Raw genomic sequence first — 57,671 nt, 5'->3', positions numbered from 1 at the left:
ATGATTCATCCAAATCAGCAAGTGAAATCGCATCTTTTGGCATCGGTTGTACCCACTTCTCACGTTCTTGTTCATCCCACATCAACCATTGTGGCTGAAAGACGCTGGTATTGTTGTCCTCGTAAAAGGGCAAACAGAAGTGGAAGGTTTGATTGATACTTGGTAACGCTTTGATTTTTTCCATGAACGTTCTCGTAGCGTCATAATTTGCTTCGATATCTAAAATCAGCAGATCAAAAGTTTTCTTTTTTTTCTGTGCGACTTGGTCAGCCAACTGAATCATGGCCCCGCTATCTTTTCCGCCACTGAAAGAGAAATACACATGGGGAAAGGTATCAAAAATATATTCCAGACGCGTCATCGCCGCTTCTAGCACATTTTCCTTACAATATTTCTTCATAAAAGCTCATGTCCTCATTTTATTTGTCCTTTTTTTGAATAAGTATTACATTCTAGTATAAAGTTTCACTTGGCTTCTTACAAGGACTTAAGGGAGATTTCCCTGTTATTTCATACAGCGACATGTTGAAATACGCGCGCTCAGTATCGGATAATGAGTCAACTACAGGCTAAAAAAATCAGAGATATCAATTTTTTAAACTTCGTAATCGCTGCTTGCTACTGATACATCTGCTCTTTTTTCAATCACAAAAAGATAGCCTGTTGTTTCTATGATTTAGCTAATAGAAAGCAATACCATCAACCTGATTATCCGTTCATTCATCACATGTACTTAATTTTCCATAACAGTGAAATTTCTTTGCTGAGGTCTTTGAGCTTCATAGCCTTTTGGATATTTTCAGACATCTTCTTGTAATTACTGATTTTTTCTTCTTTTGGCAGCAGTACATACTCTTGCTTGATCCCTTCAAACTTGTCTTCATGATCAATCACCAAAAGTTGAGTGATCAAATCATGAGCGATCCACCGATGATAGGAGTTTTTATGGGTATGCAATGCCCAGATCCGTTCCCATTCATCATAAATCAGCTCAGGGTTTTTAACGGCTACTTCTTTAATGATCAAATAACTATTAAAATACTCATTGATATGATTTTGACCATCAACGATATTCTCCACTAGCCTCTCTCTTACCTTTCGATCATCGATCGCCGTTTGCACAAACGGTTGGGGATCAAAGGATGTTGTCTGGAAATGACCTGCGATTTCTGGGTAGTCCATGCTTTCACCTTCTTTAAAAATTATAAGATTATTTTACAGGTTTGAACCTCTAAGTTTATTTTAACAGAATCTATGTGCGAAAAAAGTGGCTTTTATATTCCCCTTCTTTTATCAATCATCCATTCTGATAACGTAGGTAGACTAACGCCACTTTGAATATCATACTTTTTGGAAAACCCAATTTAAAATTGAAAACAGCTGGAAAGAATCCTTTCGATCCTTTATCCACTAACACTGCTATCTATTGATTTCTTCCGTTCGTCTATTGAGCGCTAGGAAAAGTGCAAGCTTCCTTTTATATCCTTTTCTGAAAGGAGCCCTTCACAAGAGAACCTGCTGGCAACTACTTTCTCGTTAAATTCCCAATGTCACTGACACAAAAAAGGAAGTCCCGCGTTCGGGACTTCCTAACGTTCTTTTCTCTTCAAATACTATTTCACGCATAGCTGCGAGATGCTGGATCACGCGTCCTTTCTCCGAATACCTCGGTCGGTAGGCATTTTGATCCATTGTTCTGGTGGACGCTTTCTGATTTTTTTTGGTGCAAACATCAGTTGAATAGTTCTTTTGACAAAGTTATTTCGGTATACGTTTTCCATAACTTCCACGCCCTTTTCAATTGATTTAGGAAGCGGTGACGTCGATCCTTCTTCCTATTTTTATTATAAGCCCCAATCCGGTACAAAACAAACAATTCAGCTGCTGTTTTCTCCCATTCGTTTAGATGAAATCTGTGGTTGCTGCTAAAAAAAGAGGCACATATTCTTGAATAAAGTTCAATAAGCCACCGCATATTTATTGAAAAAAATAATGAAAAATTGCAGAAAAAGATCGAAACTACTCGAGACAAACGCCAAAGAGCTGTGTTTTTGAATGAAAAATCGTTTCACTTTACTTTTTCTTAAATTTTAATTATTATTCTTTTGAAATAAGAATAATGAAGGAGATAAAAACATGGAAAAATACCAAGTGTTCCCTGGTCAAAACTATCAGGCAAATGTTATTGGCTTTACCGGTTTACAAGAAGTTAGTGTGATTCATGTTTACGAAAATACTGCAACTGTTCTAATCAAAGAAACAGCTGAAACAGGTGTTGCTAAGCTATGTAATTTTCTAGTTGGTGCCACACAATTAGTTAGTTGATGCTTTGTAATTAATCAAAACATGATGGAGCAATTTGCCATCCAGCATGTTGTAGGAAATCGCTCCAGAGATACTCGTCTGTGAGATTGCCTTTTTCCTATTCATCAATTACAGTAGTATTTTTATTTATCTACTCAATATCTCTCTACTTTATATATAAATAGTGTTAGAATGAACAAAAGGAAACGTATCAGGCTTCCCCCAAGAGAATCTTCCCCAAGTACTCTTGTCTGATACGTTTCCTATTTTGTGGCGAAAAAGCCACAGACCAATGGTAGCCCTTTACTCTGTGAAAAGCAAGCATTCAAAATTGATTTTTTCTTTATTTTTTTATTTTCCTTCCTCAAATTCCCTTTAAAAAGCAGGCAAAAACACACCTCTCGACGAAAAGGTGTGTTTTTTTATAACGATGATTATTCACGAATAATAAGTTCGTAAGGCAGAATGATCTGCTCTTGTTTTCTTTCTTGAAACAAGCGAAAGGCTTCTTTGCCGCATTGATCCAGATGAAACTCAACGGAAGAAAAGTGCAGCATATGACTGATGAGCAGGTTTTCTTGCCCAATCACGATGGGTGCTGTCCCGTGGGAGTATTGATTTAAGATCATCGCTGCGATCTCGTCCCCATTTGTGATCACCCCATCGATTCCTCGTTCCTTAAAAAATGCGGCTGCGGGAATCCCATCTTGTGCTTTGATGCAATCCCAATAAATATCCGCTTCAGAAAAAGTAGGAAACAGCTCCTTGGCTTTTGCGATCGTGTTGACTGAATTGCAGCTGAGGCGTTTGCTGCGCCCTAGCGTCAGTCCCAAGCGTTTTACACCTTGTTCTTTCAAATAATTGATACTGGCTGTCACAGAGCCGACCAAGTCGATCGCAACGAAAGGAACGGCAGTACCGGTCGAATTTTCACAAAAAACAATCGGTCCTTTTTCCATGTAGGGATAAAATGTCTCTATATGATTTGCGCGGGTGATGACGATCAAGCCGTCAAATCCCTTTGCAGCGAATTCTTCTAGATATTCTAGCTCCAGCTTCCGATCAAAATTGGTCGGAAGCAACGTCACCTTGTATTTTTGGGCAAAGGCTTCTTCCATGATGCCATTTAAAATTCCATCAAAGAAGGCGTGATTGACAAACGGTACGATGACTCCAATATTATAGGTTTTCCCCGAGCTAAGTTTTTGGGCGATTTTATTCGGTTTGTAATCCAGTTCTTCCATCACCGCCAAAATCGCTGCTCGCTTTTGCTCATCAACATAAGGATGGCCATTGATCACACGAGAGACCGTCGTGATCGAAAAACCAGTAATTTTTGCTATATCGCGAATCGTTGCCATTTCTTTCATTCCTATCTGATTGTTTTGCTAATGACCTAAGTCTACCATAGAAAATTAGTTGTTCCACTTTCGACAATTTTCTGAAAAGGTCTCTTGATTGATTGTACGGTATGAAACGAGTTTCATAGCAAGACTATTGCCCACATTATTTTTCTTTAACTACTACCTAGCATACGAAAAAACTGCTCAACATCTCTAGAAGAGCAGTTCTCTTTGATAAGCGCTCAATTCATTTCTCTAAACTGCTTTGGCGAACAACCCGTTACTTTAAAAAAATAGCGATAAAAATTACTCAAATCGCTATAACCGACGAGTTCAGCAATTTCTTGGATGGGTAAGTTGGTTTGTTTTAAATAGACTTTGGCTTTGCTGATTTTCATTTCCAATATCAATTGTGAAAAAGTTTTACCAGTTTTATTTTTTAGAATACGTGCAATTTGTCGCTGGCTATAGTTGAACTTCTTAGATAAGTCGGCAATTGATACTTCTGCAAAATGATTCTGCAAATATTGAAGCATATCGATTATTTCTGACTCCTCTCCCGCTTCAGTATCTAGGCTGACTTGATTGGTTTGTAATCCCCTTAAAAGCCTGATAAAAAAAGTATCAAGAATATTCTTCAACATTCTTTGAGAATAACCATCCGTTTTATTGATTTCTTCTGTCATCAATAAAATTCCTTCTGATAAATCAGCAGCTGGCTTCGTATGAAAATAAAGAAATCGCTTGCTGTTTTCGTAAAGTGCATTTAAAAAGAAGTGCGATAAAATATCCTTATCCTCTAATAAACCGAAAAAAGAAGCATTGAATGTACTTTTACGAATCAAAATATTGAAAGCTTCTAAATCATCGGTAAATCCACTAATAGCATGGGTAGTCCTTGGTGCAATGATCACAACATCCCCTTTTTTCAATTCATAGGTCTGATTTTCAAAAAAATTATAACAGCTACCATTTAATACATAAATCATTTCAAAAAATTCATGTGCATGGTAATTTGCCGGTAAATAGCGAATGTGTCTAATCACTTGAATGTCAGCATCTTCTTCGATCAAGTAGTGCTCCGAGAGTTCTGGTCTGAATTCCGAGAAAATTTGTTCTAGGATCAACCGTTTGCTTGAGGCTAAATTTTTGGGAATTACTTTGTCATGAAACGGTACCTGGAGTTCTAATTCTGGGCAAGCCAAATAAACTTCTTTTAATGCTTTTTCAAGAATCGTTAGTGTCGCCATTGTGAAATCCTCCAATGTCTTTTTTTACTAATCGGGTTGGCAATAATAGCTAAGACACAAAAAAGAATAGCGCTTACAATTTAGGTATCAAAAACTTAGTAGTAATACTAACAAGCCATTAGAAGAATTGCAAGCTTCATTTAGGGCAAATGTTGAAAGAAAGAAGGACAGTTTATGACAAAAAAATGGCAAGCGACTTGGATCGAACCGCAGCAAGAGCCAACTCGAAAAGAACCACCATTCAGTTTGGCGGATATGTTTTCAGGAAAAAAAGTTGTGCAGGATCCTCCCGAAGAAAGGTTACTCCCACCACATTATTTGAAAAAGATATTCACTGTTGAAAACAAGTCTATCAAACAAGCATCCCTTACGATGACGGCACACGGCATCTACCAAGCAAAAATCAACGGGCAAGCTGTATCAGAAGCCTTATTTGCGCCAGATTATACCTCTTACACGCAGTATCTTCAATACCAGACATATGATGTGACTCACTTGTTAAAAGAAAAAAATGTTTGGTCAGTTACGTTAGCTGACGGTTGGTACGCCGGCAGGGTCAGTGTCAGCGGCGGCAGTGCTCAATTCGGTGATCGACTAGGTATCTTAGGAGAAATCGAAATCTACTATACCGACGATACGTATGAAACCATTGTGACAGACGAAGATTTTTTTAGCAGCCATGGCAAATATGTCTACAGTGATCTTTTTATTGGTGAAAAACAAGATTTGCGTTTAGAAAAGGAAAACTGGGAAACCGATTTTGACTTAACTGGATTTACGAAAGTGTCAAAAGCAGATTATGGCTTCGATCATTTGACTCCTCAAAGAGGACCGCAAGTCAAACGCCAAGAAAAGCTTGCAGCAAAGAGTGTTTGGTGGGAAAAGGACGCTGTGATCGTAGACTTCGGCCAAGTGATCGCAGGTCGCGTCCAGTTACAGATTCCATTGGCTGATGGACAGGAAATCACCATTGAGCATAGCGAAGTGCTCGATCGGGAGGGGCATTTTTTCAATAATATCGTTGGAAGAAACAAAGACCAAAAAGATGTATTTATTGGCAACGGACGTGAAGCCTGCCTAGAGCCTGATTTTACCTTTCACGGATTTCGCTACATCAAAATTGACGGGCTTGACGTCCTGCCTGATAAACAGTCTGTTTGGGCATATGCGATTTATTCTGATATGAAAGCAACCGGCTCTTTTACTACATCCAATCAAAAAATAAATCAGCTGATTGAGAATATTCAATGGAGTCAAAAAGGGAATATGCTATCGATTCCAACAGATTGTCCGCAACGGGAACGGGTCGGCTGGACAGGTGACATTCAAGTGTTCGGACCCACAGCAACTTTCTTTATGGATGTTTATGACTTCTTAGGGCGTTGGCTAGACAACGTTCGATTGGAGCAACAAGTAGATGGACAAATCGTCGACTATACCCCTGCCCCACGAGATTATTTTGAAGGAGAGTCACTTACTGGTTCTTTGTCTTCTGCTGGTTGGGGTGACGCAATCGTCTTACTTCCTTGGACATTGTATCAACGGTATGGCAAGTTAGAAATTTTAGCCGAGAATTATCAAGCAATGAAGCGTTGGCTCTCCTTTAGTCGAAAAAGCGCAGCTGCAGACAAGAAGGATGACAAACAATATTTATGGGATACAAAGTTTCATTTTGGTGACTGGATGTTTCCTAGCTTTATGATCGGAGAAGATGCGAAAGGTCCGATGGAAACGGCATTCGTCACGAAAGACCTTTTCGGTACGGCTTTTCTAGCACACTCGTCTCAACTTTTTGCTCAAATCAGCCAGCTACTGGATGAAGAGGAAGAAGATTGGAATGATTTTAGTCATAAGGTAAAAGCTGCTTTTCAGAAATATTACTGGCACGATGATCACCTTACCGCTGATTTTCAAGGAAGCTATGTGATCGCACTCGCGTTTGGTCTTTTAGATGAAACAGCGGCAAAAGCTGCAGCAGCAAGACTATCCGAACTGATTATTGCAAACAATTATTGCTTAGACACTGGGTTTTTATCCATCCCTTATCTCCTTGACGTTCTTTGTGATTATGGCTATCAAGAATTGGCACTGAAGCTCTTACTACAAGAGGAATGCCCTTCTTGGCTTTACGAAGTCAAACATGGGGCAACGACGATTTGGGAATCATGGGCATCGATTCAACCTGATGGTACAGTCTGTAATTTTTCTTTCAACCACTATGCATTTGGTTGTGTTGGGGATTGGCTAGTGAGACGTTTGGCAGGATTGCAAGTAACAGAACCTGGTTTTACTTCTTTTACAATTTCACCGCTTGAGCAAAACGTGATCCCAAGTTATCACTTGAACTATACAACGGCATATGGTGACATTGAGATCGAACGAAGCAATGACCAATTCCATTTATGTGTGCCACAGAATACAACCGCAGTCTTCCAATATGGAGAGAGCTCAAAAGTTTTAACATCTGGCGAACATCATTTAACGATTAAAGGAGAGAAAATATATGAGTAAATTGAGGTTAAAAATCGGCATCATTAGTCTAAGTTTTATGAGTATGAGTGCCTTAGTTGTGACGAATGCTTACAGTGCCATTATTGCTGATTTTCCTAATGAACCGATTGCGAAGATTCAAATGATCGGTACGATCCCTAGTTTAGGGTCTTTGATTACCACACTATTCGTAGGAGTATTAGCGATGAAATGCCCAAAAAAAATCTTAGCTCTCTTCGGAATTCTTTTAACAGCTATTGGAGGATTAGTCCCTATCTTCTTTCATTCAAGCATCAATCTCCTATTGGGGTTTGCGCTTATTTTGGGCATTGGGATTGGTTTTATGAATACACTCAGTCCTATGTTGCTCTCAGAGTACTTTGAAGGAGAAGAACGAGCCGGCTTAATGGGTATCGGAACAGCAATTACTTCGCTAGGCTCCGTCGTAATGATGCTGGGTGGCGGGTTGTTAGGGGCATCAAATTGGCAGAATACCTACTACATTTTTCTAATAACCATCCTGATCTTCTTATTATTGCTAATTAATCTGCCTATGGATAAAATTATTCAAAAAACGGCGGCTGATAAAAAGAGCCAGCCCGCCTTAGCTCCTATTGATGTTTTAAAATCAATGAGTAAACTGATTTTTGTTATTGCAGGGCTCTCATTTTTCATGTCATTTATTTACACAATTTATCCAAGTAATCTCTCTATTTTGATCAATCATAAAGAAATTGGCGGTACAAGTACGACTGGATTAGTCAATGCAATTGGAACGGTCGGTGGGTTCATTGCCGGCTTCAGTTTGAAATACATCAATCGCGTGACAAAAGATAAAACACTTGCATTAGGATTTCTATCGTTAGCTTTGACGTTTTTGATCAGCCGTTTTTCTTCAACGGTATTGACCATGTCTATCGGCGCTATTCTATCAGGATTTGCTATGGCTATGGTTATGGCCACCATTCCTTACTATATCTCTTTGAAGGCACGGCCTTTTGAGATTGCAATTGCTATGTCCGTGTTCCAATTTTTGAACTCACTGGGCGGTATTTTTTCACCAATCATCCTAAGTTGGTTAACGATTAATCCCGGTGAACAAGCCTTCTTATTCGGTGGAATTGCTTGCGTGATCATTAGTCTAATCGTCTTAGTAACCAATATCGGCAAACGTGCATTGAATCAAGCTCCCCTAGACAAGGATTCCCTTTCACAGGTTCAGTCTTGATAATATGATTGCTTAAAGCTCCTCTTTGCAAAAAAATAAGCCTGAAATGAGTGGTATCCATCATTTCAGGCTTGTTCTATTAGTTTTGCACTTTCTGCAGCGCTCGTTTCTTCGTATATCTTCGCATCAGCAGCTCGATGCCCTTATCCGCAAAGCGTTGCATGTAGGCGGAAAAATTCAACAAGGCAATCAAGAGAATGAGGTTGAGATAGCTGGTATTGCCTAGGTTAAAGAGGTCGCGACCGACGATCAAAGCAGCAAAGTACAAGATCTGAGTGCTGAAAAAAATCATCGTTCGATAGCTGTTGATCGCTGGATAGACTTTTTTCTGGATCAAGCGATAGTTCCAAGCAGTAAAAATAATGCTCATGATCGATAGAGCTTTACTGCTGCTGTTGAACCAATAGCCAAAGTTGATGATCAGCAAAGTTCCTACCGTAATCGTCAAGGCTGTTGGAAAAGCATTTTTGAAAATCGTCGTCATAAAGTCCCCTTTGATCCGATTGAAGTCTGGTTCAAAGTTTAAAAAGAAGGTCGGAATGCCGACAAAGCAGGCATTGATGATCGTTAATTGGATCGGCTCAAAAGGATAGGTCGTTCCTGATAACAACGTCCCCATGGTGATCATGATGGAAAATAAGACTTGCACTAGCACCAATGAACCTGAGCGGGTAATGTTATTGATCACTCGGCGGCCTTCATCCATGACCGATGGCAAAGCATCAAATTGATTTTCCAAAAGAACCAGATTTGACACTTGACGCGCAGCATCAACACCAGAAGCCATTGCGATCGAGCAGTCGGCTTCTTTTAGCGCCAAAACATCGTTGACGCCATCGCCAGTCATTGCGACGGTATGCCCTTGTTCTTTCAAGTAGAGCACCATTTCTTTCTTTTGTTGCGGCGTCACTCGACCAAAAATCTGATAGTTGCTGACAGCTTCTTTTAATTCGGTCGCAGTTAATTTTGACACATCGATAAAATCAGCTGCTCCTGGTAGATTGACTTTTTTCGCGATTTGACTGACTGTCACTGGATCATCGCCAGAGATGATCTTGCATTGGATTGCCTGTGAACGAAAATACTCCAAGGTCTCTTTGGCATCTTCACGGATCGTGTCTGACAGTAAATAAAATCCTAACGGTTCAATATCCGTCGGCAGTCCTGCCTCCTCATAGCCTTGCGTACTGTGAGCCAAAACGATCACACGGTAGCCTTCTTCTGCCAGCTGCCTTTCCTGTTTTAAAACAGCTTCATGGTTGGTTCCCAGTAAAATCGACGCAGCTCCGATGAAATAAGTACCTTGTCCTTCAAACGTGACGCAACTGAATTTACGATCTGATGAAAAAGGGACGACTTGCTGCATCTGGTACGTCGTTTTTTCTGGGAAAAAGGTTCGCAGCGCCATTGCCGTTGGGTTCTGATCGGGTAGCTGCGCCATTAAGTTACCAGTGATTTCTGCCAACGGTGTGTCCGATTGAAAGGAAATCGTCTTTTCCACCGTCATCTTGCCTTCGGTGATCGTGCCCGTTTTATCTAAGCAAAGAACATCGACCCGTGCCAAGGCATCAATGCAGTTCAATTCCTGCACCATCACTTTTTTGCGCGCCAGATAGACGGCACTGATGGTCAACGTGACACTCGTCAATAAAAACAAACCTTCGGGGAACATTCCCACAGCTGCCGCCACCGTCCGTAAGATGGCGGTGTTGAAAGTTGCATGAGAAAAATAGAACTGTTTAACGAACAAGAGGGTACATAATGGGACCAAAATCAGACTGATCCAACGAATGATTTTGTTTAGACTGCCTTGGATCAAGTATTTTTGTCGTTTGATGGTTTTGGCTTCTTTGTTGATTTTTGCGATATAGTTGTCAGCGCCTACGTGGATCACTTGGCATAACGCTTCGCCAGCAGTGATAAAACTGCCAGAAAACAACTCGTCTGCTGGCTGCTTGTAGATCGTATCCATTTCACCAGTCAGCAAGGATTCATTGACCTCTAAAGATCCTTGAATAACTTTGGCATCCGTCGGCACTTGATCCCCGCTTTTCAGTCGTAACACATCATCCATTACGAGTTTGTGGATCGGCAAATTCTCTAGCTTGCCATCCCGATAAACATCGGCTTTGGCAACTTTTAGCAATGCCAGCTTATCCAGCGTTCGTTTGGAACGAACTTCTTGAAAGAGATTGATGATCACATTGCTGAAGACAACAAAAACGAACAAGCCGTTTTGATAAGAACCCGTCAAACAGACGAGAAAGAATAGGACACAGTTGATCAAATTGAAAAAGGTAAAGATATTAGTAAAAAGGATTTTCGGGTACGTATTCGTCGTATCCTTTTTTGTCTTATTGACTTGACCGCGCTGCACCCGCGCCTTGACTTCTCCTGACGTCAAGCCAATGGTTTGGTTGTTTTCGATGATCCTCACCCTTTCTATTCTTAGTCATTTACTTTTATTTTGCTGAATATTCAGCAAACTTGCATCAGACTTGGGAATGGTTTTGTGTTTTTTCTATAAAAACAATTGGCGTCGATTGCGTAAGATACGCCATCGACTCCCCGCTTTTTTTCTGTAAAAAAACAAGTACTGTTTAAAATATAGCATACCCTTTTACGAATTGGCGTTTCATTTTTGTCACCTTCGCGTCACTTTAGGAATTAAAATAACAGTTTATTCCTTAAACTGAACCGACTAGACAATAAGCTAGCATAGGCTTTCCAGGTGGTTTCTTGCGATGACACAAAACAAAAAAACAGCTGACCTTCACAGATCAACTGTTTAACAATTCTTTAAGTCAGCTGTTCCCTCAGTTGCTAAAAACGCTCAACCAGCTTGCTTCTTTTATTGATCAATGCAGTGCTTCCTTTTTCCATTTTCGGATTTTCGTTCGGAAATTGGTAAAGGGTGCTACTGTATTGATATGGATCCACTTATAGACTGGCCACTGTGCTTTGGTGGTTGCCCAATCCCGCTGCCTTGCTTCAAACAATTCCTGATCGGATAAGCCCTCGATCCACTGGCAAAGGGCCGTCACTTTTTGGTCTAAGAGCTCTTGTTGCTGTGCTAAGGTCAAACTGCCGTATGTCTGATAAAAAGATTGATACAATCCGCCAAGGTTGTTCCATTTGTACCCGTCAGCAGGTGAGTGAAAGCTCATCCCTTGCTGTTCCTGTGCTTCCCATGACAATAACAAACTGACCCAGCCGATTTGGTAAGACAAGTTTTCTGAAGGGGTCTTGTCGACACTTGCTATCCGTTGATTTCGCAAGGCTTCAGGAATTTCATCAAATTCTTGGCGAAATTTTTGGTAACGTTCTGCGATCTCTTGGATCAGCGCTGCTTTGCTTTCATATTGTCTCATTGTTTGTCCTCCTATTCAGGAAAATAGCTGCTCTTTGTCGCTTTCAGCAATGGCGATAAAAATCGTCACCTCGCCGTCTGGTGCATACTGTTCAAAATCAAAGGAATACTTGCGCTGCAGCTGCTGGTTTTCTTCCTCAGACCAGATTTGACGCCAAGTAGTCAAAATGCCCTGCGCATCGCGCCGATCGATCGGATACTTTTTCCAAGTATATTTTTCTGTATCAAAGTCTGCTTGCTCCGTTTCTTCGAAACAAAGCGAAACGGCATAGTCTCCTTGATAGTTTGACTCATACTCGTGGTAAACGCAAGCGATGACCGTTCCTTTTTCTGCGGCTTTCTTGACCGCCTCGCTGTTTTTCTCCCATAAGCCAGTGATTTTTGCTTGAATCGCTGGATCAGTAAAATTATTGGTTCTTTCCGTTGCCATTATCGAAAATTTCATTGGAGTTCCTCCTTCTTTGTCTTTATGATACGATAGAAACCTAGACACCTTGTGTCAGTGTTTTATCATCTTTTTATAAAAGGAGTAAACCAAGTGAGCACGACACGCCTATTCGGCCTTATCTACCACCTGTTGAATCATGAAAAAGCAACCACTTCTGAATTAGCCAAACAATTTGAAGTCTCGACTCGCACCATCACCAGAGATATCAATACCCTAAGCAGTATTGGCGTGCCCATCTATACCGAAACGGGTCGAAATGGCGGCGTTTATTTGTTAAGCAGTTTTATGTTGGATAAAGTGTTATTATCAGAGGAAGAACGGAAAAACCTGCTTTTGGCGTTGAAAGGGATTCGCCAGCTGACGCCACAGATCAGTGGGCAATCGCTGGCAAAACTGCAATCCTTGTTTAAGCAGCCCGATGCTGATTGGCTAGAAGTGGATTTTTCCACTTGGCATCGGCGAGAAAACGGCAACGACACGTTTGATTTATTAAAAAAGAGTATTTTAACAAACCACGTGATCACCTTTGACTATATCAGTAAACAGGGACTGCAAAAACGCATCTGCCAGCCTTATAAACTGCTTTTTCGCTCGCAAGCTTGGTATCTGCAAGCCTTCGACCAGCAAAAGAATGCCTTTCGGACATTTAAAATCAGCCGCATGAGTCAGGTCTACGTCACTGACCAGCATTTTTTCCCAGTCACTGCGCCTGATTCTGCCATTGAGTTGACTGTTGACACCTATCCTGCGCGTCTATTCTTTCAAGCCGACGTTCTTTATCGGGTATATGATGAGTTCGATCATCAGGATATTACTTTGACGGAGGAAGGCACTGCTGTCGTTACCGTTGATTTGCCCGAGGAAAGCTGGGTAGTGCCCTATTTGTTCTCTTTTGGAAAAAGCCTACGCATTTTAAGTCCCCCTCGACTAAAGAATCGTTACCAAGAAGAAGTTGCTGCGATTTATGCCAATTTGTCCAAGAACGAGGGTGCGAATTGATTTGTTTAAGAAAAGGATCCCTATTGAAAGGAGTGTTTGATTTTGAAAGAAGTGATCGTACAGTATGGCGGGGTTTCGCTAAACCGCCTTTGCCAGCAGTTGGAAGAAAATCAGATTCACTTAAACGCGTATGCCAACCAGCTCTTGCGCCATCCCCAGCTCTCCTTCAGTGCCGATAAACAGCGTGCTGCTTGTGTGATTGTTCCCCTTAAAGAACTGGGACTCCCCCAAGGCGGCTCTTTGACGGAGATTTTTGCAGCTGCGCCTCCTTATGGATTGACTTGTTGTACCTTGGAAATGGCCTTACACTTTCGTCTGGGCTATCGCCAACTGGCAAATAGTACCGGATTGAAATCCCAAGGAAAAGCGCCAGCTGCCGCAATCACGATCGCTTCTGTGCCTTTGGAAAAAACCGACGATTTCCCCAAAGGATTCTACGTTCGCCGCATCGATGGGATTGACTGGCTACGAGGCTATACCTGCGATGCACGACACCAGTTTGCACCGGATGACCTGTTTTTGTTTCAACGACGAGACCCGCTGTCAGAGCGTCTCAACTGAAGGGGAAACAAACCGTTTCATATCAAATGTCTTTGTTTCTCATTGCCTACAATCATTCTGTAGGTTAAGAAGAGCCGAAAAGGACAAAAGGAGAAATAGATGAACTTAATCCCAATGAAAGACAGCGACTATGCTGCCTACTTAACCAATGCAGTTTTCGAATACGCCAATGACAAAGTCCAAGCAGGCACATGGGCCAAAGACGAGGCCCTCGCCCTAGCCAAAGAAAGCTTTGCTTCTTTACTTCCTCAAGGGACTGCCACCGAAAACAATCACTTGTTTTCTTTATTTGCAGCTGATTTTAGTGAACCGATCGGGGTGATTTGGGTCAACACAGCTGCCCAGAAAGCCTTCATCTATGACTTTATCATCGAGGAAGACCAGCGAGGAAAAGGCTATGGCACCAAAGCGTTACAGGCTTTAGAAAAGTGGGCGATCCAGCAAGGCATCATTGAAATCGGCTTGCACGTTTTTGCCCATAATCAGTCTGCGTATCAGCTATACAAAAAAATGGGCTATTTGGAAACAGATATTACGATGGTTCGACGTTTAGCTGATTAACTGATGTTGAAACACGAAACCTAACGATCGTTCTTGAACGATAAGAAAGGAGTGAGGAAACTTGTATTGGTTGATTTATCTTTTGGTCGTTGCATTTGCTCTCGGATGCTTTTTGTGTAGTGTTCAGTTTCGCAAACAAAAATGGGGCTTCTTGATAGCTGGATACAATGATTTGACTGAAAACCAAAAAGCACAAGCAGATAGTCAGGCAATCTCAAAATCAATGAGCAAATGCACCTTTTGGACAGGTGTTTATGTTTTGTCTTTGGGTCTTGTGCTCTACCTGCTGCTTGAAGAAATCGGTGATTCGTCAATAATTAGGATAGTATGTGCCCTCCTTACCTTGCTTTTTGTTCTCTTCATTTTCAATGAAGTCCGAAAAAATCGTTCGTACTATTCGATAAATAAAGACTGAGATAAAGAGAGAATTTCTCGTTTTACTCATAAGGTATTTCTAAGCGATCACTGTAATCCAAGTTTTTTTAACCAATGATTGGTTGTTTTAAACGAAAGCATCTGAATGTGATCCCCCTAGGACCGTCATCTAAGACGGTTTTTTTTTTAGGTTATTAGACGACAGTTCTTCCTTGTTTTATAAGAAGATTTCTCACATATCTTTTCGCAATCGAGCCAGCTGTCCTTTCTGAATTCTCCCTTGCCTCTTGTTTTTCTTACACTGCACCATTATATTTATACTTATTAGACATTTTTTTATAGAGAGGACGTTTCCCTTGGATTATCCCTTATTAAATGAACAAATGCCTCAGACCATCATCCGTGTTTGGCGGTTGCGGACAATTACTTCACTAATCATTTTCAGTTTACTTTTCGCTGCTTCTTTTTGGTTTTTATCCATGCAAAACTGGCTTCATTTCTGGGTGTTCGCCCTTTGGTCAAGCTTATTGGCGCTGACTTTGATCAGCCATCTGCTTTCTTTTGTGCTAATGAACTACCGTTACAAATTCCATCGCTACGAGATCCAAGAAAAGGATATCGCTATTCAACGTGGCTATCTATTTCGCAGCACCACGTATATTCCGATCCGTCGAATCCAGCACATCGAAACGGACCAAGGGATCTTTTTGCGAAAATACGCTTTAGTCTCCTTACAGATCCATACGGCTGCCACCAACCACACCATTGAAGGCTTGCCAGTGGCACAAGCCGAACGCTTGCGAGAAACCATCATGAATTTAGTCGAGGTGGTCAAAGATGATCTATGAAAAACAACGACTGCCGTTGCTGTGTATCGGTCTTTATTGGTTCAAAAATTGCAAAAATTTTCTGGTACTAGCATTTCTGCTTGTATTCAAATTATTCAACGACGCCCCTTCTTTTCCGATGATTCTGGGCGGCATTCTGCTATTTTTACTGGTCTGTCTGATTTTTGCGGTACTGTCTTACGTCCGCTTTACCTTTCAAATCGATCAAACGAGTGTACTAGTCAACAAAGGACTCTTTATCCAAAAACAAACGATTTTGCCATTTGAACGCATCCAAACGATTCAAGAGAATCATTACTTTTATTTACGTCCGTTTAAACTAGCTGAAGTGAAGTTGGAAAGCGCCGCAAGTTCGAGTGGCGAAGCCGAAATTCTTTTCCCCGCATTGCCGCTGGCTCTCATTGCCTCTATCGAAGCGTCAAAAAAGGCGGCTGCGACACCACAACAGCCGACTGCCCAAACAACTAGTAGAGAAGAACCAACCGACGATTACGCTGCGTTTTCAGCTGAGAAGTCAGCCAAGCCGCCGCTAGAAACATTCACTTTGAAATTCAAGGAGATTTTCTTGTTTTCTCTCACTGATTTTTCTGTTTTCACCTTGGTTCTAGTCATCGGCTACAACGTGATCGACAACATTCCCAATCTCTTTGCCTATGCATCGGAATTGCAGCAACTTGGCCTTTTATTAGGTGCTGCAATTTTACTCGGGCTGCTGATTTTGTTTTTCTTCCTTGCGATCGCCAGAAATCTTTTCCGTTATTATGGCTTTACGGTGGAAACGAACCAACAACAGCTGCTGATCACGCAGGGCTTGTTTTCTAAACGACACCAAACGATTCCCCTCGCTAGGATCCAAGGGCTGAGTGTCGAACAAAACCTTTATCGAAGAATCTTTCATCTAAGCTCCGTCAAATTACTGCTGGCTGCTGGCAGTTCGTCAGAAAGCGATGATACGGTCTATCTGTTCCCCATTTTGAAAGAGGCGCAGCTGACCGAAACATTGACCCGCTTTTTACCCGAATGGTCGTTTCAACAAACCGCTCTAGTGAAAAATCCACGACCCAACTTTTGGTACTTCTGCCGTTGGCCGCTGCTGATCGGACTGCTTGCTGTAGGAATCTCTGCCTTCTTTTTCTGGTGGTTAGCGCTGATTTTCTTCGTGTTCTTTGGCTCCTTCGTGTTATCAAGCATCTGGCGAGGCAAAATACAAGGCTATCAATTTTTAGATAACCACGTATTGTTGTGCCAAACGATCCGCGGTCTTACGAAGGTGACCGCTTATCTGAAGAAAAATAAAATCCAAGATTTCACTGTCACCACCACGCATTGGCAGCACAAAAGAGGGCTTGGCAAGTCACAGCTAACCATCAAAACCGAAGATACTCTCACCGAAAGTAAGCTGTTCTATTTTCCATTAACCGAAGCAGAAAACTTACGGCGCTGGTTTTTGTCTTAGTTCATAAAAAAGCGTCAAACAGCAGGACTGACACGCTGTTTGACGCTTTTTTTACAAGATCTGAAAGGAATGAAAAGGAAGCATCAACCATTGATTCGCTGATGCTTCCTTTTTCTATCCCTTGACCTTCCCCTCGACTATTTGCTGCTTGATTGAAGCAGCATCTAAGCCATATTCTTTTTGCAGGAAATCGGGTGTGCCGACTTGACCGAATCGTTCGTTGACACCAATACGTTTTAAGGGGACAGCACTGCCTGTTTCAGCAAGCACTTCGGCGACGGCACTTCCTAGTCCACCGGTAATAGAATGATTTTCGATGGTGATGACTTGCCGTTTCCCCTGAACTTCGCGGAGGATCAATTCTTTATCGATTGGTTTGATGGTAAACATGTCGATCACTTCGCAGCTGATTCCTTTTTCTGCTAATTCTTCTGCCACTTGCAGTGTTTCAGAAACCAATTGTCCGCTGGCAATCAACAACAGTTCATCGCCTGGTCTTAAAATGTTGCCTTTTCCTAGTTCAAAGGTCGAGCCTTTTTCATAAATCATCGGAACCGCTTTCCGATTGCCTCGTACGTAATGAATGCCTGATAATTGGCTAAAGGTTTTTATGATCCACGCCATTTGGACTTCATCCGCTGCATCGCAGACGACCGATTGGGGAATCATTCGCATCAAAGCCACATCTTCCCATGTCGTATGGGTGCCGCCGTTGTGCCCGACTGCAAACCCTGGATCAGAACCGTAAATATTGATCGTATTGCCGCCATAGCCGCCAGAAATAAACAGCTGATCGAATACCCGACGCGTCGCAAATGGCCCAAAGGTGTGGATAAAAGGTGTATAACCAGTTAAACTCAAGCCAGCTGCGACACCAACCATATTGGCTTCCGCGATCCCCATGTTGATAAAGCGTTGGGGATGTTTGTTGGCAATCGCTGTCCAGCCGCTGGCAGAACCAAGGTCGGCATCTAACGCAACTAGCTGGTTATTTTCATCCATGAGTTCCACTAATGTGTCAACGACACATGTTCGTAGCTCTTTACCAGCAGCAGTGGTTTTGCTTAATGTAAACATGCCTTAGAGTCCTCCTTCGATTTTTATCGTCAATTCTTTGATTGCCGCTTCTGCCGCTTGATTGATCTCATCCGTGGTAAACTTCACGGAGTGATTGGCATCTAGTTCTTCAAAGAAAGGAACGCCTTGTCCTTTCACGCTGTCCAAGACAATGCAAACCGCTTGATCTTCGATTGCTTTGCAGCGCTCGATTGCCTCATCAATGGCTTGCATGTCTGCCCCTGGAACTTTTTCTGTATAAAAGCCAAAAGCAGTCATCTTCTGCTGGATGTCAAAGGGATCAAGAATGTCTTTGGTTGGCCCATCTAGCTGTTTTTTGTTGTCATCAATAATGACGATACAGTGATTCAGTTTAAAGTGGGCAATGTATTGGAAGGCTTCCCAGCACTGTCCTTCATTTAGTTCACCATCTCCAACGATCAAATAAACAAAATTGTCCTTGCCTGCCAAGCGCAGGCCTGTCGCGATCCCAGCAGCCATGGAAGTTCCCTGCCCCAGTGAACCTGTGGTGGCATCAACCCCCGGCGTTTTCCAGCGATCCGGATGGGAAGGCAGTCTCGTGCCGCCCTCATTGATCGTCCATAACCACGACCGATCAAAATAGCCCGTATTTGCTAATGCACTATACAAGGCGGCGCCAGCATGCCCTTTTGACAAGACGAGTCGGTCACGATCCGCCCACTGTGGATCTTGTGGATTGATTCGCAGCTGTTTGCCGTACAAAACGGCCAATAATTCAACAATTGAAAAGGAGCCGCCCAGATGGCCTTGTCCCATTTTCTTGATGCTGCAAAGGGTATCTAAACGAATCTTTGCCGCTAATTCTTCAAGCTCGTGGTATTTTTGTTCACTGATTGCCACTATTTATCCCTCCATCCTCTATTTATTCAGAAACAGATTTTGCCCGACTGTTTTTCTTGAAAATCGTCAATCCGATCAAGACCGCGACTACCGCAATTATCCCTGAGAAGATGGCGATTTGACCGCCCATATTGGCCAGGTTTCCTAGGAAGATCCCTGCAACCCCATAGTCGGTATCAGAGAAAGTTGATCCTTGGAACCCAAGATCCCCCATGACTGGCATCAACAAGATCGGCATGAAGCTGATAATGATCCCATGAATAAAGGAACCAATCACGGCGCCTCGCACACCACCCGTTGCATTGCCGTAAACACCTGCCGTTGCGCCACAGAAGAAATGGGGCACGACACCTGGAATAATAACGGTTGTTCCTGTGAAGACCATGATGATCAAACTAACGATTCCACCGACAAAGCTGCTTAGAAAACCAATCAGAACAGCATTTGGCGCATAAGGAAAGACGATTGGGCAATCCAATGCAGGAATCGCATTAGGAACAAGCTTTTCGGAAATCCCTTTAAAGGCTGGTACGATTTCTGCCAAAATCAGACGGACACCAGCTAAAATCACAAAGACACCAGCGGCAAACGAACCGGCTTGCTGCAACGAATAAATGATCGAGTTCGTGCCATTGCTAAGATTTTCTGTAATAAATTCACTCCCAGCAAAAATTGCTACGATCACGTATACAACAGCCATCGTAATCGTGATACTAACAGTAGAGTCCCGCAAGAAAGACAGGCCTTTCGGAAAATTAATGTCTTCTGTGGATTTTTCCTTATTGCCGACGTATTTCCCAATCAACCCGCTCAATGCGTAGCCGAAGTTCCCCGTATGCCCCAATGCGACGGAATCATTTTTAGTAATTTCTCGAGTAAACGGTTGTGCGATCGCTGGGAAAATCGTGTTACAGATCCCTAACGCTAAGCCGCCAAATAAAACTAGATTAAAAGTATTCATTCCAGTAACGCTCAAAATCACCGCAATCATGCAAGCCATATACAACGTGGCATGCCCAGTCAAATAAATGTATTTAAAGCGAGTGATACGGGCAATCAAAATATTGAAGGCCATTCCGGCTAACATAATAAGTGCGGTATAGGTGCCGTAAGTCGTCAACGCCAGCGCAACGATCGCTTCGTTATTTGGGACGACCCCTTGCATGTTAAAGGCTGCTTGGAACATCTCCCCAAATGGCGCCAGAGAGCTTTCGATCACCCCAGCCCCGGCAGTGACCACGAGAAACCCAACAAAGGTTTTGATGCCCCCTTTGACGATCGTGGCAATGTCTTTTTTCTGCAGTACATTCCCCAAAACAGCGATCAGCGCAACTAAGATCGCTGGGGTACTCGCGATATCAACAAGAATATCTAAAAATTCGTTCATGACTGTCTACTCCTTTTTATAGTAATCCTTTTTCCTGACAAACGGCTTGAACCTTTTGCTTCAATTCATCGAGATCGATAATACTGTCTAACACCACGATCTCACCCAGATGCTGCGCACTATCGGCTAAATCGCCACCAACAAAGAAAACATCCGCCATATCGGGTGCAGCACTTCCTAAATCATAATGGGACACTTCCACGCCTGAGACACCCAGTTCATTTAAAACAGAATTGATATTCATCTCCACCATAAAACTTGATCCTAATCCTGACCCACACACTGCTGCAAATTTCATTTTTCATCTTCTCCTTCTCTAATCACTTCAATTATTTGATCCGCATTGGTTGCGGAAAGTAACGCAGTTAGTTTTTCATTATTCGACAAAATTTTAGTTAAACTCGCTAACGCTTTTAGATGGAGTTCATTGTCAACCGCCGCCAAACATATAAACACGTGAATGGGGTGTTGCGGATCATCATTCAAAAGCACTGGTTCTTTGACTTTTAATAACGACATCCCGATGGCATTGACCCCATCTTCTGGACGTGCATGAGGCAAAGCGATGCCTTTTCCAATATGGATAAAAGGACCGTGATCCACCACTTTATTGATCATGGCGGTAATATACTGCTCCTCAATTTTATTGGTCTTTTTTAATGGCGCAGCAGCTGCTCGAATGGCTTCTTGCCAAGTCAGCGGCACCTCGGTAAATTGGATGGTTTCTGCTGTTAATAAATCTGATAACATCGGACGTTGGTCTTCCCTTCTATTCAATTCTCGATTGATTTTTCTTTGCAAAATTTTTCTCAGCTTTTGCTTACTGATTCCTGCTTTTAAATCAACATAGGGCAAAATCACTTCTAACACATCGTCAATGGAATGCAATCCAGTTTTTGAAGGGAAAAATGCCGCTTGTACGTTTTTAACCAGTTCATCCTTCTCAATGGGTGTCATAATCGGATTGATCACATAACAGGGTCGTTTGGTTTTGATCGGCGCACTGGAAAAAATCAGATCAATCTCTTCATTAAACCGAACATTTTCGTACTCTTCGATCGAACGAGCCGGCAAAAAATGGATCTGGGGAAACAGTTCCTTTAACTCTGATTCCAAAATCAAGGATGAACTGATGCCACTTGGACAAACGACTAATGCATTCAGTTGGAAGTAATCACGTTTGGCCTTTTGTTTACTGATTTCTCCACCAAACAAAATCGTAAAATAACCGATTTCTTCATCAGGGATCGTGCCGACTAAGTCTTCTAAAGAACCCAGTGCTCGTCTCGTCAGTTCAAACAACTCATTGTATTGCAGCTTGATTTCTTCAATCAGTACATTCTCCAGTGGAAAACCGTAGCGGATTCGAAAATACGCTGGGACAAGATGATAGAATGTGTTCATCAAAAGGGTGCGATAGTCCACAAACTCGATAGCTGCCAGCCGTTCCATTTCATGAATGATCTTACTGGCACATTCCAATAAAAACTCTAATGAAGTATCTTCGATATCTCCTTGCAGAATCGTTTTCAACAGGATCGTTACATAAAGTTCTTCTGTTTTCCGATCTTTGATGTCAGGAAATTCTGCTAAAAACTGCTGACTGACTTGATGGACATGCAGCGACTGGAGCAGCGGTATTTCTGTCTCCGCTAAAGAAACAGCCGTTTCTGCCATCCGAAAGGATAGATAATTAAGAAAATAAAGCATTTCTTCGAAGCGACTCGGAACGATCACCAGATTGAAATCAGTCAGTGTTGCGGACAAACGATCTCTGATTTGAACATAGATCGTTTTATCCTGCTCATAGATTCCCTCAAATAAGAGCAAGTTCCCGTTTTTCGTATTGGATAACGTGCTGACCTTTCGAAAGGCAAGAGCGCGAATCTGATATTCCTCTCCCTCTAGATAAAAGCCATATTTTCGAGAGTACAATAGTTGAATCTTGAAAGCTGCAAGTTCCTCTCTGATCCCCTTTACATCCTTCAAAATCGTATTTTTACTGACATAGAACAGCTCTTGAAACTGATAGACGGATAAATCTTTCACTGCTGAAAAAGTCAGAAGATAAATCATGGACCGCCGCTCTTCTTCCGAAAAAAACAACGTATTCTTCTGGACATCGAAAAGAATTTCCGGCCATTTTCGTTGAATCAGTGAAGGAATCAAAACTTCTCCCTCATGAATCATGATTCGTTGATTCAACCGCTGTTCAGTGATTTGATTGATTTTGGCAATCTCCGCCAAAAAATCCTCATCCCTCCACTTCGTCAAATCAAGAAACGCCTCAACATTTGGTTCTGAAAACAGATACGTCAATTTGAAATGAATCATATTTGCTACCCCCACCTAAACTATAGCTTGCACAAAATGAAATCGCCATCATTTCTCGGTACAACTGAAACTTCGTTTTTTTTTTAACGATGGACCGAAGAGGTGATTTCAAGGATTACCATAACATCCAATATAGTATCCGAGAAGGTTTTGTTGATAGAAACAAATGGATAAAAAATACAACATTAAAAAAAGCGAATCATTTACTGATTCGCTTAGATACTGATGCTATTTGTTGTTTTATTATTGAAACTATCAGAATCATTAAAAGCAATCGTCATTTTTCCAATATACTTTTTTAAAGTTATTTTCTGATACCTAAAAGACTTATCTTAATGAATGATGGAAAATAAGCTTTTTCTATCTACTCACTTATACTAACAGGAATCGTTGTTTCCGTTTCCTGTGTCTTTGCGGCTTCGTTTTTTACTTGCTGCTTTTCCAATATTTTGAAAAATGGCATATAAATAAAATATGAGATAGCAATTGATACAACAGACCAAACAGCTGCTCCAATACTACCATTAGTAGCTAAATAAGGACCAATAATAGGAGGAATAGTCCATGGAACTTGAATAACAATCGGTCCTACTATACCAATATTCATTAGGATATACGTACCGATACATAGGACCATAGGCGTTGCTATAAAGGGAATAAGCATTACAGGATTCATCACAATAGGCAAACCAAAAATAACCGGTTCATTGATACAAAAAATAGCTGACGGCAATGATAATCGTCCAATCGACTTATACATCTTACTTCTGGAATGGAGCATATTTAACACTAGACCTAGTGTTGCTCCAGTTCCGCCTAAACACATAAAGACAATCCAAAATCCATCGGCAAAAACATGAGGAACTTCTACACCACTTTGAAAAGCTGCCGTATTATCAGCAAGATAACTTAGGAAAACAGGGGTCGCAATTCCAGACAAAACATTGTCTCCGTGGATTCCACATATCCATAGCAAACAAACGAGAAGTGTGTATAGCAGCATGCCTGGGAGTGTTCCCATCCCTTGCATTAAAGGTTGGAAAACAATAGTAATGATTTCATTGATATCAACCCCTAATAAAGTTCTGACGATCCATATAACGGTCAGAATAAATGCTCCTGGGATTAACGTTGCAAAAGAAGTTGCTACAGTGGGCGGCACACCTTCTGGCATTTTTATTACAATATTATGAGTGACAAACCATTTAAAAGCATGAGTGACAAATACCCCAACAATGATCGCGGTAAACATACCACTAGCACCAAAATTAGCCAAATTTATCGTCCAGTCATCGTTTAATGTTGCTAGAAGAAAGCCGATAGTTGTGAGCATCGAATTAGAAATAGCATCAACACCAAACTCTTTTCCTAAATGATAGCCTATGCCAATTGCAGATATCAGTCCAAGGATTCCGAACGTAACATTGACTGGTGCATTCAACTGCGGCCCCCAATTTGACACAAAATCCATCCATGACTGTATTGGAAAGTTACCAATGATTAGGAAGATACTTCCAACAATAGTAAAAGGAATCGTCATGGAAATCCCATTTCTTATAGCAACTAAGTGTTTACTATTGCCTATTTTCAGCAATATAGGCAATACCTTGTTCTCAATGACCTGCATCGTTTTTCCTCCTTTTAGTTCACGACTTCCTTATCAACCACCAACACAGGATCTTTGTGCAACCATAGAGAAGTAACTGGACACTCTTTTGTAATCGTACCGCTTAGAAATTGTTGTATCGCAGATTTCTTTTTTGCTCCACTAGCTTGTACGATCATTGTTCCAGATTGTAATAATTGTCCTATCCCTAACGTAATTCCTTTCGTACGATCAACTTTCTCGTCTGAAAAATATTTTTTCCCAACACTTTGGGTTGATTCGTCTAAGTTCACTATATGAGCTTTATCTTCGAAGGACGAACCAGGCTCATTAAAACCTAAGTGACCATTTACTCCAACCCCAAGCAAACTCAGTGTTAATCCTCCATTCTCCTCGATAAATTTATCAGCTTTTTTGCATTCCTCATTTAAATCATCGGCTAAAGGATCAAATGTGTGAAGTTGCTTTAGGTCAATAGGAACCCGATTGAATAAGTTTCTTTTCAAATAGGATATACAACTGCCTTCATTTTTCGGATCGATTCCAACCCATTCATCTAGTTCAATAAACTTTGCCTGGGATAAATCTATTTCTTTATTGATTGCTGCTTCTGCAATGATGTTAAGCGTTCCTACGGGTGTATCACCACCTGCAAAGCAATATAACCCATTTGGCTTTTCTTTCAAGACATCTAAAATGAGTTTTGCACAGATCTTACTGACTTCCTGGTAATTTGCCTCAACATAGTATTTTATATTCATTGTCATTCTCCTTTAAAAAAATTCGGCAGATATTCTTTGTGTGCCAAAAGCATTTCATCAAGTAGTTGCTTTGCTGTCCTATCACTTGGAACTAAGGGATTGATCGTCATCGCTAATAAAGCAGTGTTATAGTCTCCCGTAACAGCTGCTTGGGCCGCTATACGTTCAAAAGACTTAATTTGTTGAACTAGCCCTTTGATAGGAATAGGTAATTCACCTGTAGTCAAAGGGATCGGTCCTTGTTTTGTAATCAAACAATTTACTTCAACCGCTGAATCACAATCGATATCACTGATGGCTCCATTATTTCTTGTATTGACCGTTTGAATATCACGTTTGTCATTATAGATGGAATTAATTAAATTACATGCTGCTTCACTATAATAAGCGCCCCCACGTTCTGATAATTGAGGTGGTTTGATTGCTAGATGTTCATCTTTATAAAGTTCAAACAATTCATGTTCGATTTTCTGCACAACTTCTGCACGAGTTCCTTCTTTTTCTGCTGATTGTTTTTGCTCAGACAACATAGTGGCTGTTTGATAGTAATACCTTAAATAGCCGATGGGAATCATGCCAAGTGTTCGGAAAAAATCTGGTTCCCATTCTAAATCAGCAATATTTTTCAGACCAACTGCATCACCAGCATCTTGCGTCATCAATGTAAGTACTTTTTGGGTCACATCAATCCCTTTATGATAAATCTTTTTCGCAAAAACCATATGATTTAGTCCAGTAAATTCAACATATAATTCTTCTTTGGGTACTTTTAATGTTTCTGCAATGCCACGTTCTATTCCAATTGGTCCATTACACAAACCTACTACTCTACGCATATTGCTATGGCGTAAGACAGCTTCTGTCACCATGCCAGCTGGATTAGTAAAGTTGATCAGCCATGCTTCTGGGCAAAGACGCTCCATGTCTTTCACTATTTCTAAGATAACGGGAATCGTGCGTAATCCTTTAAAAAGCCCTCCTGGACCATTCGTTTCTTGTCCAATCGTGTCATATGTTAAAGGGATTCTCTCGTCTTTCGCTCGCGCTTCCAAAAGACCTACACGAAATTGGGTCGTAACGAAGTCCGCATCCTTTAATGCCGCTTCACGATCAAGAGTCATATAAATTTTCATTGGAAGTTCCGCTTTTTTTACCATACGTTTAGCAAGTTCCCCAACAATTTCTAATTTCTCTCTTCCTTGTTCAATATCCACAAGCCATAATTCTGAAATCGGTAATTCAGCATATCGTTTAATAAATCCTTCTATCAATTCTGGTGTATAACTTGATCCACCGCCAATTGTTGCAATTTTTATTCCTTTATCCATCCTGAAACACTCCTTTAACTTAACTACATGGTCAGTATAGATTATTTTTATCTCCATAAATACCGCCTTTAAGTAAACGGTTACAAAAGCAAAAGATTGACACCGGTTACAATCCTGTTACAATTTGTAACAGGAGGGGATTACTATGTTGTTTCTTGACTATCAACCAGACTTAAATGAAACGGATATTGAAGTATATAAAGCAATAATTTCAGACGTAAATGCAGTTGCTTCCATGAGTATTCGTGAATTAGCTGAGAAAAGTCATACGAGTACTGCCAGCGTACTACGCTTTTGTAAAAAATTTCGCTGTACCGGTTTTTCTGAATTTAAAATTTACCTCAGTGCGTATCTCGAATCTCTTAAAGAAGAAAAAGAGGTAAAAACACTTGATTTTGAGAGTGAACTCTTGAATTTTTTAGCACGGACACAAGACAAATTCTTTGAAGATAAATTTGATGAGGCAGTTCACTTATTGATGGAAAAAGAGCTGATTATTTTTATTGGCGTAGGCTCCTCAAATGTTGTTGCTGAATATGGTTCTCTTTATTTCTCGTCACTATTTAACATGGCGATTCGCATTGAAGATCCTAGTAATTACCCTATTAATTACCTATCCACTGAGTTAGCAAAAAAAATGTGTATCGTCGCTTTATCCGTTTCGGGCGAGACCACAGAAATCATTCAATATTTAAATCATTTGAATCTATCAGAAAGCTCAGTAATAGGAATTACCAGCAGCTCTAATTCAACACTTTCTAAATTAGCTGATATTGCAATAACCTATAATATTTCGCTAGAAAAAATTAATGAAGCTGATATTACAACACAGATACCGGCAATGTACATTATTGAAAAGTTAGCGAAAACCGTGAGAAATAGAATGGAAACTCAATAGATTTGTAAAAAAAAATTCTTCAGGTAATTCTTTCCCTCTATTCACAAGTTCACCGATCGATATTCCCACAAAAAAAAGAGACTCACATGTATCTATGTGGTCTCTTTTTGATATATAGATTTGTTCAATTTATTTGTTTCTCTTACCTTTGGTTTGAGAAGACTTCAAAAAATCTTGTGAAGTTTCCTCTTCTCAATCATTTGCCTCTTCATTCCCTATTGTTGAGGTAACTTTTTCATCGATACGTAAAAATGGTAAGTAGATAAAAACACTCACAGCAATGATCGCAATTTGCAAGACTGATGCTCGCCAATCGCCACCAGTTGCTAAAAATCCAGATATGACAGGAGGAGTGGTCCAAGGTATCTGCACGACAACATGATTGATTAAACCAACAGCTGTTGCAAAATATGCAACTGTTAGGGAAAAAATCGGCGCCAATACAAATGGAATAATCAAACTAATATTGAAAACAATTGGTAAACCAAAAATGATCGGTTCACTGATATTAAATAGTGCAGGAGTTACGGATAATTTTGCAAAGTCTTTGTAGTCTTTACGACGACTAAAGATAAAAATAGCAATTAGCAAAGCAATAGTATTTCCTGATCCTCCCATAACAGCAAACGTATCTTTAAATGCCATGTTTATGATATGTGGAATATCTTCCCTATTCGCATAAGCAGCCATATTCTCTTGCATATTTTGAATTAAGAACGGATCGAGAAGTGAACCTGATATCACTGCTTGATGAATTCCAAACCCGAAAAATAGATTTGCAATTGAGGTAATTAAGAGGAACCCTGGTAAACCTGTCGTTACCCTACTTAAAGGTCCAGTGATTAGAGTAGTAATCAACGAATTAACATCCATATTGAATAATTGATTGACAGCAAATGAACCAATTGCGAAGGTAGTCACGGTAATCATGATTGGAATAAGGACGTTAAATGACTTCAACACAGCTGGTGGGATATTTCCTGACAACTGAATTTGTAACTTTTTGTTATTTGATAACTTAATAAAGAGTTCCGTAGCAGCTAAGCCCACAAAAATTCCAACGAACATTCCTGACGCACCAGTATGAGTGACGGGAATAACCCCGCCTACCTCCAGCGCTTCTTGACTTCCTTCTGGTGTAAACATCGTCATCATAGGGGTGAGAACAATAAACGTTGAAATAGCGACTAGAACAGCAGCAATATGATTTGTATAATTTCTGCTAACACACATATGATAAGAAACTGCCGCAACAACTAATAGCGTCGTTATACTTAGCGTTCCATTACTGATGGAAGTCCCGATTTCTTGAATCGTCGTTAATGTTGCTGGATCAATGATATTTCCCATAAATCCTGTTGGCTCTAAAATAACATAGTTGATCAATGTAACAAATCCCGCCAACATCATAAAAGGCATAAAAGTGGCGAAAGCATCCCTTAGTGTTCGAAGATGAATCTGGTTCCCTAGCCTTGTGGCTATTATTCCGAACTTTTCAAAAATAGCATCTTTTTTACTCATAATCCCGATCAGTCTCCTTTTTTAGTTGTAAGCGATTGCTTATGGGATGATCATACACCAGCTTTTTAAAAAAGTAAATATCTTTATTTAAAATTATATATCTTTTTTAAAAATCAAAAAAAGACCAACGAAATTCGTTGGTCTTCACTTCTCAACAAAAACTGCTTCAAAAATAAAATCTTTGTATAAATGTCTCGAAAGAGAATATTCAAACGGTACACCAGATGACAATGACACCACTTTGTCTACCTCTATCATAAACTCGCCTGGTTTTACAGAAAGAATTTCCGCATCGAAGTCATTTGCCACATCACCTTTGATCCAAATATGGGAAGATTTAATCTCTAGACCAAGCTCATTTGTAATGTAGCCATATACAGAACGTTTCAAATGCTTTGGTTCTAACCCCGGTATAACAGAAAGTGGCATAAACGTTTGCTCAATAGAATACGGTTGTTCATCAATAAAACGACTTCTAATAATATTATAGACATACTCTTTTTGATTTATTTCTAAAATTTCTGCCACTTCATTCGATGGCAACTCAATTGAGAACGTATGGATTTCAGAAGTCACATGTTCTTCCCCTACTAAATCAAAAAGACCTTCATTTGGTCCAAACACTTTCGAATTATCAATTGGTCTGCGTAGAACTTCCGTTCCGAATCCACTACGTGTTCGTAAAACTCCCTCTGATACTAGCATATCAATACCTTTCTTCACAGTGAGCTTACTTGTTTGATACTCATGCGCAAGTTCATCGCCTGTAGGTAATTTTTCGCCGATTTGATAGGTTCCATTGGCAATTTTTTTCTTTACCTCCGTATAAACCTCCATATATTTTGGCTGTTTCTTCATAACTTACTCCCTCATACTCATCTCTATTACTTATACTTTAACATAAAAAATTGTCTTTTTACAGCTAAAAACATACCATCACGAAAAGATATATATTTTTAATAAAAAGTATTTATTTATACTAAAAGCAATGTTACACTATTAAAAACGAACAGGAGGAAACGATAATGTCAAGACAAACTCAGTTAACATTTCCAGATGACTTTTGGTGGGGCTCCGCTTGGTCAGCAGAACAATCTGAAGGGCGTGGAGAAACAGGAAAAGCAGAGACCGTATGGGATCGGTGGTTTCACGAAGAACCTCATCGTTTTTATAAACGAATTGGACCTAGTATTACGACAGACCATATCCATCGTTACCACGAAGATATTCAATTGATGAAACAAACGGGGCACAATTCATTTCGTGTGTCTATCTCATGGGCACGAATGTTTCCAAATGATGGGGTTGGTAAACCAAACGAGAAAGCGATAGCCTATTATCGAGATCTTTTTACCGAAATGAAAAATAATAATATCAAAGTTTTGGCGAATCTCTATCATTTTGATATGCCCGCAAAATTACAAGATAAAGGGGGATGGGAATCACGTGAAGTTGTTGATGCTTATGTAAATTTTGCTGATACCTGTTTTCTAGCGTTTGGCGACTTAGTTTATCATTGGTTCACCTTTAACGAACCTTTGGGGCCAATCTTGGGCTCTTATTTAGAAGATTTTCACTATCCAAATCTCATTGATTTTAAGCGTGGTGCTCAAGCAGCGTTCTTTACCATATTAGCTCATGCAAAAGCCATTCAAACTTTTAAAAAATACCAGCTATCTAGCAAAATCGGAGTAATTCTCAATTTGAGTCCGACTTTCCCAAGAAGCCAAAATTCAGCAGATAAAAAAGCAGCAGAAATTGCGGATCTTTTTTATACTCGTAGTTTCTTAGATCCCATGGTCAAAGGAGTATTTCCAGAAAAACTAGTCTCGTTGCTGGAGGAATATGACCAATTACCCGTTGATTTCAATGACACAGACCTAAAAATTATTGAAGAGAATACCGCACAGATACTTGGTCTAAACTACTATGAACCACGCCGTGTCAAAGCAAGAACTTCTGCCGTTAATCTAGAAAGTCCATTCTTACCAGAATGGTTCTTTGAACCGCATATTATGCCTGGCCGTCGAATGAATGAATATCGTGGATGGGAAATCTATGAAAAAGGAATTTATGATTTATGTATGGACATCAAAAATAACTACGGAAATATTGAATCCTTTATCTCAGAAAACGGTATGGGTGTTGCTAATGAAGAACGGTTCATGGATGAAAATGGACAGGTGATTGATGACTATCGCATTGAATTTATCCAAGACCATCTCGCCTATTTATGGAAAGCAATTCAAGATGGCTGTAATATAAAAGGATACCATCTATGGACATTCATTGATTGTTGGTCATGGATCAATGCATATAAAAACCGCTACGGCTTAGTTTCTTTAGATTTAGCCACACAGAAACGTACAATAAAGAAAAGCGGCTTGTTTTACAAGGAACTAAGTAAGCAAAACGGTTTTTCCTACGATCTCGAGCGACTGGTAGATTAGCATTCACGAATATGATCGATAGTGATCTGTATAGAAGAAACCTGTTGCCACAACTCCTCTTTCGCACCTTTTAAGAAGGCGACAGGGTTTTGTTAGTAAAAAAATAACCGTTTCCCTGCTAAAGTCGACGGTTATTTTTTTGTCATTTTTCACTGTGGCTAGGATACGAAAGAGCAGCATGGCAATAAATGTACCAGAATTTATCTGGAACTTATTAGCCGCTAGTTTCGATAATCATGCTTCCCTTTTCTTTAAACATTGCATTCGTTTTTAGATGTTCGAACACTTCTCCAAAATGACTACATCGAACACCTTATTCCAATTGAGAATAAGGTTTTGCCTATGTCGCTTATCGATTTTGTTTGAAAATATCCTTGTTAAAGTTGAAAAATCACTCTCTTCTTGCTATACTAACTATGTAAAGAGGAGTTGTGGCCACAACCCCTCTGCAGCGCCATTTAAGACGGCGACAGGTTTATTAACTTAAAAAATAACCGTTTTCCTGCTAAAGTTGACGGTTATTTTTTTTTGTCATTTTTCACTGCGGCTAGGATACCAAAGATCAGCATGGCGGTAAATGTACCAAAACTGATCATTAGCCCGATTGCTTCCGCTGTGGACAAAAAGGCTTCTCCTTTCTGAAGAGTTAGTACTTACATTCATAAGCACCACCACCTTTCAAAGATAGCCACCGTCACAAACTTTACTGCAGTCAAATGGTACCATACTTCCATCAATAAAACTTTCAAATGCCAAGGATTTATCATTATTTTTTCACGGCGCATGGTCCATCTGCTGTGATTCATTCCATAAATTCGTCAAAATAACCCGCTGTTCTCTCTTCAAGCCTGATCCACTCTTTTCCGACCTTCTCCAGCCCCTTTTCTCAGTCCCAACCAAGTGTCTTCCATCAAGAAAAATAGTCAAAAGTCAATATCATTCTATTCACCAAAAACCACTTTTGTTATAGTAACAAAAAGGAGAATGCAGATGAGAAATGAACGAAAAATCATTCAAGATAGCACCCTTGGTGTAGAAGCTTTATTATTTAACGGCATCCAGCAGGAGTTTCCTAACCATTGGCACGAATATTATGTGATTGGCTTGATGGAAGCTGGGACGCGTCAATTCACCTGTCAAAATACCTGCTATATCGTTGAAGCAGGCGACTTGATTTTGATTCCACCAAAGGCTGCCCACCGCTGCCAGCAACTCACGGAGGAGAAGCTGGTTTACCGTAATATCCACTTAACCCCGGAGAACATGGCGGTACAAGTACAAAAAATTTTTAACACTCAATTGACGCCCCACTTTCCTGAACCGGTCATTCGCCAAGTGAAAGAAAAAGAGGAATTTCATGCAGTGCATCAGCTGCTGCTGTCGGATCGCGGTGATGAGTTTGAAAAGCAAGAACGCTTTACTTGTCTGCTTCACGACCTGCTTGTTCAGTATGCGGATTTCACCCACGAACAAACGGACCCGGTGTCAAATAAAGCCACAACGGCAAAAGCCTATATCGATCAACATTATGCCGAAAAATTGTCCTTGAGTGAATTAAGTGACGTTCTTGGAATGAATCAGTACGTCTTGATTCGGCAGTTTACCAAAGCGTATGGGCTGTCGCCGTTTCAATATTTAAGTACGGTGCGCATCAGTGCTGCCAAGAAAAGACTAGAAGCACAAGAAGCAATTGCAGAAGTCGCTTTTCTGACAGGTTTTAGTGACCAAAGTCATTTTACCCGTATCTTTAAAAGCTTGATTGGGGTCACCCCGAAAGCTTACCAAACAATTTACCAAGAAGATGGAGTGAGAACGTATGAATAACCAAGAAAAATGTGTCATGATTATCGATGAACAATTACCGATTGGCTTAGTTGCAAATACTGCAGCAATTTTAGGCGCAACCTTAGGCAAATTGTTTCCCGAAGGAATCGGAGAGGATATTTACGATTCCACAGGCAGAAAACACCTTGGCATTGTCAACTTTCCCATTCCTATCTTAAAAACGAACAAGGAACAGTTGCAGACCATTCGTGAATCGATCAGTCAACAAGCAGATCCAGAAGTAACCATCATTGATTTTTCCGACGTTGCTCAGACCACCAATTCTTATGAACAATACCGCCAGACGCTTGAGACGATTCCCACAGAAACACTGGCTTATTTTGGTCTTTGTTTAAAAGGCAAGAAAAAGAGTATCAATAAAGTCGCTGGCAGCTTACCGTTGTATCGGTAAAGCGCTAATAAGAAAACGGTCGTTTAAAACAAGTTGTCTTTTTGTCGGCCGAACAGTCTTCTTGCTATATACGTTTTTTATAAACAGTCCTATAAAAAAAACAAACACTTTTGAGGTGTTTGTTTTTTTGTAAGAGATTTTCTAGCATACATTTTCTTGCTCTTTGATTTTGACAAGATCAATTGAAAAATAAACTACTCTCCTTGATAAATATTCAGCCCCACTTCAGTATCTTCTACACAACTGTTCGCTGGTGCTTTAACAATCAGAAAAAGAAAGTAAAAGTCTCCCACACAAGAAGCGGCATGTGCGGCAGCAATCAAGGTAAAAAGAGATGCCGTCAACCAGCCAAATAAATAAAATAGAAAGAGACCCACAGAAATGCCAAGGAATGGCGCCAATAAAATGATGGCAAATTTCCCTTTTGAATAAAAGGAATGGGGACTCGTGGCATATGCTACGCCATTTTTGAACCCAAACTTTACCTTCCCTTTAGGGTCAAAAAGCTTGAAGAAGGCACCATGGATCAATTCATGAATAATGATGAGAATAAAATATGCAACCATTAAGATCAAAAGATCGAAAATAAACGAAGTTTCAGCATTTGACCCATGACCACCTAAGACAAAGAGTGTAAAGAACACATAGAAAAAAATAAAACTAGGAATCGCCGCGAGATTCAATCTCTTTATTGTTTTTTTATCATCCATCAAATTGATTTGTTTGAGTAATTTCATCGCTGTTCTCCTCTTCTTTTTGTCATTCTTCTTAGTACATGATTTCTATGAATTCCCTTCACCCAACCAATAAGAGCAGCAAACACAAAACCAGTGCCGTTAAAACGAAGAGGAAATTGATCATCTCTGGCGCACTTTCAAACCTTCTCTTTAATGGCGGAGGACGAAAACTTGGATTCATGCTTTTCGTTTGGTAGTCCACGCTGCTTGATAAAAAGCTGTCGGAAGGGATCATAAACACTAAAAGAACGCCATAAATAATGGAGGCAGGAATCAGGAGTGAGCATTTGGCTAGGTAGCCAATCAGTAGACTCACGATCAAAGGAATAGCTACGTACAAAACACTTTGGTACAGTATTCGTCGAATTGGTTTCATGGGGAAGTCTCCTTAGTCAGTAATCGTTACGCACAGGTACAAAATAATTTTATTTACTTATCAAATAAATATACCATTGCTTTTAAAGACTGTAAACACGCCAGAAAACCAAGTCGATGCTGCCAAGCGCGACTGCCCAATGCTTGGTGCAAAAAAAGAAGTGGTTTCTTCCCACTTCTTAAAAAGCACTCTACTTGTTTTTTCCCTTCAATTAACCTCTCAAGATAATCGGTAAACCGTTATACTTACCAGATTGCTTCCTCTCTTCCTTTTGAAAAAGCTACGACGCTGGACAAAGAAGCCTGCGAACCTTGTCTCTTTATTAAAACTTCTTCTGAAAAATATTCGTCTAAAAAAATCATACGACCTTGTCTTTCCTTTTGGTTTCCTACAACACCCGATCTACTTGAGAAAAGACTGCGAAACCTTCTTTAGAAAAGCAAACGTCTCAAGAAAAAATAATCGTGCGGTTTCTGCCCTTCCTTTTGGCTTCGTACAATGCTTGATCTGCTTGGTAAAAGGTTTCTGAAATGTCTAACACAGAGGCTGCTTCTGAAATCCCTGCCGAAAAGTAAAGGGTCAGTTGGGCGGTTTCTAATTTCAACTGTTCATTGCTTAAAAACAAATGGAATTCTTCAATAATTTTTTTCACAGCATCAGAAGTATTCTCTTTAAATAGGACTAAAAATTCTTCGCCGCCATATCGATAGACTTCGACTAAATGGGAAGGACTTTTCTGGTAGAGAAACGTCATCAGTTTTTCCGAAAAGAAGGATAGGGCTTGATTGCCGATTTGATGTCCATGGTGATCATTGATGCGCTTAAAATGATCTAAATCCATCATCACCACGACGAGCTGGTCCTTCTCAAGTAGCGCCAGCTTTGAAATATCCTCGTTCAGACTGCGGAAATTTTTCACCTTGGTCAACTCATCATAATTGCGTTCAATGATTTTTGTGTTAATTTTTTCCAGGAAATTTTTTTGATTCTGCAAATAATACTTCCATAAAGAAACGATCCCCACAGATCCAATGCCTAAAGACACTACATCCCAAACGCTAATTTCGCGGCGATAAAAAAGCAAGGCGTTGAGCATCGGCGAGACAACCGTAACGAAAATCGAAAATAGGTAAAATGCCGTGTGATTTGGTTGTCCATAAAATCTTTTCTTTAATAAGCCCGTAACGATTAAAATGATGTAATTTAATCCGATAATAAAGAGCATGGCTTCCCATTCAAATTTATTGATCAAAGCAAAAAAGGTCAGCAAAATGACGGGTACTAACCCAACCAGATAGATTTTTTCTTTGAGAATGCCAAAATAATAAATAAAGATTGGAATCGTATATTCATACGCAACATAACCGATACTGTTCAAAGAAAATGATATAATAAAGTAGACTTGCGAAATAAACAAAACAATACCAATAAGAATTTTAAACGACAGGCGTAAATTCAATTCTTTGAAGTTCTTGATAAACAAATCATACGAAATGAGCAAGCTCACGACTAACACAGAATAGATCGCAGCATAAATCAGATGGACAAACACACTACTCCTTCTTTCTTTCATAGATTTTTCTTTAAAATCGTTCGCCCATGATTTTGAAAGGCTCGATTCTTTAACGATGCAGCGCACGAAATAAGCTTTTTTCCTGCACTTCATGAAACCAAAAATAAAGCGACCCCAGAAAGGAGCAGAAACCAATGTCTGAGAAAATAGAACAAGAACTCTTATCGATATTTCCCCAATTATATTTTGATGCCCAGCCTATCTTTCAAATGAAAGCAGACAGTCAGAAAGTGATTGGCTACGAATTATTATTGAGAAGTACCGAAAGAAATAGGTTTCCCCTTTCCTTCTTCCAGCAAGTGATCAAATACAAAAAATTACATACTCGTTTACTGCAGTGGTATCGAAATGAAATTTTCAGCTTGCTTCATCCGAACGAAGAAACAAAAATCAGTCTCAATATCCACCCGCAACAACTCAGCTACCCAGAAACCTTTTTGATGTTAGCTGATTTAGCTCCCTACCATGATCGTATTTTGATCGAGATCACCGAAGACGATACAGAACCTTCTATCGCCTGTGATCCCAAGTCCTTTCTTATGAACAAAATCAACCAAATAAAAAAGATGCGCTTTTCTGTCGCATTGGATGATGTAGGGACAGGCATTCATTCACTGACAAATATTGCACCGATGCTGGATAAAATCGATGTGATCAAATTTTCGCCTATCTCGTTGCGAGTGCTGTCCCAAAAAGAGATTTTCTTTTTGATCGACTTCTGGCGAAATATAGCCAGCAATCGTAAAATCCAATTTATTGTCGAAGGGGTCGAAACCTCGGATATCCATGAGTACCTACTTGAAGAAGAGATTTTTCTTCAACAAGGGTTTTATTTGGACAAACCTGCCCCAGCTGATCAATTAAAGCGAAAAAAATAGCCATCGCGTCGTTTATTTTTCTCACTATACGCGATTAAAAATAAACGATTATTAAAAAAATGAACAGATGCCCTTCAAATATAACACAAATAATTTTATTTGCAGAATTTTTGCTGATTCGGCATCGTTTTAACGGTGATTTTCCTGAACTCAATTCAATCATTCCAACAGAGATTTTATCCAAACAGGGGAAGAAACGATAGGAACATTGCTTTACTCAATCCATCCCACACACAGAAATCAAAGAAAGCGAAACACTCTACAGGATACGTTCCAGTGGTGTTTCGCTTTCTTTTCATTTTAGATGTTTTTGTTCCATCTCATCTGCTGCTAACAGCTTTTGGTAATAGGCTTCATAAGAAGGACTTACTCGCCTCATAGCAGGAATAAATTTTTCATAATAACCACTTGATTGGTAAAAATGCTTCATCTGCTCTTCGATCTCTTTTAATGGTGAATCGAGATATGCAGGACTTGCTTTAAAAGCATGGTATGCTTGGATTGTCTCTTTATTGTTTTTGACAAAGTCACTGTAATTACTAAGACTTTGTTCTTTAAACACGCGCATTTCCTCTACTTGTTCTTTCGTAAACGAAGGCGTGTGTTCTTCCAAAAAAAGCGTCAATTCTTCTGATAAAACGAACGGATCTGTAGTATCCAAAAATTCCACGATTTCTTGAAAAGCTTGTTGCTGCTCCTTTGTTTCAATTGGTTCGTCTAAATAGCAAGAAAAGTGAAATCCAATCAAACGCCCGTAATTACTAGGAAACAATTCGAATAGCTTTGTCATGATCGTCTTTTTCTTGTCTAGGGATCCGATTTCTTCTGCCAGTTCCTCTATTGGTCTTCCATCAGCGAGCGCGTCCAAGAGCTGGATCGTTTCTTCTAATTTTCGGGCTGCTTGTTTCCTTTCCTGAATGATTTGTTTCAAATACTCTGGATGCGCGCAATATGCTTTGATTTCCGCAACGCTCAACCCTAGTTTTCGATATAAGCCAATCGTCTGCAACCGTATAACATCTGCTTCAGAGAAGGAACGGTAGCCATTTTCTAGAATTTTTGGGAAAAGTAAGCCTTGCTCACAATAATATAAAACAGCTTTTTTTGTCAGCTCTGCCCGTTTTGCCACTTCACTTATTCTCATTCTATTTCCCTCCTAAAACAAGAATAACCCCACCCCTAGGGGTAGAGTCAATGATTACTTAAATGAAATGGCTTATACGATTGCTTTGTGATTTTGCAGGATTGTTTGAAAAGCCCTTTGAGGCCTCTATTCCCTAAAGTTCACTCATTTTACTGTTCATCTCACATTGAAAACCAGAGAATGTTTCGCTTTTGTTCCTAGATTGTAACCACACAGCTCTTTTAGATAAAAGCGGTAATCATTTTCAACGATTCGAATGATCTCATTGTCGGAAAAATCGTCGAATCGCATCATTTCTGTGACTAAGACCAGTTTGGCGTCGATGCCCAAAATATCTGGGGTGATCGCCCAAAATGTTTCTGGTGAAATGGCTGCTACCAATTCATCAAGGAGGGCCAATTGCTTTTCAACATACGCCGCTAAAGCGCCATTGGCGCGGCGTGACTCCGCAAATTTCTTTTGAAATCCATCAAGGTATTCTGTTTTTGAAGTAAATACCGTCATGCTTTTTTACTCCTTTCTTTTAGGGGAACAAGCCCCGTTATTTTCTTCCTAAGCTCAGCTTGTTCTTCTAGTTATTCATTCACTATTTTTTCTAGTTGCTGAAAAAGCCCCCAGGCACAGGCGTCAATGCAGAATATCCAGCAATCCTCTAACCAGCTGCTTGTAATGCTCTTTTTGATCTTTTGCTCCATTTTCTGCCTTGATTGAAAGACTTTGCTCAATGGCTGCTTGAGGAATCAGCAGATGGGTGTTTAAGCTTGAGATAAAGGAAACACTTTCTTCCAATAATTGATACTCTTTTTGCAGGTTGCTGGGTAATTTATATTTACGTAAAGGAAATAAATAGCGAGCACTGGCTTTTATTTCTTCTATACGATCGTTTTCTAGTAAGTAACGCATGGTATCGAGTTGCTTTCCTTGGTGATACGGGCAAGTATCTGCACTCAGCAGATGGGTATAGTACCCGATGTATTCACTATTTATGATGGTTCTTTCAAACGCTTCTTTCTTGATTTTCATCTTCTGTATCCTTCTTTCAAAACTATCACTGACCTCACTTATGCAGCGTTTGTGGTATCACTAAGTACGGTTTCTTCTTTTGGTCCATTTTTTGTTAAATCTTTCATCAAAAAAAGAGAAACTGCAAGTTTTCCCCACAGTTTCTCCTATACGCTTCTAGCGATGCCTATAGTTAAGGAGCGACGCTTTCACCGTGTTTCTTTTTTCTTGTTACTGCGACGACAAACAGTACTAGGAGTGTATACCCAAGAATGATCAAACTGCTTGTGTTTGATGAACCTGTTTGTGGTAATTTTCCTTGTCCGATTTGAGAACCATCTGCTACGATCGTTTTCTTATTGTCATCGTCTGCTTCTTCCTCTTGCGTCACCGTTTCACCGATTCGACCGGTCACAGAGACTTGCCCTGTCGTCGCCTCTACGACGCTGGTTTCCGATAGATCCCAGACAGTCAGAGTCAGTAACACAGCGACGAAAAGAACGATTCGTTTTCGTTTTTTCATACGATAGATCCCTTCTTTACTGGGATTTCAATTCTTAGTCTTCCTCTACATCCGGCGCAAAGCTCAAGACCAATTTGAAACTTGGATTTGATTCTTCTGATGCATCGGTCGGTGTTGCTTCACCAGTGAACGCAAACGTGCCTTCATTCGTACCTTGGTTGCCTTCAAGGGTAAATAATTCTGTTTCTGCTACGGTTGGTGTGCCGTTTTCAAACAACTCGATACCATTTACGTTTAACAAGTCTACTTCATCCATATTCAATGGTGTATCGACACCCGCAACAGAAGCGATCACACCAACTGCTGAGTTATTTGTCACAGTGTAGCTAGGTGAAACGATCTCTTTGTGGCTTGACTCTTCTGTTGTATAGAACAAAGCAGTCGTTGGAATCGTCACATTGATCCATTGGTTCAAATCGTCGGGATTTGGTCCAGGGGTTGTGTTATCGAATGATCCGATGATCCCGTTTACTTGGACATCTCCTGACGTATCGCCTTCACGTCCGTCAATGGTTTGTGTCGCAAAAGCGGTGGTGCCGCTGGCGATTACTCCTGCGATTGTTGCTGTACTTAGAATGGCTGCTACAAATTTTTTCATTTTTATTTCCTCACTTTTCCTTTTTTTTTAATTCTTAACGATAATCGTTAATTCAGCTTCAGTGACCCCTTGTTTTTCTTTGCTTTCAGGGTCGTAAATATTGATTGTGGCTTTCGCGGGATATTCCCCTTTTGCCAACGGTGTCGCCAAGGCGACATTTTCAACAAATTGGTTTGGATAGATCGCACCGGAAGAATAGATGACTTCCCCGCTCGACAGTAAAGAGATATCCACGGCGATTGGGTACACATTGGTGCCCGGATTGACGATCTCGATGGATCCTGTGCTTTGACCATCTTCAAAAATGGCTTCTGGATTGATTTGCAGCGTGAAATAATTCGCATCCGCAATCTCCTGCGCTCGTTCAGAAACCCGCTGATCGGTGGCATCGCCAGATTCTGGCAACAGGTCGGCACTGATCAAAGGGACTGCTGTTTTTGATTGGTAAAAGTAGTACCCGATCCCACCGATAAGTACTAGCAACAGCAACAACCACAAGATCCATTTCCGTCGATCCTTCGTTTCGGTTTGATTCGTTTGCTCCAATGGATTCACCTCCTTCACGTTTGGTACGATCTTTTTTCTTTAATCTCGTGGGACAAAGCGTAAGACGATGCGATACTTCGGTACGAGCAAGTCTTCATAGTACCCACCTTGGTCGGCTTCTGTATCAACGATCCATTGGGGATAGTCTCCATAGAAGTCCCCCGTTAAGGAAATCGGCACGCGGCTTCTTTCTTCTAGGCGAACCAAGTGTTGTTCCTCCATCGCTTCATAGAGTTGGATCTGTGTTTCTTCCGTTTTTAGATTCAATCGCAACAGCGGGGTTGAGATGTCGTCATAGGTCAGGGTTGGGTCTTCTTCTTCACTTTCACTTTCGGCATAGTCGAGAGGATCTTCTCCCGCTTCTAATAAGACAATACTGGCACTATCATCGATCGCCAGTTGATTGACGTAGGTATCCACGGCAAGTGGCGATTGATTGCGGATCTCATACGTTTGGCTTTCAAAATTACGATTCGATTCCGCTGTGTTGTACAAGGATTCGAAGACCATTTTGGTCGGGATCGTCACTCGCATATGCTCCAGTTTCGATGTCACATCGATACCGATAGTCATCTGGTAGGCTTTATTCCCCACCTCAAGAACAGCAAAGTAGCTACCGTCTTCGTCCACTTCTTGTGTAAGATCCGTTTCTACGATGCGAAAATCATCCGTCATATCCGCTTCCGTCAAGACGTTTGCGGCTTGTGCTCGGCTTTCTTGAAGGATCAAAGCATCCAATGCCTCTTTTGTAGGTAACTCGTTGATCTTATAACGATCTAAGGTGATATTGTACGCTTCAAGGTCTACCCCTTTGATAACGGTTTGACGAGCTGTGACATCGACATAGGTCTCAATCGAAGGTTTTGATAAGAAGATCGACACTTCTGTCTCGGTTTCCAATCGTTCATTTTCTCTTAGTGGAATACGGAAATAGCGATACAGCTGATTTTCATCACGATAGTCGCCCCATTCGATTCGTTCAGAGTTTTTGTCTAATTCAACGAGTTCTCCGTCATTATTGGTATAGGTGATCACTGTGACATCGGTATCCTCGTACATAGAACCAGTGATTTCAGTCGACTGATCACTCAATGCATCGATTCGGGCAACGAGGCCTTCTGGTTCTGAAAAAACCAAACGACGGTAGTTATTTCCGCTGATTGCTGCAGCAAAGTCGACACCATTTAAAGATTCTAGCGACCCATCCGCATTCTGAACACTCAAGTAGCGAGAACGCGACTCGACATTGAAAGACCCCCACGAGGGATTCGATCCGCTATTGCGATTGATACGCAACGTACCAGAAACATTGATGAATTCTTCTGTTGGTGCTTCCCCAGTGGTTGTCCAAAGAGACACTTTCTGATTATCAAAATCGATACTCAACCCATTCGCATTCGTATTGGTTCCTGAGCGAATCAAGCGTTGCAAAGTGGTACGGCTGTTTCCCGCTCGTGTCGTCGGGTGAACCAATTCGAATCGTTGTACACCACTGATATTCAAGTTGGCCCGCGAATTTCTAAAAAAGATAAGTTCGCTTCGATTGACTTCTGTCTCTACCAGAAATTGGGCATCTTCTCCTACTGTGATCGTATTGGCAATGTCGATCATTGGTCGACTTGTGGAGCGATTGACGGTCATAGCGGCATCTGTCAGGTGGAAATCGGCATTTTTCCCGATCGACATTTGACTAAAGCGACGGGTACTTGAGTTGAAGCCATTGGAGGTATTGGCATAAAAGGATGCCCCCTCTTCCATCACAAAACTTGCACCTCGAGGAGCATAGAAAGCACCACCGACTTGTTGAATGGACATCTTTGCGCCTTTTTTCAAAGTAGCTACACCACTCGTATTATTGATTCGAATCGCACCAGCATCATTTCGATTGCGCTCACGTAGAAGAGTAAATTCTGCATCTTCTCCCAGTGTAAAGGTATGGCTCACTCGAAAAGGCGAATCTGATAAGCCCGTTGCCACAGTCAGGTTTCCACTGGTTGCCTCAGTGTGACTGATTTTTGCTTCTTTCCCAGTAACAAACGAACGAATCGTTCGTCGACCTGTAAAGCCGTAACTAGCTTTCGAATCTATTTCAGCATTGTCACCCACATAGACATTCGTTGTCGTGGTTCCATAAAAGGCGATCCCACGGACTTCGACAGACAGTTTGCTTCTTTCCTCCATCGTAAACTGAGAGTTGGCGCGGGTCAGCCGAATGGCTTCCGCTGTTCGGGTAGATGTTCGCTGGATATGCAATTCCGCACCAGCTTCCAGTTTTAGTTCATCACGCAAGCGAACAAAATGCTGGTTATCATTTGTGCCATGTTCATATACAAAAATTTTTGTTTCTTCGCCCACCACCATCCTTCGTGTAGATCCGGTACTCCCTGTTAATCCTCGCCCAGAGGTGAGCTGGATGGTATTTTCTTTCCCAAAGTGCAGCTCACTTGTGGTGGCTGAACCAGTGAAGATGGCTCCTCGCTGCGAAATGGTCATTTGATTATTATCGCCTGAAATAAAACGAGCATTCGCCGCTTGTAATTGCATGAAAGCAGCGTCACCAGTCGTCACTTGTCGTTTCGCATTCAAGGTGACATCGTTGCCTGTGACAAAGGAATCTCGGACAAAGAACCGTTGGACATTTGAATTATTGCTTGTCCGTTCTTGCAATTCAATATGACTATTATCTTCCATCCGAAAACTCTTGACCATGGTGCTACCAGTAAAGCCATTGCCGGTCGCAGCATCGATCCGAGTGTTTTCTCCAACGAAGACATCTGCTAAAGAAGCGGTTAGTACTGGACCGGTTTGATTCACATTCATTTGGGTGAACGCACCAAAGCGAACTTCTGCTTCTGAAGAACGAACATGAATAAATGCCCCGGTCGTTGTGCCCGTCCGCGTTCCCTCGATGATGGTAGGTTGGTCTGCGGTACTATTTTCAACGATGAAGCGGCGTCCGACATTGATGGCGGGTGTCGTACTGACTGTTCCATACTCAGATAGCTTTAACTGACTACCTGCTTGTAACCGTATCTCTCCTAACGTACTGGTGGAGTTCCCAGAAAGCCCTTGTCCTGTGCCGACGTCCAGAGTTGCCCCTGTAGCTAACGTCAATCGGCTATCTTGATTGGCATTTGGCAAGGAGACCATCGCACCAGATTGGCGAATCGTGGTCATACTTCCTTGACCAAAATCAAGGCTTGCTGCGGTACCTGTCATATGAAAGACGGTGCCAGTATTGCTGTTGGTACTTCGGGTGACAGAAATTTCAGCTTGGCTAGCGACTGCTACTTGATTCATTTCAAAGATTGGTGTGGCATTTGATGAGCGATGATTGACCGTCAATTGCCCTTCGACAAAGAGTCCTTCAGCCATGAATAACGTTGGAATGGAAGACGTCGCTGTCGTCACCACATTGGTTCCTTTGAAATGAAGATGTGCTTGGTTGTTATTCACCACGCGTCCTGCGGTAGTGGTCAGCTCCAGTTGGGTATCTTCAAAAGTAATCGTTGATGCCCCAGTTGTTTGAGCCAGCCCTTGCGCTGACTGGATGCCTTGTTGCTGCACCCCTTGCCAAGTCAGTTGAACAGGTGCCGCAAACTGCATCAGGTTCTCTGCCGCCGTCTGCGAAACGATCACAGGTGTTTCTTGACTACGAAAGGTAACGTTCATCCGTTGGATCCCACTGATTGGCCCAGTTAATGCCAAGTTGCTGGCAAAAGTAAGCACTAGCGATTGCTCATTGGCGATTTCTTCGTAACGATACTCCGTGCCCTCTTCATCGGTGAAGGATTCCCCAAGTAAAATTGCCCGCAATTGCGCCTCACTTGCTACAGTCAATGCGACCGCTGAAGCTTCAGCATCAAACCTTTCGACTTGCTCGTTCTCAGCTTCTGGCTCCGCTTCATCTTCTGAGCTATCTGGCGTTTCTGCTTCGGACAGTGCTTCATTTTCCTCTGCTTCTTCTTGGCTAGCGGTCGTTGAATCATCGGTGGCTTCCGATGAGGTTGTTTGTTCCTCGCTGCTTTGCTCGGTTGACTCTTGCGTTTCCGATTGATCAGCAGAATTATTGGTTTCCTCCCCAGAAGATTGTTGCGTCCCTTCAGAAAGTGACTCTGTTTCTGCATAAGCAACTTGCTGGAACGCCATCGTCGTGTTGACGCCCGTGCTGCTCAGTAGTAATACGGCAGAAAACAATGTAAGTAATTTCATCATATCCTCCTTTCTTCAAGTCTTTGTTGCGTTAAGAAAGCTGAAAACTAGGGAATAGCTCCTTGCTTTTTCACGCAAAGCTGTCTCAATATTCTTCGTTTTTGAGGGAACGACAAAAAAAGACATTTTGATGAATCAAATGTCTGGAGAAAGTTGTTAGATTAAGTTTTCATAAAATAATAACTACATACGAGTTCTGTATTCTCAAAAACGAAGGTTATTGGGACAAACTATTTGTAAGTATGACACGCGTGTTGCTTACTAAACTAAGAATAGCGTGGTCGTTTCTCAAAGGAAAATCATTATTTTCATAAACACCTGAAATAGATGAATAAATAACATACCTATTTAAACGCGTGAACAGCACAGCAATTGGTTTAAAAGAGCGGTTTTTGATAGGGATTTATTTTCCTTTCGAGGTGTTCCCAATCGCGATCATCCGGGAGAGATTTCAACAATAAGTAATCTGTTTTGACTTTATAATCAACGAGGTAGCGATTGTAATTGGTCACGATCAAATCGATATGGGCAGCATGAAGCGTATGTTTTGTTAAATATTGCAGTTGAACAAACGTCAATTTATGCTTGCTGCCAAATCGCTGGATCGCTCTTGTTTGGATATGCTGGCACACAAAATGATCCCCTTCTAAGAGAAAATAAATGGTTTTTGCTGGTGCATAATAATCGAAAATCAGCTCGCTATAAATCGTTAAACTGACACAGATGTCTTCTAAGTAGGTAGTAGACAAAGAGAGTTTTTTGCTCTGCTCCTTAAGAAATTGTAAGTTCTTTTGGTAACTCTCACTGTTGGAACGCATGATCACCTCTTTGATATCATCCATTTCCTTGTTCAAAACCGGCGCAATCGCATGGTTAATTTTTCTCGATAAAAAGAAAGAACGTAAAAAAGTCGCAACCGTTTTGGCTTGTGCTTGGGGCACCTCATGGTTTTGAAGAAACAAGTCCGTCACAGTTGTGATGGCTTCGCCTTGATGAAATTGTTGGTAAAATTTTTCCTCTCGTTCTTCTTGATCCAAGGTTCGCTTGCACAAGGTGACTAAGTAGATCCAAGCGAATTCTTCTTTGGGCAGCTGAACCTGATAGATTTTTTCAATGCCTTCCTTCAGTGCGTATAGCTTGGAAAAACTGTTCCCTTTATACGCCTGTCTAACCAGTTCTTTCGGCATAGTGATACGATAGCCGAGGCTCGCACGCTTGATGGCAATATAAAATGTGTAGTAAAACGCTGCGGGAGTTGCCCCAGATCCGATTTCATAATAGCCGAACTTGTCCTCCAATTGACCTAAGATCAAGTCATGCAAGGCTTGATCTGGAACCAACGTATAGATCGTTTCCGCACCTTCGTAATAAAAATCTTTGAAAAACTTACGCAAGTTGGCTTCACTTCCTTCAATCGTTAAGGGATTAGATGCCCACTGCAAGCCATAGCTTTTTAAAATAGGGTTTCGCTGATTGAGTAGACGCCGAAACGTACTCTCTGAAAAATGATAATGATGTGCCAGCTCATCCACCTTAGATAGTTTGCCATGGAAAATATTCCCGATAATTTCAAATAAGCATTCATTTTTTAACAAGCTTTGCTTTCTTTTTTGATAGTCTGCTGGCTTTTTCTCTTCGAAAACAAACCCGCTATTGCCCGAAACGAGGGCAATACTGTCCCCAAAATATTCTTTCATGTATTTGATATCATTGGCAATCGTTCGTTGCGTCACCTGATTGCGCTCTGCTAAGTCGCCAATCGTGAACACACGGTCTCGCTCAATCGTACTCAGCAGCCGAAACAAGCGCGCAGTCGTACGGTTGCTGATGAAGGCCAATTGCAACTCTCTCATTCATCCCACTCCTTTTTTTCAAGAAATTCTTTTCTATACTATTACATAAATAGCACACTATTTGGTAATTATATACTCAAATTTGTATATTTTTAATCAAAAAACCTGCTAAAAATGAAAGAAATAACGAGGAGAAATTCATTTTTTAGACTTATCATATTCTTTTTTGCTGGAGGAAAAAGAAAAAAAGCCGCAAGCAGCGCTCGATGAAAGAGCTGCTTGCGGCTATTTTGGTTTTCTCATTAAAATAAATACTGGGCTGTAATCGAGGACTGGCACTCGATCAGTTTTTCTGGAATCCCTTCGTACAACACTTCGCCACCGCGAATCCCGCCATCAATGCCGACATCGATCAGCCAATCCGCTGCTTTCATGACCTCAAGGTTGTGTTCGATCACGATCACCGTGTTGCCTTTTTCCACTAGCCGTTCGATGATCGCCAAAATGCTCTTGATGTCTGCCATGTGCAATCCGGTCGTTGGTTCATCCATAATGTAGATATTGCCTTTTTTGCTTAATTCTTTTGCTAACTTCAGTCGTTGGCATTCACCACCAGACAAGGTATTCAATGGCTGTCCAAGGGTCATGTATCCTAGTCCCACAGCCAAAATCTGTTTTAGTTTTCTTTGAATCGCTTTTTCCTCAAAGAATTCCACCGCTTCTGTGATGCTCATGGCAAGGACTTCATCGATCGACTTGCCTTTCAAGCGATACTGGTAGACTTCTTCTTTAAAACGTTTGCCGCCGCAGGCCTGACACAAAACCTCAACGGAATCCATAAAGGACAGCTCCATCTTGATGGTCCCGTGGCCCTTACACGTTTCACAGGCGCCTTCGGAATTGTAGGAAAAAAGACCTGCTGAGACCTGGTTTTCTTGCGAAAATAACTTCCGAATGTCATTCATAATCCCAGAATAGGTCGCTGGATTGGAGCGGATATTTCCCGCCACCGCTGATTGATCGATCGTAATGGCTTCAGGGTATTCTTTAGCAAAAACCCCATTCACTAAACTACTCTTTCCAGAACCAGCGACACCGGTCACCACTGTAAATACTCCTAATGGCACCCGCAGTGCTGTATTTTTCAAGTTATGCAGCGTCGATTTTTTCGTTTCGATAACCTGATGACTCTGGCGAGGTGCTTCTTTAAAGTCCACCATCTGTCCAAATGCTTTGCCAGTCAGTGTATCTGAGCGCAGCAATCCTTCAAAGGTTCCTTCGTAGGTAATACAGCCGCCATTTTTCCCCGCTTTAGGACCAACATCGATAATATGGTCAGCTGCTTTAATGACATCTGGATCATGCTCCACTACGATGACGGTGTTTCCTTTGTCCCGTAGTTTGACTAACAATTCATTCAATCGATGGACATCCCTTGGATGCAGCCCAATACTCGGTTCATCAAAAATGTAGATCACATCGTTCAAGCTAGAAGACAAGTGTTTGACCATTTTTACCCGCTGACTTTCCCCACCAGAAAGGGTCGTCGTTTCACGGTCTAAGGAAACATAATCCAACCCGATATTGATTAGATCAGTGATTCTCGCTTGGATGTTTTGAAGCAGTGGTTGGACACTCTCCTCCGAGATTTCTTGAAGAACCGTCAATAGTTCATCCACTTGCATCGCCAAAAAGTCCGCAATCGAATAGCCCGCGATTTTGCACGCGAGTACTTGTGGGTTGAATCGTTTTCCCTGACAGTCAGGACACTTCTGCTCATTCATGAAAGAAGCGATTTTCTTCTGGGTAGCAGCGGAGCTTTCATTGCCACCTTTGATATTGGAGCGATTAAAACGAGCGACTAAGCCTTCATAGGTGGAACTCATCCCTTCCATATACAAGGAATCGATTTTTTCTCCTTGGGCATACAAAAAGCGATTCATTTCTTCTTCGCTATATTCTTTCAACGGCTTGTCATTGTCAAAAAAGCCCGTGTTGGTGAAAGACTTCAGCAGCCAAGAGCCGACTTTGTAGCCAGGAAGCAGGATCGCCCCTTCGTTTAAGGACTTTTCAAGATCCAGTGCCTTTTCTAAATCTAAGCCGACGATGCGCCCAATCCCTTCGCAAGTGGGACACATCCCATGAGGGTCATTGAAGGAGAAATTCCATGCAGGACCTAAATACGGTTGACCAAGACGAGAAAAAAGCAAGCGGATCAAGGGATTGATATCCGTGATCGTCCCTAATGTGGAGCGGGAATTGCCGCCTAAACGGCTTTGATCAACTACTACCGCCATCGAAAGATTGTCGATGGCATCCGCATCGGGCTGGCTATATTTTGGCAAAAAGTTGCGGACAAATTTCGAAAAGTTCTCATTCAGCTGTCGCCCAGCTTCTTGTGCGATCGTGTCAAAGACGATCGATGACTTGCCTGAACCAGAGATACCCGTGAAAATCGTGATTTTTCTTTTGGGAATCTTCAAGTCAAAGCCCTTCAAATTGTTCTGCCTGGCGTTGTGGATCGTAATGTATTCCTGCATGCTATACCCTCCCAGATTCTGTTGAATTTTTTCAGTGAGCGACCATTATAGCACAAACATTCTCGCTGTTTCTCGGAATTTTGAAAAAAAACTATGTTTATTTTATGTTTTGTTCTGAATGCTGGAATAGCAATGGTGGGGGCTTATGCGATTTTTCGATTGATAGATGAACCGAGGGTTAGAAGAATAACTATTGAATAAAAAACGCGTGGCGCAAGTGGCGAATAGAAAAGACGAAAACAGACCAAATCCCTTTTTATAAGGATTTGATCTGCTTTCGCGTCGATGTGTTTAACGAAAAGTAATGATTAGCTACTAACCTTTAAGCGAACAATTCCGTTTGATTACGAAACAACCATCAATTAATTGAAATGTTTCTTTGCACACTTTACTTAAAAGTTAGGCCTTACGCGATTAGAATCTTGTAAGTAGCTTGCCACCTCTTCTTTTAAATCGTTAAACTCTTTTTTACTAGTAGTAATAGTCAGAATAAAATGGACCGCTTCATCTTGAGAAAAATTTGTCACATATCCATTAAGCTGTAAAAAAGTAATCATAGAAACTAAAGCGGTCCGTTTATTACCATTATGGAAAGGGTGTCTTTTTACTAAGTTAATTGCTAAAATTGATGCCTTATCAAAAATTGTCGGATATAATTCTTTGCCAAACACAGCTTGTGAAGGTTGATTTATTGCCATATCCAACGCACTTGCATCTTTTACACCAATCATTTCTCCTTTAGAATACTGTACAATTACTTTCGCATTGATTCTGATCACATCTGCCGCCGTCAAAAAAATCATAAGTCAACCAAGTCTTTTAAAGCTTTGTCGTATTGATCCATGACTGAATCTACGATTGAATCAATAGAAACTTCTTCAACCGCTTTAATCATTTTTACAGATCCATCCCGTTCAAAAACATAACTGATTGATTCACCGGTCTGAACACCGATATACTCCTTTACTTCTGCAGGTATCGTTGTAATATCACTATTACCAGATCTTCTGACTTTATATTTTTTTGTTTTTTTCAATTTCTACCCTCCCAATGTATATACAAATGAATTTGTATATACATTATACAACAATAGATACATGCCGTCAAAATATGTCTTAAAGAGCATAACCTTCAACTCTATGATCCGACATACCAAAGAATAATCACACCAATTTTAAAATATATTTCCTAATTTTTTTCCTACTCACCACAATTGTTGCGAATTCTTGATCACGCATTAAAACTCACTATAAAAAAACCGAAACAAAGAACTCACTCTCTGTTTCGGTCTTACTTCATTATTCAACATTCAACGAAAAATTCTTCTAACACTTCTTGCATTTCATAGGCATGTGCCCATTTGTTCCACCTACCTATTCACTGAGACGGCCATTCGGTGATAGGTATGGCGCTTGCCTCTGATGGCGATGGATAGTTGCAAGATGTTCTCGGGATCAGCGGTCCCAGAAAAACCTGCATCTCCGATATGATGAAGGTCGCAGCCGGCACGTTTGCTAGTCAATGCCAAGGCACGGATCGTACCTGTATCTGCACCTTCTTGTGTAGTGCCAATGGTGCCCATGACCAACTTCTCTTTTTGGTGGATAAAGGCCACTAGATCACTCATATGTTGTTCACTCAGCCCAGGAATCGTGCCCGCGATGGGTACAAGAATAACATCGGCTCCAGCTTGAATGAACGCAGACGCAATTTCTTCATCTAACACGGGTTCATTGACACCAGCTCCGTGCATTTTTCCAGCAATAATGATCCCAGAGAAAACGGCTCTTGCTTGTTTGATTGCCGCTGTAATCTCTTTATTTGAAACGCCAGTGGAAGGATTTCCTGTCAGACAGATAAAATCAAATCCAAGTGCTTCTGCACGAGCCATGTTTTTCTTTGTTGCCAAACGCCCAGTAGCGATAGTTGTCAGCTGTTCCATCTGCTCCGCACAATCGTCGACAGGCTCAAGATTGACTCCAATAGGCCGCCCCGTTAAGCATTGCAAAAAGCGAATGGGGTCATCCGTTGTCGGTAATCCTTTGATAGCGCCGTTTTCGCAATCAAATAGGTTCAGCAAAATCAAATCCGCCCCAAATGCAGCGACGAATTCAGCATTGGTGATTCCTCTAGACATCGGATCGATTTGGACATCATTTTCTGCTACGATCGTCCGCCCCGCACTTCCTCGGATACTTTCCAATAGCTGGTCTTTATCAAATGATTTAAAATCAGCTGCCGTGCAATTCAATAATCGTTTTGTCTCCATTTACTCCTCACTTTCTGAACCGAGTTCACTGGCTAATGTCCGATTATCCAGCATTTTGAAGAATGGATAATAGATGGCGATAGAAACCGTCAGATTCACCAGTTGTAAGATTGCCCCCGAAATATGTCCGCCTGTGGCTAGATAACCGCCGATGATTGGCGGCATCGACCAGGGCACCAAAACGACGGCAGGTTGGACGATCCCCATGGCAACAGTCGTATACGAGATGATATAGCAAACGACCGGCGTCAGAATATAAGGGAACAAAATCAATGGATTCATGACAACGGGCAATCCAAACATGATGGGTTCATTGACATTGAAAACCGTTGATGGAAATCCGAGTTTCCCCAACTCTTTTAAATACTTGCTTTTACTTCTGACTAATAGCAAGATCGCTAAGCCCAAAATCACCCCACTACCGCCAATCCAGACAAAGGTATTCATAAAGGTATAATTGATGATATGCGGAATCGTTTCGCCGTTTTGAAAAGCGATTCGATTCTCATCGATCATTTGAATCCATGTCGGCTGCAAGACGCTCAAGACCAAGTCCCACCCGTGGATACCCACTGACCAAAACAATGACGTAAACATAATGGCAAACAGACCGCCTACAAAGCCTCCGCCAATGATAGACAATGGTTGTCCCACAAGGCTGTACAGCAGATCATGAACATTCGTGTTGCCGAATGATTCCACTAATAAACGAATCACCCAGAAAAGCGAGAGGCAAAAGAATGAGGGGATCAATGCAATAAAGGAGCGACTGACCGCCGGGGGAACGTTTTCTGGCATGCGAATCACGATATTCTTTTGTACGAATAATCGGAAAATCTCCGCCGTGATTAGACTAGTGATGATTGCTACGATCAGCCCGCGGCTACCAAGATAAGACATTTGAATGCCGCCATCTTCAATCGGAGTGACTAAAAGAAAAACTGAGGCTGCCAATACACCGGCAGATAAACCGCTGACGCGGTAAGTGGTTGCTAAACTATACGCAATAGCAAAGGAATTGAACAGCGCCATCACACCAAAGGTCACTTGTACGACAAAGTCTAATTTGCTGCGCCATTCCCCGCCAAAAATACTAGTAACAAATAGGTTAAAGCCTTCCCATGGAACGTTAGATAAAATAACAAAAATGAAACCGATAATAATCAAAGGCATCGTGGTGACAAGTCCATCACGGATGGCAACTAGATGCTTTTCACCGCCAATTTTCATTCCCCATGGCAGCATTTTTTCTTCCATAAATTTCTTTAACGAATCCTTCATAAGCTTCCTCCTTAACCTTAAAAGAACGCTGAAAGAGTGCGTTCAGGTATCTTTTCGAAGTGTGAATAGAAACCAAGGCTTGCCACCTTCAAGAACCTAGGATTGAAGTGCTGATCGCCAGAACGCTATTTCTATGAACACAGTAAGAACGCATGGCATTGGATTTCTCAACTATGACTGCCTATTTTCCATGCGACTGTCCTCAACTGATCTTCACACCTGTTATTTGCCGCAAACGATTCTGCGCATGAACCGTTTCAAACGACAAAAAAGGCATTGGACAAGATTGTCCAATGCCTTTGGCATAGCAAAATAAGCGTCCAGCATCCCACGGTTTTTGCCCAAAAACCTGCCTAAATCTACTAGAAATCGACAAGGAAATCGGGTACAATAAACACGTTGATGCCTTTGGCGATCAACTATGGCAACTTGATTGGTCATCTGTCTAAAGGTTGTGACTGATCAGGGCCTCGTAAATCTGTTGGCGCAGAGATACGAGGTGCCTATTTTTTTGGTTTCTATTCGCTTACATTTTATAGAATGTTTTTGGGAAAAGCAAGCGAACATCGTAACAAAATTGTAAATAATGGTCAAAAAAATAAAAAACTATTGTGATTTGTTTGATTGAAACAGAAAATAGTAATTACTTTGCGTATTTATAAAAAAAGGAGGACCGAATCATCCATGATTCAGTCCTCCTTTTCGCGCTAGACAAATACAAACAAAATTCCAGAGCAGATCGTGCCTACCAATAATCCACGAATACTGCCTTCCCCTTCATTAGGTAACTCAAATTTGATGATATTCACCAGCAAAGCGCCGGTGATCAAGGCTTCAATGATGACCACCAAATAGTAGGGCAATGATACAAAGAGGGAGAATGCAGCTCCCGCGAAAATACTGAAGGAAAGCACAAAGCGGCCATATTTGTTATAGAGGGCACCATGATGGTGATAGAGCAGCCAATCGTTCATGAGAAAGTGCAAACCAAAGGCAATAAAGTAGGTCAAAATGTAAAAACGCTCTGATAGCGTATTGGCAATCACGATATAGCCGATCATGATATTGTAGATCACATGAAAAGCGATATCCGACCAAAAAAAGGCGTTTTTGGCACTGGTGATGTCTTTCTTTTCTAACACCATAAACGTCCGCTCATCGATTTTGTAGATCACGTAACTGAAGACTAAGCCAAACAAAACGATGCCATAGACCCCATGACTATAAAAAATCCCCGAATTCCAGCCAAATTCATCGATCAACACCGTTTGAAAATACGCCAAATGGGGCAATAGATGAACGATCGCATAGGAGATCCCTACACCAGCGGCAAAGGAGCTCATGTATTGCACGTTTAGTTTTCTGGATGAGATAACATTTGAAGATAGATGGATGAAGATAAACCCTAAAGTGATCATGCAATTCACAAGATTGTTTGTTAGATACGTCATTGTTTTCTCCTTCTTACATTCCGTTTGCGGCATCGTTTAATCGCAATTTTCAATAACAAAGTCTTTTTAATTAGTTATTTTTGGTTATTTTCATGAAATATTCTTGTTTACTATACAGTAAGTGAGCTTGGGGGGCAATAGGTTTTTTAGGTTTTTGGGGAGAAATATTTTTGATAGAAAATGACCTTCATTGTTGCCGATTTTTTCCCGATGACCTTACCTTCATTTTCGGATAGGATAATCTTGTTTTTGCTCTTGCAGACAGTAGGTCTAACTTCGTTTTTTATAAAAAATTGGGCTTATTTGAAGTTAACTTCAAATTTCCGAAAAATTGTAACCAATTTGAAGTTATCTTCAACTTTTTCTATTATGACAGATTTTTGACGTTCGTAACCAATCACTGATGAATTCAGAAAGCCGTTGTTGCTCCTATTCCATCAAAAAAAAGAAGCAAGAACTTGCAACGTCCTTGCTTCTTTTTGTCACAATTCATTATACTTCTTTTTCGAATCTTTACTTTCTTTCACCGGATACTTCATGTTGTTTTTTTCCAGCTTTTCTTTGATGATCTCATCAATATCAAGCCCCAAATTGTCTGCCAGCATATAAGAATAAATCAGAACATCCGCAATTTCTTCTTTTAAATGTTCGAAATCTTGAGTGGCTTCTTTAGGTGTTTTCCATTGAAAAATCTCCAACAATTCGGCGGCTTCGATGGAGATAGAAATAGCTAGATCTTTTTCATTATGGAATTGTCGCCAATTGCGATCATCTCGGAATTTATTGATCCGTTCCATTGAAGAGGGTTGGTTTTGCATGGTTGGACTGGCTCCTTTCGTTTTGTAGGGCTATGAGTTTTTGGCGGAGATTGGGATTGATTGCATAGATGTAAAGCCCTTTGATTGCTCGTTTCATTAATACATTCAATGAATTAAGGATGATCGTTTCTTTGGCTTTCTTCGTCAATTCTTGGTTCATATCGTCACGTCCCGTAAACGCCCCTTTGTCCTCATATTTATCGATATCGATGATAAGCTGGTCGGTCTCTGGATCGTAATCAACGGAAGGACCAATGACGACTCCTACATTGTTTAAATCAAAGCCTTGGACGGTGTATATTGACCCGACTTCACTGATTGTATCTGGTCGCTCCGCCCATGTTCGCCTCGTATCGGTCGTATTCCAGGGCAGGTTGATCCCACCAGGATCTACAAGATATGAAGCTCCGTCTTTCTTATGAACATAATCAAATGTCGAGATGATCCGTGACAGACCTTCCTTTTTATCGAGAGAAAAGATTTTATTCTTCAACTCATCATGGGTTTCCATAATCTTAAGCTCAAAAGATGCTGTTGATTCTGGAATCTGTGTTACACGTTTTTCTACGATATCATCGATCCATTGAATTATTTGTGGACTACTTTTCATTCTTAATTGATCTTTTAGCTTAAAGCGAGAAGCATTGTACCTTTTCTGAAACTGATCCAGTTTGTCCTGATCCCAGTAACTTTTGATTTTCAATACTTGCTTCGGATCAAAAATGCAAATCGTGATTTTTGCTCGCTTGATAATCTCTTCTAGTTGGTTTTCATAGTTAAAACTGTTATAGCTGTCTTTCTTCGTTAAAAGCAAATGGGCTTCATCCACAATAACGATGTCTGGGTGCAACTTCTGATTATCTGTTTTATTAATAAAGGAAGTTGGCTTTAACATATGATTCTTTTTTAAATTCGGCAAGCTTTCTGCCATTGTATGATAGGTTTTTAACATCTCTGAATGGTTGACCAGCAAAAAGTTATCGGTGCCTTTTAATACAGACTCTGACTTTGTATAGTCTTGAAGGGTGTTATAGAGAGATGCCAATAGGACGCTCTTTCCCGTTCCAGCTTCTCCTTCAATCATCAAGACTTTTTGTGTTTCATCCTGCTGAATCGCTTGTTTACAGTACTCAATGATTTCAAGTTTTATATCTAACTGTTCTGGCGTCAGTTCTTTAAAAGGAGATAATTTATATACATCTTTGTTGCGAATCGTATCGATTGAGTGCTTCGCCAATTGCCGTCTTTGCAATTCTTCCCATAACTCTTGGAAGACCACTTCATCATAATACTCTTTTTCATAATACTGATGCATCTGCACCTGTCTTGTTTGACTGACGTTTTGCAACTGAAACTGCTCATCCCCAATGAAGTGATTGATCAAATTGGTTTCGATATTGTAGGTCGCTGATTGATTGAATTTTTCATGTCCAATCAGCAAGACTTCTTTAATTTCTCTGCGCTTAGAGTTATTCAAATGCTGCTTCAATCGTTTGTTCACTTGAACCGTTTGACCAATGTACGCAACAGGTCTTTTCTTTTCATTTCGGTTGTAGAGTATGTAAACGACTGGGTACTGATCGATATATGCCGTCGTTATGCTAGATAGCTCACCTTTCTTGAAATGATGATCTTCTATGATTAGTTGGTTGGTCATTTTTTAGAGTCTCCGTTTAGTGTCTATTCCATTAAGTTTATTTATTTTAGTATATCACTGCATATTTTGCTCTTAAAGCATTAAAGACAAAATTGGTAATTTTTTGTTTTAGCAAAATAACCATTATCTAAAAAATCGCTATTGATTAATCTACTAATTTCGTCCAACGTGCATACTTTGCTAATGATTTAATAGACTAACTTATTATCCTGAAACTCTTTTCAAACGAAAACTCTCTAAGACGTTCTAAAATAAATAGCTGAAAATCCCCTTTGACAATTCATTAAACATCCTCTGTTTAGGATATTTATAAATTGTTTATTAAATTAAAAGAATTTATTTTTCAATATTAAAATAAATAAATATTTTATAATTTTAATTTGACTAAATCATTCAATATGCGATAATCATTTACGAAAGGATGATTTGATGAACCATACAGTTACCAGCCTAAGATATCTACGGATCGCTCAAATTTCTTTGTTAACATACTATATTTATTTAGCCGTCCATGACAATATTTTCGAAGCAATTCCATTACTGTTTATCAGTGGTATTTTAGATCTCGTGTACCCGCCAGA

Annotated in this window: 52 protein-coding genes (2 of these 52 running past the window's edge); 15 read left to right on the top strand and 37 right to left on the bottom strand. The window is 40.8% G+C overall.

Annotation, left to right across the window (positions count from 1 at the left end; translation table 11 throughout):
* Positions 1-400, bottom strand: partial view of a DUF3440 domain-containing protein gene (locus IGI76_RS02765; protein ID WP_333718959.1) — the 5' end (the start) only. Its footprint begins 908 nt before the window's first position; 400 of the gene's 1,308 nt are visible here — the first part of the coding sequence; the start codon lies at positions 398-400; the stop codon falls past the left edge of the window.
* A 323-nt stretch (positions 401-723) separates the two neighbouring features.
* Positions 724-1,182 (bottom strand): hypothetical protein, encoded by a 459-nt coding sequence (locus IGI76_RS02760; protein WP_333718958.1) that lies wholly within the window; start codon positions 1,180-1,182, stop codon positions 724-726.
* Between the two features lie 954 nt (positions 1,183-2,136).
* On the opposite strand from IGI76_RS02760, the gene IGI76_RS02755 reads away from it, so the two are divergent.
* Positions 2,137-2,325: a hypothetical protein gene (locus tag IGI76_RS02755; RefSeq protein ID WP_005227564.1), complete on the top strand. Its 189-nt coding sequence runs from the start codon at positions 2,137-2,139 to the stop codon at positions 2,323-2,325.
* A gap of 413 nt (positions 2,326-2,738) precedes the next feature.
* On the opposite strand, the gene IGI76_RS02750 is transcribed toward IGI76_RS02755, so the two are convergent.
* A complete protein-coding gene (locus IGI76_RS02750) occupies positions 2,739-3,665 on the bottom strand; it encodes a LacI family DNA-binding transcriptional regulator (protein WP_201691319.1) in 927 nt (308 codons plus the stop codon).
* A gap of 224 nt (positions 3,666-3,889) precedes the next feature.
* Positions 3,890-4,897 carry an AraC family transcriptional regulator gene (locus IGI76_RS02745; protein WP_194194195.1) on the bottom strand — a complete coding sequence of 336 codons (1,008 nt, stop codon included), beginning with the start codon at positions 4,895-4,897 and terminating at the stop codon, positions 3,890-3,892.
* A 174-nt stretch (positions 4,898-5,071) separates the two neighbouring features.
* Between IGI76_RS02745 and IGI76_RS02740 the strand changes: the two genes are divergently transcribed.
* The gene (locus IGI76_RS02740; protein ID WP_333718957.1) at positions 5,072-7,408 is read left to right on the top strand and encodes a family 78 glycoside hydrolase catalytic domain; all 2,337 of its coding nucleotides are present in this window, start codon (positions 5,072-5,074) and stop codon (positions 7,406-7,408) included.
* Positions 7,401-8,615, top strand: a complete 1,215-nt coding sequence (locus tag IGI76_RS02735) for an MFS transporter (RefSeq protein WP_016609717.1) — start codon at positions 7,401-7,403, stop codon at positions 8,613-8,615. The genes IGI76_RS02740 and IGI76_RS02735 overlap by 8 nt, the downstream gene beginning before the upstream one ends.
* Before the next feature lie 79 nt (positions 8,616-8,694).
* Here IGI76_RS02735 and IGI76_RS02730 read toward each other — a convergent pair whose 3' ends face one another.
* The 3 genes from IGI76_RS02730 to IGI76_RS02720 form a co-directional block, all read right to left on the bottom strand.
* The gene (locus IGI76_RS02730; RefSeq protein ID WP_271814114.1) at positions 8,695-11,052 is read right to left on the bottom strand and encodes an HAD-IC family P-type ATPase; all 2,358 of its coding nucleotides are present in this window, start codon (positions 11,050-11,052) and stop codon (positions 8,695-8,697) included.
* 421 nt (positions 11,053-11,473) lie between these two features.
* Positions 11,474-11,986, bottom strand: coding sequence for a ClbS/DfsB family four-helix bundle protein (locus IGI76_RS02725; RefSeq protein ID WP_333718956.1), 513 nt, complete (start codon positions 11,984-11,986; stop codon positions 11,474-11,476).
* Positions 11,987-12,001: 15 nt separating this feature from the next.
* The gene (locus IGI76_RS02720; protein ID WP_128488312.1) at positions 12,002-12,430 is read right to left on the bottom strand and encodes an effector binding domain-containing protein; all 429 of its coding nucleotides are present in this window, start codon (positions 12,428-12,430) and stop codon (positions 12,002-12,004) included.
* Between the two features lie 93 nt (positions 12,431-12,523).
* Between IGI76_RS02720 and IGI76_RS02715 the strand changes: the two genes are divergently transcribed.
* From IGI76_RS02715 to IGI76_RS02690, 6 genes are all read left to right on the top strand, one after another.
* Positions 12,524-13,432 (top strand): helix-turn-helix transcriptional regulator, encoded by a 909-nt coding sequence (locus tag IGI76_RS02715; protein ID WP_271814110.1) that lies wholly within the window; start codon positions 12,524-12,526, stop codon positions 13,430-13,432.
* A 51-nt stretch (positions 13,433-13,483) separates the two neighbouring features.
* A complete protein-coding gene (locus tag IGI76_RS02710; protein ID WP_271814176.1) occupies positions 13,484-13,993 on the top strand; it encodes a helicase in 510 nt (169 codons plus the stop codon).
* Positions 13,994-14,092: 99 nt separating this feature from the next.
* Positions 14,093-14,554: a GNAT family N-acetyltransferase gene (locus IGI76_RS02705; protein ID WP_333718955.1), complete on the top strand. Its 462-nt coding sequence runs from the start codon at positions 14,093-14,095 to the stop codon at positions 14,552-14,554.
* A 61-nt stretch (positions 14,555-14,615) separates the two neighbouring features.
* Positions 14,616-14,969 carry a DUF3784 domain-containing protein gene (locus IGI76_RS02700; RefSeq protein ID WP_086294557.1) on the top strand — a complete coding sequence of 118 codons (354 nt, stop codon included), beginning with the start codon at positions 14,616-14,618 and terminating at the stop codon, positions 14,967-14,969.
* A 316-nt stretch (positions 14,970-15,285) separates the two neighbouring features.
* On the top strand, positions 15,286-15,777 hold the full coding sequence (locus tag IGI76_RS02695; RefSeq protein WP_086294556.1) for a PH domain-containing protein: 492 nt from the start codon (positions 15,286-15,288) through the stop codon (positions 15,775-15,777).
* Positions 15,767-17,233, top strand: a complete 1,467-nt coding sequence (locus IGI76_RS02690; protein ID WP_086294555.1) for a PH domain-containing protein — start codon at positions 15,767-15,769, stop codon at positions 17,231-17,233. The genes IGI76_RS02695 and IGI76_RS02690 overlap by 11 nt, the downstream gene beginning before the upstream one ends.
* Positions 17,234-17,347: 114 nt before the next feature.
* Here the strand turns inward: IGI76_RS02690 and IGI76_RS02685 are convergent, their stop codons facing one another.
* From IGI76_RS02685 to IGI76_RS02650, 8 genes are all read right to left on the bottom strand, one after another.
* Positions 17,348-18,310, bottom strand: coding sequence for a transketolase family protein (locus IGI76_RS02685; protein WP_333718954.1), 963 nt, complete (start codon positions 18,308-18,310; stop codon positions 17,348-17,350).
* A 3-nt stretch (positions 18,311-18,313) separates the two neighbouring features.
* Positions 18,314-19,171 carry a transketolase gene (locus IGI76_RS02680; protein WP_333718953.1) on the bottom strand — a complete coding sequence of 286 codons (858 nt, stop codon included), beginning with the start codon at positions 19,169-19,171 and terminating at the stop codon, positions 18,314-18,316.
* Between the two features lie 22 nt (positions 19,172-19,193).
* On the bottom strand, positions 19,194-20,558 hold the full coding sequence (locus tag IGI76_RS02675; protein WP_333718952.1) for a PTS ascorbate transporter subunit IIC: 1,365 nt from the start codon (positions 20,556-20,558) through the stop codon (positions 19,194-19,196).
* Between the two features lie 16 nt (positions 20,559-20,574).
* The gene (locus IGI76_RS02670) at positions 20,575-20,856 is read right to left on the bottom strand and encodes a PTS sugar transporter subunit IIB (protein ID WP_005227537.1); all 282 of its coding nucleotides are present in this window, start codon (positions 20,854-20,856) and stop codon (positions 20,575-20,577) included.
* Positions 20,853-22,892, bottom strand: coding sequence for a BglG family transcription antiterminator (locus IGI76_RS02665; RefSeq protein WP_333718951.1), 2,040 nt, complete (start codon positions 22,890-22,892; stop codon positions 20,853-20,855). The genes IGI76_RS02670 and IGI76_RS02665 overlap by 4 nt, the downstream gene beginning before the upstream one ends.
* A gap of 364 nt (positions 22,893-23,256) precedes the next feature.
* Positions 23,257-24,519 carry a PTS sugar transporter subunit IIC gene (locus IGI76_RS02660; protein WP_005227532.1) on the bottom strand — a complete coding sequence of 421 codons (1,263 nt, stop codon included), beginning with the start codon at positions 24,517-24,519 and terminating at the stop codon, positions 23,257-23,259.
* Positions 24,520-24,533: 14 nt separating this feature from the next.
* Complete coding sequence (locus tag IGI76_RS02655; RefSeq protein WP_086294550.1) at positions 24,534-25,259, bottom strand: glucosamine-6-phosphate deaminase; 726 nt, start codon at positions 25,257-25,259, stop codon at positions 24,534-24,536.
* 2 nt (positions 25,260-25,261) lie between these two features.
* Complete coding sequence (locus tag IGI76_RS02650) at positions 25,262-26,587, bottom strand: 6-phospho-beta-glucosidase (RefSeq protein WP_074536597.1); 1,326 nt, start codon at positions 26,585-26,587, stop codon at positions 25,262-25,264.
* Positions 26,588-26,732: 145 nt separating this feature from the next.
* Between IGI76_RS02650 and IGI76_RS02645 the strand changes: the two genes are divergently transcribed.
* Complete coding sequence (locus tag IGI76_RS02645) at positions 26,733-27,485, top strand: MurR/RpiR family transcriptional regulator (protein WP_005227526.1); 753 nt, start codon at positions 26,733-26,735, stop codon at positions 27,483-27,485.
* A 192-nt stretch (positions 27,486-27,677) separates the two neighbouring features.
* Here IGI76_RS02645 and IGI76_RS02640 read toward each other — a convergent pair whose 3' ends face one another.
* Both IGI76_RS02640 and IGI76_RS02635 read right to left on the bottom strand, forming a co-directional pair.
* Positions 27,678-29,006 (bottom strand): PTS sugar transporter subunit IIC, encoded by a 1,329-nt coding sequence (locus IGI76_RS02640; protein ID WP_005227522.1) that lies wholly within the window; start codon positions 29,004-29,006, stop codon positions 27,678-27,680.
* 144 nt (positions 29,007-29,150) lie between these two features.
* The gene (locus IGI76_RS02635) at positions 29,151-29,864 is read right to left on the bottom strand and encodes a GntR family transcriptional regulator (RefSeq protein ID WP_005227520.1); all 714 of its coding nucleotides are present in this window, start codon (positions 29,862-29,864) and stop codon (positions 29,151-29,153) included.
* Positions 29,865-30,031: 167 nt separating this feature from the next.
* Here IGI76_RS02635 and IGI76_RS02630 point away from each other — a divergent pair, with 167 nt between their 5' ends.
* Complete coding sequence (locus tag IGI76_RS02630) at positions 30,032-31,456, top strand: glycoside hydrolase family 1 protein (protein WP_333718950.1); 1,425 nt, start codon at positions 30,032-30,034, stop codon at positions 31,454-31,456.
* Positions 31,457-31,974: 518 nt separating this feature from the next.
* Here IGI76_RS02630 and IGI76_RS02625 read toward each other — a convergent pair.
* Positions 31,975-32,079: a putative holin-like toxin gene (locus IGI76_RS02625; RefSeq protein ID WP_017144486.1), complete on the bottom strand. Its 105-nt coding sequence runs from the start codon at positions 32,077-32,079 to the stop codon at positions 31,975-31,977.
* Positions 32,080-32,446: 367 nt separating this feature from the next.
* Between IGI76_RS02625 and IGI76_RS02620 the strand changes: the two genes are divergently transcribed.
* Positions 32,447-33,280 carry an AraC family transcriptional regulator gene (locus tag IGI76_RS02620; RefSeq protein WP_087626882.1) on the top strand — a complete coding sequence of 278 codons (834 nt, stop codon included), beginning with the start codon at positions 32,447-32,449 and terminating at the stop codon, positions 33,278-33,280.
* Positions 33,273-33,692: a DUF2000 domain-containing protein gene (locus IGI76_RS02615; protein ID WP_005232083.1), complete on the top strand. Its 420-nt coding sequence runs from the start codon at positions 33,273-33,275 to the stop codon at positions 33,690-33,692. Before IGI76_RS02620 ends, IGI76_RS02615 begins: the two co-directional genes overlap by 8 nt.
* A 194-nt stretch (positions 33,693-33,886) precedes the next feature.
* Here the strand turns inward: IGI76_RS02615 and IGI76_RS02610 are convergent, their stop codons facing one another.
* From IGI76_RS02610 to IGI76_RS02600, 3 genes are all read right to left on the bottom strand, one after another.
* Positions 33,887-34,429, bottom strand: a complete 543-nt coding sequence (locus IGI76_RS02610; protein WP_015508960.1) for a DUF3267 domain-containing protein — start codon at positions 34,427-34,429, stop codon at positions 33,887-33,889.
* A 58-nt stretch (positions 34,430-34,487) separates the two neighbouring features.
* Positions 34,488-34,805: a hypothetical protein gene (locus tag IGI76_RS02605; protein ID WP_086339094.1), complete on the bottom strand. Its 318-nt coding sequence runs from the start codon at positions 34,803-34,805 to the stop codon at positions 34,488-34,490.
* Positions 34,806-35,253: 448 nt separating this feature from the next.
* A complete protein-coding gene (locus IGI76_RS02600; protein ID WP_333718948.1) occupies positions 35,254-36,378 on the bottom strand; it encodes a GGDEF domain-containing protein in 1,125 nt (374 codons plus the stop codon).
* A 134-nt stretch (positions 36,379-36,512) separates the two neighbouring features.
* Between IGI76_RS02600 and IGI76_RS02595 the strand changes: the two genes are divergently transcribed.
* On the top strand, positions 36,513-37,256 hold the full coding sequence (locus IGI76_RS02595; protein ID WP_010748787.1) for an EAL domain-containing protein: 744 nt from the start codon (positions 36,513-36,515) through the stop codon (positions 37,254-37,256).
* A 295-nt stretch (positions 37,257-37,551) separates the two neighbouring features.
* On the opposite strand, the gene IGI76_RS02590 is transcribed toward IGI76_RS02595, so the two are convergent.
* The 16 genes from IGI76_RS02590 to IGI76_RS02515 all read right to left on the bottom strand — a co-directional run bounded on the left by IGI76_RS02590 (position 37,552) and on the right by IGI76_RS02515 (position 57,090).
* Positions 37,552-38,400 carry a MerR family transcriptional regulator gene (locus IGI76_RS02590; RefSeq protein WP_121260051.1) on the bottom strand — a complete coding sequence of 283 codons (849 nt, stop codon included), beginning with the start codon at positions 38,398-38,400 and terminating at the stop codon, positions 37,552-37,554.
* A 156-nt stretch (positions 38,401-38,556) separates the two neighbouring features.
* The gene (locus tag IGI76_RS02585) at positions 38,557-38,904 is read right to left on the bottom strand and encodes a DUF7006 family protein (protein WP_086294543.1); all 348 of its coding nucleotides are present in this window, start codon (positions 38,902-38,904) and stop codon (positions 38,557-38,559) included.
* Positions 38,905-39,027: 123 nt separating this feature from the next.
* The gene (locus IGI76_RS02580; protein WP_115231767.1) at positions 39,028-39,423 is read right to left on the bottom strand and encodes a hypothetical protein; all 396 of its coding nucleotides are present in this window, start codon (positions 39,421-39,423) and stop codon (positions 39,028-39,030) included.
* A gap of 172 nt (positions 39,424-39,595) precedes the next feature.
* Positions 39,596-39,925 (bottom strand): LPXTG cell wall anchor domain-containing protein, encoded by a 330-nt coding sequence (locus IGI76_RS02575; protein ID WP_333718946.1) that lies wholly within the window; start codon positions 39,923-39,925, stop codon positions 39,596-39,598.
* Between the two features lie 34 nt (positions 39,926-39,959).
* Complete coding sequence (locus tag IGI76_RS02570; protein WP_074536605.1) at positions 39,960-40,523, bottom strand: hypothetical protein; 564 nt, start codon at positions 40,521-40,523, stop codon at positions 39,960-39,962.
* Between the two features lie 27 nt (positions 40,524-40,550).
* A complete protein-coding gene (locus IGI76_RS02565) occupies positions 40,551-41,069 on the bottom strand; it encodes a hypothetical protein (RefSeq protein ID WP_015508953.1) in 519 nt (172 codons plus the stop codon).
* A gap of 39 nt (positions 41,070-41,108) precedes the next feature.
* Positions 41,109-45,281 (bottom strand): hypothetical protein, encoded by a 4,173-nt coding sequence (locus IGI76_RS02560; RefSeq protein WP_438780997.1) that lies wholly within the window; start codon positions 45,279-45,281, stop codon positions 41,109-41,111.
* Between the two features lie 377 nt (positions 45,282-45,658).
* Positions 45,659-47,134 carry a helix-turn-helix domain-containing protein gene (locus tag IGI76_RS02555; protein ID WP_333718944.1) on the bottom strand — a complete coding sequence of 492 codons (1,476 nt, stop codon included), beginning with the start codon at positions 47,132-47,134 and terminating at the stop codon, positions 45,659-45,661.
* A gap of 242 nt (positions 47,135-47,376) precedes the next feature.
* Positions 47,377-49,614, bottom strand: a complete 2,238-nt coding sequence (locus IGI76_RS02550; RefSeq protein ID WP_333718943.1) for an excinuclease ABC subunit UvrA — start codon at positions 49,612-49,614, stop codon at positions 47,377-47,379.
* Between the two features lie 392 nt (positions 49,615-50,006).
* The gene (locus IGI76_RS02545; protein WP_074934362.1) at positions 50,007-50,417 is read right to left on the bottom strand and encodes a type II toxin-antitoxin system death-on-curing family toxin; all 411 of its coding nucleotides are present in this window, start codon (positions 50,415-50,417) and stop codon (positions 50,007-50,009) included.
* Complete coding sequence (locus tag IGI76_RS02540; protein WP_016609673.1) at positions 50,414-50,650, bottom strand: addiction module antidote; 237 nt, start codon at positions 50,648-50,650, stop codon at positions 50,414-50,416. Before IGI76_RS02540 ends, IGI76_RS02545 begins: the two co-directional genes overlap by 4 nt.
* Positions 50,651-50,983: 333 nt before the next feature.
* Positions 50,984-51,883 (bottom strand): DUF7916 family protein, encoded by a 900-nt coding sequence (locus tag IGI76_RS02535; protein ID WP_333718942.1) that lies wholly within the window; start codon positions 51,881-51,883, stop codon positions 50,984-50,986.
* The gene (celB, locus tag IGI76_RS02530; protein WP_438780994.1) at positions 51,884-53,164 is read right to left on the bottom strand and encodes a PTS cellobiose transporter subunit IIC; all 1,281 of its coding nucleotides are present in this window, start codon (positions 53,162-53,164) and stop codon (positions 51,884-51,886) included.
* A 707-nt stretch (positions 53,165-53,871) separates the two neighbouring features.
* Positions 53,872-54,615, bottom strand: a complete 744-nt coding sequence (locus tag IGI76_RS02525) for a hypothetical protein (RefSeq protein WP_167822129.1) — start codon at positions 54,613-54,615, stop codon at positions 53,872-53,874.
* A 482-nt stretch (positions 54,616-55,097) separates the two neighbouring features.
* Complete coding sequence (locus tag IGI76_RS02520) at positions 55,098-55,433, bottom strand: nucleotide pyrophosphohydrolase (protein WP_034857870.1); 336 nt, start codon at positions 55,431-55,433, stop codon at positions 55,098-55,100.
* Positions 55,396-57,090 carry a DUF2075 domain-containing protein gene (locus IGI76_RS02515; RefSeq protein WP_333718940.1) on the bottom strand — a complete coding sequence of 565 codons (1,695 nt, stop codon included), beginning with the start codon at positions 57,088-57,090 and terminating at the stop codon, positions 55,396-55,398. Before IGI76_RS02515 ends, IGI76_RS02520 begins: the two co-directional genes overlap by 38 nt.
* Positions 57,091-57,519: 429 nt before the next feature.
* Here IGI76_RS02515 and IGI76_RS02510 point away from each other — a divergent pair, with 429 nt between their 5' ends.
* Positions 57,520-57,671 carry the 5' portion of a hypothetical protein gene (locus tag IGI76_RS02510; protein WP_333718939.1) on the top strand. Its footprint extends 40 nt past the window's final position, so only the first 152 of its 192 coding nucleotides appear in the window; it begins with the start codon at positions 57,520-57,522; the stop codon falls past the right edge of the window.

Origin of the sequence: Enterococcus sp. DIV2449a (assembly GCF_051711225.1) — a bacterium.
Lineage (GTDB): Bacteria > Bacillota > Bacilli > Lactobacillales > Enterococcaceae > Enterococcus_D > Enterococcus_D casseliflavus.
The sequence above is the reverse complement of the archived record's forward strand: the minus strand, read 5'-3'. Positions and strand labels throughout refer to the sequence as shown.

Excerpts from the sequence above, each read along its gene's own strand:
- IGI76_RS02595 (WP_010748787.1), top strand. The coding sequence starts at position 36,513 with ATGTCTGAGAAAATAGAACAAGAACTCTTATCGATATTTCCCCAATTA.
- IGI76_RS02555 (WP_333718944.1), bottom strand. The coding sequence starts at position 47,134 with ATGAGAGAGTTGCAATTGGCCTTCATCAGCAACCGTACGACTGCGCGC.
- IGI76_RS02655 (WP_086294550.1), bottom strand. The coding sequence starts at position 25,259 with ATGAATATAAAATACTATGTTGAGGCAAATTACCAGGAAGTCAGTAAG.
- IGI76_RS02600 (WP_333718948.1), bottom strand. The coding sequence starts at position 36,378 with ATGAAAGAAAGAAGGAGTAGTGTGTTTGTCCATCTGATTTATGCTGCG.
- IGI76_RS02755 (WP_005227564.1), top strand. The coding sequence starts at position 2,137 with ATGGAAAAATACCAAGTGTTCCCTGGTCAAAACTATCAGGCAAATGTT.
- IGI76_RS02685 (WP_333718954.1), bottom strand. The coding sequence starts at position 18,310 with ATGTTTACATTAAGCAAAACCACTGCTGCTGGTAAAGAGCTACGAACA.
- IGI76_RS02550 (WP_333718943.1), bottom strand. The coding sequence starts at position 49,614 with ATGCAGGAATACATTACGATCCACAACGCCAGGCAGAACAATTTGAAG.
- IGI76_RS02760 (WP_333718958.1), bottom strand. The coding sequence starts at position 1,182 with ATGGACTACCCAGAAATCGCAGGTCATTTCCAGACAACATCCTTTGAT.
- IGI76_RS02645 (WP_005227526.1), top strand. The coding sequence starts at position 26,733 with ATGTTGTTTCTTGACTATCAACCAGACTTAAATGAAACGGATATTGAA.
- IGI76_RS02630 (WP_333718950.1), top strand. The coding sequence starts at position 30,032 with ATGTCAAGACAAACTCAGTTAACATTTCCAGATGACTTTTGGTGGGGC.
- IGI76_RS02690 (WP_086294555.1), top strand. The coding sequence starts at position 15,767 with ATGATCTATGAAAAACAACGACTGCCGTTGCTGTGTATCGGTCTTTAT.
- IGI76_RS02585 (WP_086294543.1), bottom strand. The coding sequence starts at position 38,904 with ATGACGGTATTTACTTCAAAAACAGAATACCTTGATGGATTTCAAAAG.
- IGI76_RS02635 (WP_005227520.1), bottom strand. The coding sequence starts at position 29,864 with ATGAAGAAACAGCCAAAATATATGGAGGTTTATACGGAGGTAAAGAAA.
- IGI76_RS02590 (WP_121260051.1), bottom strand. The coding sequence starts at position 38,400 with ATGAGAATAAGTGAAGTGGCAAAACGGGCAGAGCTGACAAAAAAAGCT.
- IGI76_RS02560 (WP_438780997.1), bottom strand. The coding sequence starts at position 45,281 with ATGAAATTACTTACATTGTTTTCTGCCGTATTACTACTGAGCAGCACG.
- IGI76_RS02750 (WP_201691319.1), bottom strand. The coding sequence starts at position 3,665 with ATGGCAACGATTCGCGATATAGCAAAAATTACTGGTTTTTCGATCACG.
- IGI76_RS02725 (WP_333718956.1), bottom strand. The coding sequence starts at position 11,986 with ATGAGACAATATGAAAGCAAAGCAGCGCTGATCCAAGAGATCGCAGAA.
- IGI76_RS02720 (WP_128488312.1), bottom strand. The coding sequence starts at position 12,430 with ATGAAATTTTCGATAATGGCAACGGAAAGAACCAATAATTTTACTGAT.
- IGI76_RS02675 (WP_333718952.1), bottom strand. The coding sequence starts at position 20,558 with ATGAACGAATTTTTAGATATTCTTGTTGATATCGCGAGTACCCCAGCG.
- IGI76_RS02575 (WP_333718946.1), bottom strand. The coding sequence starts at position 39,925 with ATGAAAAAACGAAAACGAATCGTTCTTTTCGTCGCTGTGTTACTGACT.
- IGI76_RS02605 (WP_086339094.1), bottom strand. The coding sequence starts at position 34,805 with ATGAAACCAATTCGACGAATACTGTACCAAAGTGTTTTGTACGTAGCT.
- IGI76_RS02705 (WP_333718955.1), top strand. The coding sequence starts at position 14,093 with ATGAACTTAATCCCAATGAAAGACAGCGACTATGCTGCCTACTTAACC.
- celB (WP_438780994.1), bottom strand. The coding sequence starts at position 53,164 with ATGAAGGATTCGTTAAAGAAATTTATGGAAGAAAAAATGCTGCCATGG.
- IGI76_RS02615 (WP_005232083.1), top strand. The coding sequence starts at position 33,273 with ATGAATAACCAAGAAAAATGTGTCATGATTATCGATGAACAATTACCG.
- IGI76_RS02665 (WP_333718951.1), bottom strand. The coding sequence starts at position 22,892 with ATGATTCATTTCAAATTGACGTATCTGTTTTCAGAACCAAATGTTGAG.
- IGI76_RS02660 (WP_005227532.1), bottom strand. The coding sequence starts at position 24,519 with ATGCAGGTCATTGAGAACAAGGTATTGCCTATATTGCTGAAAATAGGC.
- IGI76_RS02640 (WP_005227522.1), bottom strand. The coding sequence starts at position 29,006 with ATGAGTAAAAAAGATGCTATTTTTGAAAAGTTCGGAATAATAGCCACA.
- IGI76_RS02580 (WP_115231767.1), bottom strand. The coding sequence starts at position 39,423 with ATGAAAATCAAGAAAGAAGCGTTTGAAAGAACCATCATAAATAGTGAA.
- IGI76_RS02515 (WP_333718940.1), bottom strand. The coding sequence starts at position 57,090 with ATGACCAACCAACTAATCATAGAAGATCATCATTTCAAGAAAGGTGAG.
- IGI76_RS02525 (WP_167822129.1), bottom strand. The coding sequence starts at position 54,615 with ATGACGTATCTAACAAACAATCTTGTGAATTGCATGATCACTTTAGGG.
- IGI76_RS02620 (WP_087626882.1), top strand. The coding sequence starts at position 32,447 with ATGAGAAATGAACGAAAAATCATTCAAGATAGCACCCTTGGTGTAGAA.
- IGI76_RS02745 (WP_194194195.1), bottom strand. The coding sequence starts at position 4,897 with ATGGCGACACTAACGATTCTTGAAAAAGCATTAAAAGAAGTTTATTTG.
- IGI76_RS02520 (WP_034857870.1), bottom strand. The coding sequence starts at position 55,433 with ATGCAAAACCAACCCTCTTCAATGGAACGGATCAATAAATTCCGAGAT.
- IGI76_RS02535 (WP_333718942.1), bottom strand. The coding sequence starts at position 51,883 with ATGGAGACAAAACGATTATTGAATTGCACGGCAGCTGATTTTAAATCA.
- IGI76_RS02545 (WP_074934362.1), bottom strand. The coding sequence starts at position 50,417 with ATGATTTTTTTGACGGCGGCAGATGTGATCAGAATCAATGCGAAAGTA.
- IGI76_RS02610 (WP_015508960.1), bottom strand. The coding sequence starts at position 34,429 with ATGAAATTACTCAAACAAATCAATTTGATGGATGATAAAAAAACAATA.
- IGI76_RS02570 (WP_074536605.1), bottom strand. The coding sequence starts at position 40,523 with ATGAAAAAATTTGTAGCAGCCATTCTAAGTACAGCAACAATCGCAGGA.
- IGI76_RS02650 (WP_074536597.1), bottom strand. The coding sequence starts at position 26,587 with ATGGATAAAGGAATAAAAATTGCAACAATTGGCGGTGGATCAAGTTAT.
- IGI76_RS02740 (WP_333718957.1), top strand. The coding sequence starts at position 5,072 with ATGACAAAAAAATGGCAAGCGACTTGGATCGAACCGCAGCAAGAGCCA.
- IGI76_RS02670 (WP_005227537.1), bottom strand. The coding sequence starts at position 20,856 with ATGAAATTTGCAGCAGTGTGTGGGTCAGGATTAGGATCAAGTTTTATG.
- IGI76_RS02735 (WP_016609717.1), top strand. The coding sequence starts at position 7,401 with ATGAGTAAATTGAGGTTAAAAATCGGCATCATTAGTCTAAGTTTTATG.